Annotated in this window: 55 protein-coding genes (1 of these 55 only partly in view); 8 read left to right on the plus strand and 47 right to left on the minus strand. The window is 71.9% G+C overall.

The window, feature by feature from the left end; genetic code table 11:
* The 3 genes in view from VFW71_08425 to VFW71_08435 are tightly spaced (at most 47 nt apart) and all read left to right on the plus strand, a layout consistent with a single transcriptional unit that may run on beyond the window.
* Positions 1–6, plus strand: the 3' portion of a protein-coding gene (locus VFW71_08425; protein ID HEU5002788.1) for a hypothetical protein. 564 nt of this gene lie to the left of the window's left edge; the window shows 6 of its 570 coding nt (coding positions 565–570); its start codon lies beyond the left edge, outside the window; the stop codon is at positions 4–6.
* Between the two features lie 47 nt (positions 7–53).
* Complete coding sequence (locus tag VFW71_08430; GenBank protein ID HEU5002789.1) at positions 54–755, plus strand: hypothetical protein; 702 nt, start codon at positions 54–56, stop codon at positions 753–755.
* Positions 755–2806, plus strand: coding sequence for a copper resistance protein CopC (locus VFW71_08435; GenBank protein HEU5002790.1), 2052 nt, complete (start codon positions 755–757; stop codon positions 2804–2806). Before VFW71_08430 ends, VFW71_08435 begins: the two co-directional genes overlap by 1 nt.
* 49 nt (positions 2807–2855) lie before the next feature.
* On the opposite strand, the gene VFW71_08440 is transcribed toward VFW71_08435, so the two are convergent.
* From VFW71_08440 to VFW71_08465, 6 genes are read right to left on the minus strand one after another with little or no spacing between them, the layout of a single operon-like run.
* Entirely contained in the window at positions 2856–3590 is a 735-nt protein-coding gene (locus VFW71_08440) for a hypothetical protein (protein ID HEU5002791.1), read from the minus strand.
* Complete coding sequence (locus VFW71_08445; protein HEU5002792.1) at positions 3587–4318, minus strand: hypothetical protein; 732 nt, start codon at positions 4316–4318, stop codon at positions 3587–3589. The genes VFW71_08440 and VFW71_08445 overlap by 4 nt, the downstream gene beginning before the upstream one ends.
* A gap of 10 nt (positions 4319–4328) precedes the next feature.
* Complete coding sequence (locus VFW71_08450; protein ID HEU5002793.1) at positions 4329–5075, minus strand: hypothetical protein; 747 nt, start codon at positions 5073–5075, stop codon at positions 4329–4331.
* Entirely contained in the window at positions 5072–6367 is a 1296-nt protein-coding gene (locus tag VFW71_08455; protein ID HEU5002794.1) for an ABC transporter substrate-binding protein, read from the minus strand. The genes VFW71_08450 and VFW71_08455 overlap by 4 nt, the downstream gene beginning before the upstream one ends.
* Positions 6364–6984 carry a CPBP family intramembrane glutamic endopeptidase gene (locus tag VFW71_08460; GenBank protein HEU5002795.1) on the minus strand — a complete coding sequence of 207 codons (621 nt, stop codon included), beginning with the start codon at positions 6982–6984 and terminating at the stop codon, positions 6364–6366. The genes VFW71_08455 and VFW71_08460 overlap by 4 nt, the downstream gene beginning before the upstream one ends.
* Positions 6981–7436 carry a hypothetical protein gene (locus VFW71_08465; GenBank protein ID HEU5002796.1) on the minus strand — a complete coding sequence of 152 codons (456 nt, stop codon included), beginning with the start codon at positions 7434–7436 and terminating at the stop codon, positions 6981–6983. The genes VFW71_08460 and VFW71_08465 overlap by 4 nt, the downstream gene beginning before the upstream one ends.
* Before the next feature lie 89 nt (positions 7437–7525).
* Here VFW71_08465 and VFW71_08470 point away from each other — a divergent pair, with 89 nt between their 5' ends.
* Positions 7526–8548 carry a hypothetical protein gene (locus tag VFW71_08470; protein ID HEU5002797.1) on the plus strand — a complete coding sequence of 341 codons (1023 nt, stop codon included), beginning with the start codon at positions 7526–7528 and terminating at the stop codon, positions 8546–8548.
* 20 nt (positions 8549–8568) lie between these two features.
* Here the strand turns inward: VFW71_08470 and VFW71_08475 are convergent, their stop codons facing one another.
* The 22 genes from VFW71_08475 to VFW71_08580 form a co-directional block, all read right to left on the minus strand.
* Positions 8569–10800: a hypothetical protein gene (locus tag VFW71_08475; GenBank protein HEU5002798.1), complete on the minus strand. Its 2232-nt coding sequence runs from the start codon at positions 10798–10800 to the stop codon at positions 8569–8571.
* Positions 10801–11019: 219 nt separating this feature from the next.
* A complete protein-coding gene (locus VFW71_08480; GenBank protein HEU5002799.1) occupies positions 11020–12315 on the minus strand; it encodes a DivIVA domain-containing protein in 1296 nt (431 codons plus the stop codon).
* Positions 12312–12593: a YggT family protein gene (locus VFW71_08485; GenBank protein ID HEU5002800.1), complete on the minus strand. Its 282-nt coding sequence runs from the start codon at positions 12591–12593 to the stop codon at positions 12312–12314. Before VFW71_08485 ends, VFW71_08480 begins: the two co-directional genes overlap by 4 nt.
* A 3-nt stretch (positions 12594–12596) precedes the next feature.
* Entirely contained in the window at positions 12597–13049 is a 453-nt protein-coding gene (gene sepF / locus VFW71_08490; GenBank protein HEU5002801.1) for a cell division protein SepF, read from the minus strand.
* Positions 13050–13054: 5 nt separating this feature from the next.
* On the minus strand, positions 13055–13789 hold the full coding sequence (locus VFW71_08495) for a YggS family pyridoxal phosphate-dependent enzyme (GenBank protein ID HEU5002802.1): 735 nt from the start codon (positions 13787–13789) through the stop codon (positions 13055–13057).
* On the minus strand, positions 13786–14511 hold the full coding sequence (locus VFW71_08500; protein HEU5002803.1) for a polyphenol oxidase family protein: 726 nt from the start codon (positions 14509–14511) through the stop codon (positions 13786–13788). The genes VFW71_08495 and VFW71_08500 overlap by 4 nt, the downstream gene beginning before the upstream one ends.
* 136 nt (positions 14512–14647) lie before the next feature.
* Positions 14648–15838 carry a cell division protein FtsZ gene (gene ftsZ / locus VFW71_08505; GenBank protein ID HEU5002804.1) on the minus strand — a complete coding sequence of 397 codons (1191 nt, stop codon included), beginning with the start codon at positions 15836–15838 and terminating at the stop codon, positions 14648–14650.
* Between the two features lie 231 nt (positions 15839–16069).
* The gene (locus VFW71_08510) at positions 16070–16696 is read right to left on the minus strand and encodes an FtsQ-type POTRA domain-containing protein (protein HEU5002805.1); all 627 of its coding nucleotides are present in this window, start codon (positions 16694–16696) and stop codon (positions 16070–16072) included.
* A gap of 197 nt (positions 16697–16893) precedes the next feature.
* Positions 16894–17847: a UDP-N-acetylmuramate dehydrogenase gene (gene murB, locus VFW71_08515; protein HEU5002806.1), complete on the minus strand. Its 954-nt coding sequence runs from the start codon at positions 17845–17847 to the stop codon at positions 16894–16896.
* Positions 17844–19280: a UDP-N-acetylmuramate--L-alanine ligase gene (murC, locus tag VFW71_08520; protein ID HEU5002807.1), complete on the minus strand. Its 1437-nt coding sequence runs from the start codon at positions 19278–19280 to the stop codon at positions 17844–17846. Before murC ends, murB begins: the two co-directional genes overlap by 4 nt.
* Positions 19277–20506, minus strand: coding sequence for a UDP-N-acetylglucosamine--N-acetylmuramyl-(pentapeptide) pyrophosphoryl-undecaprenol N-acetylglucosamine transferase (locus VFW71_08525; GenBank protein ID HEU5002808.1), 1230 nt, complete (start codon positions 20504–20506; stop codon positions 19277–19279). Before VFW71_08525 ends, murC begins: the two co-directional genes overlap by 4 nt.
* Complete coding sequence (ftsW, locus tag VFW71_08530) at positions 20448–21707, minus strand: putative lipid II flippase FtsW (GenBank protein ID HEU5002809.1); 1260 nt, start codon at positions 21705–21707, stop codon at positions 20448–20450. Before ftsW ends, VFW71_08525 begins: the two co-directional genes overlap by 59 nt.
* Complete coding sequence (gene murD, locus VFW71_08535; protein ID HEU5002810.1) at positions 21704–23272, minus strand: UDP-N-acetylmuramoyl-L-alanine--D-glutamate ligase; 1569 nt, start codon at positions 23270–23272, stop codon at positions 21704–21706. The genes ftsW and murD overlap by 4 nt, the downstream gene beginning before the upstream one ends.
* The gene (gene mraY / locus VFW71_08540) at positions 23269–24324 is read right to left on the minus strand and encodes a phospho-N-acetylmuramoyl-pentapeptide-transferase (protein HEU5002811.1); all 1056 of its coding nucleotides are present in this window, start codon (positions 24322–24324) and stop codon (positions 23269–23271) included. The genes murD and mraY overlap by 4 nt, the downstream gene beginning before the upstream one ends.
* Positions 24321–25730 carry a UDP-N-acetylmuramoyl-tripeptide--D-alanyl-D-alanine ligase gene (gene murF / locus VFW71_08545; GenBank protein HEU5002812.1) on the minus strand — a complete coding sequence of 470 codons (1410 nt, stop codon included), beginning with the start codon at positions 25728–25730 and terminating at the stop codon, positions 24321–24323. Before murF ends, mraY begins: the two co-directional genes overlap by 4 nt.
* The gene (locus tag VFW71_08550; GenBank protein HEU5002813.1) at positions 25727–27298 is read right to left on the minus strand and encodes a UDP-N-acetylmuramoyl-L-alanyl-D-glutamate--2,6-diaminopimelate ligase; all 1572 of its coding nucleotides are present in this window, start codon (positions 27296–27298) and stop codon (positions 25727–25729) included. Before VFW71_08550 ends, murF begins: the two co-directional genes overlap by 4 nt.
* Before the next feature lie 128 nt (positions 27299–27426).
* On the minus strand, positions 27427–29298 hold the full coding sequence (locus tag VFW71_08555) for a penicillin-binding protein 2 (protein HEU5002814.1): 1872 nt from the start codon (positions 29296–29298) through the stop codon (positions 27427–27429).
* 253 nt (positions 29299–29551) lie between these two features.
* Positions 29552–30175: a hypothetical protein gene (locus VFW71_08560; protein HEU5002815.1), complete on the minus strand. Its 624-nt coding sequence runs from the start codon at positions 30173–30175 to the stop codon at positions 29552–29554.
* 101 nt (positions 30176–30276) lie between these two features.
* The gene (rsmH, locus tag VFW71_08565; protein HEU5002816.1) at positions 30277–31326 is read right to left on the minus strand and encodes a 16S rRNA (cytosine(1402)-N(4))-methyltransferase RsmH; all 1050 of its coding nucleotides are present in this window, start codon (positions 31324–31326) and stop codon (positions 30277–30279) included.
* A gap of 3 nt (positions 31327–31329) precedes the next feature.
* The gene (locus VFW71_08570) at positions 31330–31524 is read right to left on the minus strand and encodes a hypothetical protein (GenBank protein ID HEU5002817.1); all 195 of its coding nucleotides are present in this window, start codon (positions 31522–31524) and stop codon (positions 31330–31332) included.
* Positions 31525–31581: 57 nt separating this feature from the next.
* A complete protein-coding gene (mraZ, locus tag VFW71_08575; protein HEU5002818.1) occupies positions 31582–32001 on the minus strand; it encodes a division/cell wall cluster transcriptional repressor MraZ in 420 nt (139 codons plus the stop codon).
* Between the two features lie 263 nt (positions 32002–32264).
* Positions 32265–33467 (minus strand): Na+/H+ antiporter NhaA, encoded by a 1203-nt coding sequence (locus VFW71_08580; protein ID HEU5002819.1) that lies wholly within the window; start codon positions 33465–33467, stop codon positions 32265–32267.
* A 222-nt stretch (positions 33468–33689) separates the two neighbouring features.
* Here VFW71_08580 and VFW71_08585 point away from each other — a divergent pair, with 222 nt between their 5' ends.
* Positions 33690–34040 (plus strand): hypothetical protein, encoded by a 351-nt coding sequence (locus VFW71_08585; GenBank protein HEU5002820.1) that lies wholly within the window; start codon positions 33690–33692, stop codon positions 34038–34040.
* A gap of 27 nt (positions 34041–34067) precedes the next feature.
* Here VFW71_08585 and VFW71_08590 read toward each other — a convergent pair whose 3' ends face one another.
* From VFW71_08590 to ruvC, 9 genes are all read right to left on the minus strand, one after another.
* Positions 34068–34967, minus strand: coding sequence for an alpha/beta fold hydrolase (locus VFW71_08590; GenBank protein ID HEU5002821.1), 900 nt, complete (start codon positions 34965–34967; stop codon positions 34068–34070).
* On the minus strand, positions 34964–35491 hold the full coding sequence (locus VFW71_08595; GenBank protein ID HEU5002822.1) for an adenine phosphoribosyltransferase: 528 nt from the start codon (positions 35489–35491) through the stop codon (positions 34964–34966). The genes VFW71_08590 and VFW71_08595 overlap by 4 nt, the downstream gene beginning before the upstream one ends.
* Positions 35492–35517: 26 nt before the next feature.
* Entirely contained in the window at positions 35518–38376 is a 2859-nt protein-coding gene (gene secF / locus VFW71_08600; protein ID HEU5002823.1) for a protein translocase subunit SecF, read from the minus strand.
* Positions 38377–38475: 99 nt separating this feature from the next.
* A complete protein-coding gene (locus VFW71_08605) occupies positions 38476–39186 on the minus strand; it encodes an HD domain-containing protein (GenBank protein HEU5002824.1) in 711 nt (236 codons plus the stop codon).
* Between the two features lie 3 nt (positions 39187–39189).
* Positions 39190–39591 (minus strand): preprotein translocase subunit YajC, encoded by a 402-nt coding sequence (gene yajC / locus VFW71_08610; protein HEU5002825.1) that lies wholly within the window; start codon positions 39589–39591, stop codon positions 39190–39192.
* A gap of 63 nt (positions 39592–39654) precedes the next feature.
* Positions 39655–40539: a PP2C family serine/threonine-protein phosphatase gene (locus tag VFW71_08615; GenBank protein HEU5002826.1), complete on the minus strand. Its 885-nt coding sequence runs from the start codon at positions 40537–40539 to the stop codon at positions 39655–39657.
* Positions 40540–40544: 5 nt separating this feature from the next.
* Entirely contained in the window at positions 40545–41567 is a 1023-nt protein-coding gene (ruvB, locus tag VFW71_08620) for a Holliday junction branch migration DNA helicase RuvB (GenBank protein HEU5002827.1), read from the minus strand.
* 17 nt (positions 41568–41584) lie between these two features.
* The gene (gene ruvA, locus VFW71_08625) at positions 41585–42196 is read right to left on the minus strand and encodes a Holliday junction branch migration protein RuvA (protein ID HEU5002828.1); all 612 of its coding nucleotides are present in this window, start codon (positions 42194–42196) and stop codon (positions 41585–41587) included.
* Positions 42193–42699, minus strand: a complete 507-nt coding sequence (gene ruvC / locus VFW71_08630) for a crossover junction endodeoxyribonuclease RuvC (GenBank protein HEU5002829.1) — start codon at positions 42697–42699, stop codon at positions 42193–42195. The genes ruvA and ruvC overlap by 4 nt, the downstream gene beginning before the upstream one ends.
* 212 nt (positions 42700–42911) lie before the next feature.
* Here ruvC and VFW71_08635 point away from each other — a divergent pair, with 212 nt between their 5' ends.
* Positions 42912–43742: a L,D-transpeptidase family protein gene (locus VFW71_08635; protein HEU5002830.1), complete on the plus strand. Its 831-nt coding sequence runs from the start codon at positions 42912–42914 to the stop codon at positions 43740–43742.
* A 519-nt stretch (positions 43743–44261) separates the two neighbouring features.
* Here VFW71_08635 and VFW71_08640 read toward each other — a convergent pair.
* The 7 genes from VFW71_08640 to VFW71_08670 form a co-directional block, all read right to left on the minus strand.
* Entirely contained in the window at positions 44262–45011 is a 750-nt protein-coding gene (locus VFW71_08640) for a YebC/PmpR family DNA-binding transcriptional regulator (protein ID HEU5002831.1), read from the minus strand.
* Entirely contained in the window at positions 45011–45586 is a 576-nt protein-coding gene (pdxT, locus tag VFW71_08645; protein ID HEU5002832.1) for a pyridoxal 5'-phosphate synthase glutaminase subunit PdxT, read from the minus strand. Before pdxT ends, VFW71_08640 begins: the two co-directional genes overlap by 1 nt.
* Before the next feature lie 59 nt (positions 45587–45645).
* Positions 45646–46533: a pyridoxal 5'-phosphate synthase lyase subunit PdxS gene (gene pdxS / locus VFW71_08650; protein HEU5002833.1), complete on the minus strand. Its 888-nt coding sequence runs from the start codon at positions 46531–46533 to the stop codon at positions 45646–45648.
* 96 nt (positions 46534–46629) lie between these two features.
* A complete protein-coding gene (locus tag VFW71_08655; GenBank protein HEU5002834.1) occupies positions 46630–47316 on the minus strand; it encodes a hypothetical protein in 687 nt (228 codons plus the stop codon).
* 148 nt (positions 47317–47464) lie between these two features.
* Complete coding sequence (locus VFW71_08660) at positions 47465–48523, minus strand: glycosyltransferase family 4 protein (GenBank protein HEU5002835.1); 1059 nt, start codon at positions 48521–48523, stop codon at positions 47465–47467.
* The gene (locus tag VFW71_08665; GenBank protein HEU5002836.1) at positions 48520–49497 is read right to left on the minus strand and encodes a phosphatidylinositol mannoside acyltransferase; all 978 of its coding nucleotides are present in this window, start codon (positions 49495–49497) and stop codon (positions 48520–48522) included. Before VFW71_08665 ends, VFW71_08660 begins: the two co-directional genes overlap by 4 nt.
* 46 nt (positions 49498–49543) lie before the next feature.
* The gene (locus VFW71_08670) at positions 49544–50161 is read right to left on the minus strand and encodes a CDP-alcohol phosphatidyltransferase family protein (GenBank protein ID HEU5002837.1); all 618 of its coding nucleotides are present in this window, start codon (positions 50159–50161) and stop codon (positions 49544–49546) included.
* A gap of 91 nt (positions 50162–50252) precedes the next feature.
* Here VFW71_08670 and fusA point away from each other — a divergent pair, with 91 nt between their 5' ends.
* On the plus strand, positions 50253–52340 hold the full coding sequence (gene fusA, locus VFW71_08675) for an elongation factor G (protein ID HEU5002838.1): 2088 nt from the start codon (positions 50253–50255) through the stop codon (positions 52338–52340).
* Positions 52341–52455: 115 nt separating this feature from the next.
* Entirely contained in the window at positions 52456–53154 is a 699-nt protein-coding gene (locus VFW71_08680) for a plastocyanin/azurin family copper-binding protein (GenBank protein ID HEU5002839.1), read from the plus strand.
* 106 nt (positions 53155–53260) lie between these two features.
* On the opposite strand, the gene dtd is transcribed toward VFW71_08680, so the two are convergent.
* From dtd to VFW71_08695, 3 genes are all read right to left on the minus strand, one after another.
* Entirely contained in the window at positions 53261–53698 is a 438-nt protein-coding gene (dtd, locus tag VFW71_08685) for a D-aminoacyl-tRNA deacylase (GenBank protein HEU5002840.1), read from the minus strand.
* A 24-nt stretch (positions 53699–53722) separates the two neighbouring features.
* A complete protein-coding gene (locus tag VFW71_08690) occupies positions 53723–56122 on the minus strand; it encodes a bifunctional (p)ppGpp synthetase/guanosine-3',5'-bis(diphosphate) 3'-pyrophosphohydrolase (protein HEU5002841.1) in 2400 nt (799 codons plus the stop codon).
* Positions 56123–56346: 224 nt separating this feature from the next.
* Positions 56347–56859 carry an HNH endonuclease gene (locus VFW71_08695; protein ID HEU5002842.1) on the minus strand — a complete coding sequence of 171 codons (513 nt, stop codon included), beginning with the start codon at positions 56857–56859 and terminating at the stop codon, positions 56347–56349.
* Positions 56860–56895: the final 36 nt, after the last annotated feature.

Genomic DNA, 56895 nt, shown 5'->3' on the forward strand with positions numbered 1-56895 from the left:
GCGTAGGTCGCCAGCTCCTCACCTCCAGATCCCTCTCCAGAAAGGAACCGTCTGTGCGACGTATGCGTCTGTGCGCGGGCGCGCTCACCCTGGGCTTCGTGGCCTCGCTCGCCGCCGCCTTCAGCGTGCTGGGCGCCGCCCCGGCGCTCGCCCACACCACCCAGAACGCCGGCCCCTACGCCATCACCTTCGGCTGGATGACCGAGCCGTGCTACGTCGGCGAGCCCAACGCCGTCCAGGTCTTCGTCCATCAGGGCAGCCCCACCGGGGCCGCGGTGTCCAGCAACGTCACCCTGACGGTGACCGTCGCGGCCGGTGGGGTCACCGGCACGGCACAACCGCTGGCCGCCGCCTTCGATCCGGACACCGGGCTGGGCGACCCGGCGGAGTACGACGCCCCGCTCATCCCCGAGGCCCCGGGGACCTACACCTTCACCGTCGCCGGTGAGGTGAACTCGACGAAGGTGAGCGTCTCGGCCTCCTCGGGCGACTCCACCTTTGACTCGGCGAACGACCCCAGCAAGATCGAGTTCCCGTCGCCGGTCCAGGGCCCGGCCACGCTGGGCAACGCCATCACCAACCTGCAGGCCGCCCTGGCGACCGAGACCGCCGCCGCCAACGCCGCCAAGGCCTCGGCGGACGCGGCCAGAAAGACTGCGAGCACGGCCCGGACCCTGGCCATCGTGGCCATCGCGGTGGCGGTGGTGCTGGGCTTCGGGAGCTTCGGCGTCGGGAGGCGGAGGAGAGGAGCCTGATGATGCGCCGCCGCATCCGTGCTGGACTGAACCTCGCCTTCGCCCTCGCCGTTGGCCTGGTGGCGGTCGTCGGGCCCGGGGCCTGGGTCGGCGCGTCGGCGCACGCCCTGCCCGTCACCACCAGCCCCGCCAACGGGGCCACGCTGCAGACCCCGCCCACCGAGATCGAGATCACGTACAGCGAAACGCCCGACCTGGCCCACTCCCTGATCCAGGTGCTGGACACCTCCGGGAAGCAGTGGGCCAGCGGCCATCCCGCCCGGGTCCCGGGCCAGCCGGCGTCCGCCGTGGCGCTCCCGATCCCCGGCACCCTGCCCAAGGGGGACTACACGGTGACCTGGAAAACGATCTCCACCGTGGACGGCCACCTGGCGACCGGGTCCTTCAGCTTCGGCGTCGGCGAGGCCCCCCCCACCAGCACCGCCGGGTCCGGGCCCTCGGTCAGATCCCCGGGCCCGTCCGAGGTCGCCGCCGTGGCCCGCTGGCTGTACCTGGCCGGGCTGATCGGCCTGCTGGGCCTGGCGTTCACCGAGCTGGTGACGCTGGGCGGGCGGTCCGCCAGCCAGCCGCCCCGCCGGCTCCAGCGGCTGTTGCTGGCGTCCTGGGCGCTGGCGCTCATCGGGGCCGTGGGCATCCTGCAGGCCTCCCGGGCTGGCGCCCAGCTGGGCCTGGCCGACACGCTGTCCAGCAGCATCGGTCACGCCTTCCTGCTGCGCGCCGCGCCCTTGGTGGTGGTCGCCATCGGGCTGGTCCTGCTCCTGCGGCCCGGCGCCGCGCGCCGCACCGGGCTGCTCGCTGTCGCCGCCGGCACGCTCGCCTCGATGCTGGCCGACGTGGTCAAGGGCCACGCCGACGCCCGGTCCACCTGGATCTGGTTCCGGGTGGGCACCCAGTGGGTGCACTTCATCGCCGCCGGGATCTGGATCGGCGGCCTGGCCGGGCTGCTCCTGTGCCTCGGTCCCCTGGGCGAGGGCAACCGGGCGGGCCCGGCGAAGCGCTTCTCGTTCTTCGCCGGGATCAGCATTGTGGCCGTCGGGATCACTGGCACCCTGCGGGCCATCGACGAGGTCGGGAGCTGGAAGGGCCTGTTCCACACCAGCTTCGGGCAGGTGATCATCGTCAAGGTGGTGCTGTTCGGGGGCCTGGCCGCCCTGGGAGCGCTGAACCGCTACCGCAACGTGGGCCGGGTGGACGCCCATCCCGGCGGCTTGCGGGCGGCGGGGCGGGTGGAGCTGATGACCATGGCGGCCGTCCTGGCCGCCACCAGCCTGCTGCAGAACCTGGCTCCCTCCACCTCGGTGCTGGCGGCGCAGCACGCAGCGCAACTCGCCGCCCAGGTCACCAGCCTGCCGCCGATCACCGCCAGCGCCTCCGATTTCGCCGAGACCTACAAGCTCGGGCTGAGCATCAGCCCGGGTGGGGCCGGCTTCGACACCTACACGGTCACCATACGGAACTTCCTGACCCAGGCCCCCGAGGACGCCCAGAAGGTGTCGATCGGCTTCACCGCCGCCAACAACCCGGCGGTGGGGCCGTCCAACCTCGACCTCACCCGCAGCAAGCTCGGCACCTATACCGGCAAGGGGGCCAACATGGGCATCCTGGGGCCGTGGAACCTGACGATCACAGTGGAGAACGGGCCGACGAAATCCGTGCAGGTGCCGGTCACGGTGGTCACCGAGTCACCCGACCAGCCGGTGAAGTCGCAGGCGTTCAAGGGGTCGCCCACCGTCTACAACATCAGCCTGCCCGACGGCAGCATCCTGCAGATCTACATCGACCCGCTCAACCTGGGGGTGGCCGAGTTCCACGCCACCTTCCTCAATGCGGCGGCAACCACCGAGACCCAGATGCAGCCGGCGATCTGGGCCACTGCCCAGAAGGTGCCGGGCGGGCCGGTGGGCCCCCTCCTCACCTACCGCGACCTGGACGGCATCGGGCACTTCGTGGCCGACGCCAGGGTGCCCAAGGGCACCTACTTGTTCAACGTGGTGGGGACGACGGTGACCGGAACGGCACTGGGCGGGTCGCTGGTGCTGCCGGTGACGTAGCCGCCGCCGTCGGCCACCCCGGCCGGACCGCGCCCGGGCTCCGGGGCCGTCACCGGGAGGCGTGCCCCCGGCGGCGGGTGAGCGCGACGGCGGCGATCGCCACCAGCACCAGGAACGCCCCGCCGATGCCCAGCACGGTCGCCGAGCCCCCGCCCGCCACCGCCGATGGCGCCGCGGCCACGACGAACACCCCGAGGCCCGTGGTACTGGCGAACAGCTGGTCGGAGCTGGCCGGGGTGGAGCTCAACCCGGTCCAGACGGCACCGTCCCGGCGGTAGACCGTCGTCGCCAGCGCGGCATAGCTCAACACCACGGTGGCGGTCACCGATGCGGGGAGGGGCTCACCCGACGGCTGGTAGGCGGCCGCGATCTGGTAGGCGTTGGAGTCGTAGGTAAGCCCGGACGGCGGGGGCCCCACCGTGGCGGGATCGAGCGGGGTCATGGTGATGCTCACCCCGGTCTGCCCGGCCGCCGCCGGTACGGAGCCCGCTTCGAGGAGCACTTGGCACTGGCCCTCGGGGGTGTTCACCGAGCCTCCGGAGATGGGCAGCGCCATCGAGGCCGCCTGCGGGAGGACGTTGTTGCCCGCCCGGGCGGGCGGCGGGTGGACCCACTGGTAGGGCGGCGGGGCGCCCGCACCGTCATCCAGGATGGGGAACCCGGGGAGCAGGTGCAGGGCGAACGTGGCCGCCGCCACCAGGAGGTAGGCGGCAGCGACGGCCAGGCCGGCGGTACCTGGGCGCCGGACGGCCCGGCACCCCGCCGCGACGGCCGGGCCCCTCACGCTGGGAGTGGCCCCCCGGACCTGGAGCGCCGCCGGAGCACCGCTGGGGCGGCCGCCGCCATCAGGGCCAGGCCGGCGGTGGCGTACGCCCACGCCGGGACCCGGCCGGGCCGGGAGGGCGGGACGCCGGTGGTCACCGCGGCGAACAGCCCGAAGCGGGTGGTCTGGGCGGCGACGGCCAGCGAGGCGGACTCCAGGATGGTGGGCACCTCCTGCCATCCCGAGGCACCGTACAGGAGCACCTGGGTGGCGTCCACCGGGTACCGGAACACGATGTCCGCTGCCTGCGCCGCCGTCGCCGTGACCCCCGAGGGCTGGTAGGCGGCATCGACCCGGTAGGCGTTGCCCTGGATCAGGACGCCGGGGGGAAGGGCCGGGGCGTCAGCCGCCCCGAGGGGCCGGATGCGGAACTCGACGCCGGTCTGGCCCGGCGAGGGGGCGAACGCCCCGTCGGGCAGCGATATCTGCACCTGGCCGTCGGCCGTCTCCAGCGTGGTGGACGCCGTGCCCGAGGGGGTCAGCGGCACCGCCAGCACCGCCGAGCTGGGAGCCTTGTTGATCCCCCGCAGCTCCGGCGGCGGGTTCACCCAGCGGTAGGCGGCGGGCGGGGCCAGGCCGTCGAACAGCGGGATGCCGGCCAGGAGACCGGCGGCGACCGACAGCACCGCGGCGGCGGGCACTGCCACGGCCAGCCCGGCGCCGACCAGCCAGGCGCGGGGCGTCCTCATGCACCCGGGGTCATCGCCGGGAGAAGCGCTTCACCAGCACGAAGCCTACCGCAGCAATGATCAGCCCGAACGGCACGATAATCTCGATGGCTGTGAGAACTCCGGACCCCGACGACGAACTCCCGCCGGTGCCGTTGCCGCCCCCACCGAGGACCGCGGTGGCGAACGTCCCCAGCGAGCTGATGCCGGCGAAGAGCTCGTTGCTGGTGGTCTGGGGCGTCGAGGGCAGCGAGTTCCACGAGCTCCCGGTCCACTGGATGACGCGGTCGGCGTTGGTGGCATAGGCCATCACGATGGTGGCGCTGAGCGAGGTGATCGCCTGGCCGGACGGTTCGTAGGCGGCGCTCACCTGGTAAGCATTGGAGTCGTAGACGAACCCGCCCGGCGGCGGGGGCCCGACGGTGCTGGGGTCGATCGGCGTCATCGTGATCTTCACCGACGTCTGGCCCGGCGCCAGCGGCACCGAGTTGGCGTCCAAGACCACCTGGCACTGCCCGTCGGGGGTGGTGACCGACCCGCCCGTGTCGCCCGGGCCGATGTCGATGCTCTGGGTGGCTCCCTGGGGGGGCTTGTTGTTCGACGCCCGGGCCGGTGGGGGCTTCACCCACTGGTAGGGCGGGGGCGGCTGCAACCCGTCGAGGACCGGGGCGCGGGGCACCCAGCGGAGCGCGAACGAGCCCAGGGCGACGAGGAGGTAGGCCCCGGCGATCGCCAGGCCCACCGCCAGCGGCTTGACCCGCCCGCCCCCGGTGCTCACGCCGCCGAGCTGACCGGCAGGAGGTGGATCGGGGCGGTGGCGTAGGCGGGCGGGTAGACGACCGCCCGGGTGTTGGGCGCCGTCCATTCCCAGATCACGCTCAGCGCCCGGACGTTCTCCCCGGCGCTCGCCGTCCCCCGGGTGCCGAACTGCAGCCCGCTGCCGTTGGGCAGCGCCCCCATCGGCAGGTTCATCGCCTGGGCCGCCGCCGCAATCCCCGCCGGCGTCATGGCCCGGGCCGCGGGCAGGACGTCGTGGAACAGCGCCCAGGCGCCGGCGAAGCCGGTCAGGGCGGCGGCGCTCATCGAGCCCCCCCAACGCTGGGCGTACTGGCTCTTCGCCCACGACAGGGCCTGGGCCGCCGCCGGCGTCAGGTTCGAGGTCTTGAGCACATCGGCGTCGGGCTTGTCGGAGGCGAACAGGCCCACCGCCTCGGAACCGAGGGCGGCGCCGAACTGCGGCAGGCAGTAGCTGGAGCTGGTGCCGATGTTGACCAGCAGCGGTACGTGCTGGGCCAGGATCTGTTGGCGGAGCGACTCGGCATCGTTCAAGTAGGACGAGACGAACAGCACGTCGGTGTGCGCCTGGGCGATCGACGCCGCCATCTGGGCGTAGTTGGCGGTATTGAGGTCGTAGGGAAGGGTGGCGCCCAGGAGGAGCCCCAGCTTGTGGATCTCGTCCAGGGCGCCCTGGCCCACCTCGGAGCCGTAGTCGTCATTCACGTAGGCGACGCTGTAGGTGAGCGGCCGGGCGGGGAGCTGGGTGCGCAGCTCGGAGTTGATGAAGTCGATCGCCGCGCTCCCCAGGACGGTGCCCGCCGGCGGGAACCGGAAGACCCGGGTGCCGAGGTACGGGGCGGCGGTCTCGGTGGACATCTCACCGAGGTCGCCCACGGCGCCGGTCTCCCAGAACACGCCGCCCTTGTCGTAGGTCTGCACCGCCGCCGGGTAGGCGATGGTGCTGCCGTAGCTCCCGACGACCACCTTGGCCCCACCCGCCATCAGGGAATCCACTGAGCCGGGGGCGGCGTCGGCCGAGTCGGTCTCCTTCAGGCGGAGGTCGATCTGCTGGCCGTGCACCCCGCCCTGCGAGTTGGCCAGCGCGGCGGCGAGCTGGACGCCGCGGTACTCCTCCACGCCCCCCGGGCCTTGGCCCCCGTTGGTGGGATAGACCGCACCGACGATGAACGGGTTGCCCCGGGTGGCCGCCCAGGCGATGGCCCCGGCCACGACCAGCAGGGCCACAACGCCCGCCACGATGAGTCTCGACCTGCCGGACAGCACGCTTGTCACGCGATCACCCCTTCTGCAATCAGGTTCGCCACCACATGGGTCAGTCCCGAGGCCGACCACCCCCCGGTGATCCACCGCTGCCAGCCGAGCAGTGCCCCGGCGGCAGCGTCGATCGGGAGCACCGCGAGACCGTAGACCGGGACGTGCACCGCCGCGAACGCCAGCGCCGATCCGCAGACTGCCACCGCCGGACCCCCCGCACCAAAACACACCGCCAGCCAGCCGAACACCAGCCGGCGGAAGAACAGCTCCTCAGCGACCGCCGCCACCACACTGGCCGTCACGGCCGCCACCCCGGCATGGGGCACCAGCACCCCGGCGGGCGGGCCGATGCCCAGCATCGAGGGCAGCCGGCCGGCGAGCAGGAGTGCCCCCACTCCCAACGCCACCGCCCCCAACCAGGTGCCCGCCGAGGGCCGGGAGGAGCCTGGCCGGGCGGCAGCGGCGGAAACTTCCCGCGGGCCCGACGGGAGCGGCGCGATCAGCCCCACGGCCCCCACCCCGACGGTCACGAGGACCGCCCATCTCGACGGCTGCCGGGTGGCGAGGGCGGCGAGCCCGAGGCCGATGGCCAGCGGCGTCGCCACCCGTGCCGGGTCGGCGGCGCGCAGCCTCACTGATCCGTGAAGTCGACGGTCTTCAGGTCCCTCGGGCTGAACGACTGGTGGTTGTTGGCCACGAACTCGGCCGTCAGGAGGTGATGGCCGGTGTGGGTCACCTGCATGTCATAGGTGAGCCCGCTGGTCATCGACACGATCTCGCCGTCGAGGCTGAGGTGGATGTGGCCGTGCGTGGGATCGACCCCGGACACGGTCCCGGGCGGGACCAGGGTGGCCCCCACCAGGGTCAGCACCACGTGGACAGTCGTGCCGGTGACCGTGCTGCCGGAGAGGGGCTGCACGATGGTGATCTGGGCCGGGGAGGCCGGGTTCGGGGAGCCCTCGGGCGATGGGCTGCCGGAGGACCCGCCGCCCGTGTTGGCCTTCGAGCTGCACCCGGCCGCGAGGGCCGCCACGAGCGCGCCGGCCGCCAGGAGGACCGCCAGCTTGCCTGGTCCCCGTCCCCGCATCTGCCCCACGAATGTTGGACGGCGGCGGGGAGGTGGCATCATGGCGGTCAGTGTATACCCGGCACTTGGCGACCTGGTCTGCCGTCGGAATGCTCGCCCTGGCCTTCCTGTTAGCGGGTGCGGCGCCCGCCTCGGCCCACACCACAGGGCCACAGCTCATCTCCAGCTTTGACCGGTTCTCGCCCCAGATTTCGGGTGTTTCCTACAGCATCCTCTCCACCGGCAGCGCCCCGTACATCACTGTGCAGGTGAACGGCCAGCACACGTTCGACATCTTCGGATTGCAGGGCGAGCCGTTCATCCGCATCACCGCAGCCGGCGTGCAGCTCAACCGGAACTCGCCCAGCGATTACCTGGTCACCAACCCGTCCAAGACGGTGACGCTGCCGGCGACCGTCAACCCGGTGACATCCTGGGAGCACGTCGCCGATCAACCGGCCTTCCACTACTACGAAACCCGGGCGGAATGGCCCCACATCGGCCAGCCCCAGGAGGCCAAAGCGCTCGGCCGCACAGCCACCGTCTACCGGTTCACCATCCCGGCGTCCTACGACGGCACTCCCGTGGCGATCGTCGGGCATGTGACCTGGGTCCCGGCCCCCATCAACCTCGAGGTGCCCCTGCTCTTCGTCCCGATCGGCGTGGTGATCCTGCTGTGGATCGAACCGAAGGCCAAGCCGTACGTCAGCCGGATCGCGGTGGGCACGGCGGTGGTCGCCCTCCTGGGCGTGGCGGTGGATGCCGGCCGGAGCGTCCTGACCTTCTCCTCCCAGACCGGCGGCCTCCGGGCCGCTCCCCTGGCAATCCTTCCCGGGCTGGTGCTGATTGCGGCAGTGGCGGTGCCCCGGCTAAGCCGGGGGCATCGGGGAGCGTATGCGACCGTGCTCCTCTTCGGCCTCTATATGGTCACCTTCGGCCTCGTGCGGCTGGGCCTGCTCACCACGTCGCCCTCGGGGGCGATCCTGTGGCTCCACCGGGCGGAGCTGGGGCTGGGCGCGCTCACCACCGCCGGCGGTGGGATGCTGCTGTTCCTCACCTCACCGGTGCGGGCCCATGCCACCCGCAGAAGGCGGCAGCCGGTGTCCCCGCCGAGGCCAGCGCGGGACACCTAGCCAGCCGGGCTGGACTTCTTCTAGAAGGAGCTTCTCGGCCTGCGCTTCGCCCCGCCGGGGGTCTCGGGGCCCGGGGCGGGAAGGCTGGGCGCGGCCTCGGGGGTCGCTTTCGCTTCGGGTTTCGGTGCCGCCTGCGCGGTTGGCTTGGCTACCGGCCTGGCAACTGGCTTGGCTACCGGCTTGGCCGGGACTTTGGCAGCCTGCTTGGCAGGGGCCAGCTTGGGAGAGGCTGCCTTTGGTGCCGGCTTGGATGCCAGGCTGGGAGCCGGCTTGGCGGCCGGCTTTAGCGAAGGCTTCACCGGGGCGGGGGGGGCCACTTTGGCGACGGGTTTGGGGGCGGCTTTGGCTTCAGGCTTGGTCACCGGCTTCGAGACGGGTGTCGCGGCTGGCTTGGCAGCGGGTTTTGCTGAGAGTTTCTCCAAGAGTTTCGCAGAGGGTTTTCCCGAAAGTTTCGTCGATGGTTTTGCCTCTACTTTCGGCGCGACCTTCGGTGTCCCTTGCGAAGTCGGCCTCGGCGCCAGCACTGGTACCGGCTTGGGTGTGGCCTGGGTCGCTGGGGACTTGGGTGCCGCCTTGGGTGTCGCCTTGACAGCTGAAGGCTTGGCCGCGAACGGCTTCGGGGTGGGCTTCGCCGTCGCCTCCGTGGGTGCCGGCGCGGGTGCGGGCTTGGGAGTCGCCCTGGCCGCCGCGGGCTTGGCCGCGGGCTTGGCCGCGGGCTTGGCGGCCGCGACAGGCTTGGCGGGCAGCACGGGTGCGGGCTTGGGGGTTGCCTTGGCGGCGGCCGGCTTCGGTGCGACCGGCTCCGTCTCCGGGGCCTTGGGTGCGACAGGTGGTGCCGCGGGGGCCGCTGCTTCAGGCGCGGGGCCCGGGCGCGTCCTGCGGCCACCCCCGAAGCTGCTCGCCGGGCGGTGCTCGCCGGGTGCCGGCGCGGCGGGCGCCGCCGCCGGGCGGCGGGCCGCAACCGGCGCCGCCGGGGGGGTGGGGGGCGTCCAGGGGGCGATGGCCGGCTCGTCGTTCTCCGCGGCCTCGGCGGTGGGCCGGGCCGCCGACGCGGCCGGCTCCGCACTCCGGGCGTAGCGGCGCATGGGCCGGTGGGGTTCTGGGCCGGGAGCGGGGGCGGGTGGCTCCGCCATCTCAGGCTCGGGTTCCGCCTCGCCTTCGGGCGGGATCTCGGGCGCGATCTGGGGGGCCGACCGGAGTTCGTAGTCGGGGGCCGCCGGGCCCGACCGCATCCGGCGGCGACGGGCGGACCACGGGAGCGCCTCATCCCCGGCGTCCGCGGTCCGGGCAGCGGGCCCCGACGCGGCGGGCCCCGACGCGGCAACCGCCTCGGAGCCCGGGAACCCCACCCGGGAACGGCTCGGCGCCCGCTCGGGAACCGGGACCGGGGGTGAGGCCAACTCGGCGGCCCGCTGCTCGCGGCGGCGCATGACCCGGTCCAGCCACTCATCCTGCTCCCGGTGCGGGGCACCGGAAGCGACGCCCGTCTCGGCCGGCCCCGATGCTGGTGTGCGCTCGGGGGCAGGCGTCGGGGTGCGGGGGGCTGCGGGGCGGCGCTGCGACTCGATGGGCTGCGCCAGCAGCGCCTCCACCTCAGCCTGGGCGCGGGCGAGCAGCTCCTCGGGCGTGTCCGTCCGGGGACCCGACTCGAAGGACAGGCCCGGACCATCGGCCGCCCCCTCGAGGCTGGTCTCGGCGCTGCGGTCGTCATCGGTCGGCGGCTCCCAGCGGGGCGGGCCGGGCTGGGCGTAGTCGTCCTCCTCCATGCCGGTCTCCATGCCGGTTTCCATCGAGGTGTGCAGCGGCGGGACGACCTCAAGGGCCGGCGACGCCTCCTCGGGGGGCGCCTCTGGCGTCGGCTGGCCGCCGCCGGCCCGGCGCACAAACCGGGCGAAGCGCGACTGGATGGGGTCCGGGGAGGCGCCGGCCTGCACCGGCATCGACATGGTGGGCGAGTCTGCCGGGGTGTAGGCGGGCACCGCCGGGCCGGCGAACGAGCCGGTCGCCTCAGGCCGGGATGCCTCCTCCGGCGGGGCAGTCCAGCGGGGCGACACCGGGGCCTCGGCCCCGTCCGCGGTGGCGAGGTCGTTGCGTCCCCGCACCCGATCGAGGACCGAGGAGGCAATCAGCAACAGGAATGCCACGATGGCGGTCACGATCGCCAGGTAGGTCGCCGGATTGGACTGCTGGAGCCATCCGTACAGCAGCGCGACGCCTGCTACACCAACGAACCCGAGAGAAGCCTTGTACATCGTAGGTCACCCCTTCATGATGATTTGTGTTGCCAGACGGGGACATCGCCGTCATGATAATTATCCCACCAGGTCGCCGCCGTCCCGGCGAGGAACCTGGCGAAGGGAGAGCCGGGACGCTCGATCGGCGCTCCGCCCACAGCTCCGCTATCAGCTACCACAGTAACGGCAAAACTCCTCATCGAGTTGAGCGTTCGGGTTCATCACTGGCCGAAGGGCTCAGCCCTTGCCCCAGAAGAGCTCGCGTACCGAGCGCCGCCCGGCCTCGTCCTCGGCCGGGCTGGCGTGGTCGTCCTCAGCGGGGGCCGATCCCGATCCCGATCCCGATCCCGGGGGGAAGATCGGGGCGCGGTCGCTGACGCCGGGGTCCGCTCCCTCCCCTGATGACCGGGGGGAGAACGATGAGGCGGGCCGGCTCCACGGAGACATGCCGGGATCTGGCCCAGTGCCTGCCGGGTCGGGCGCGCCGGGCGGTGACGGATCGGCCACCCTCGGCGGTCCGGGAGGGGCCGGTCCGCCTCCGGGCACGCCCACCGGGTCGCCCCAGGCGCCGGCCTCCTGGGTGTAGCCGGCCTGTGCGTCGGTCCGTGCGTTGCCCGCCGACGGGTCGGCGGACCCGCCCAGCGTAGTGCCCCAGAACGGCTCGGCGGTGGAGGGGCTGGACAGGGGGGCGGCGGGCGCAGTGTCGGGGGGCGGCATCGTGGCCCACGACGGAAGGGCGGGAGGCGGCTCCGGGGCGGGAGGGACCGCCGGCGCCGCCTCCACCGGGGGAACCGGTGGGAGACGAATGGGGTCCTCGGGGACCGCCACGTCGAGGTCATCGGGCGGTGGTCCCAGCACGCTCAGGCTCTGCAGCTGGCCCTCGACGAAGGTGCGCAGGCGGGCATGGTGCTCGGTGTACAGCTCCCGGAGCCGGCGGGCCTGCTCGGCGATGCGGCGCAGCCGGTCCTCGGCCCCCGAGACCGCGGCGGCGGCCCGGCGGCTGGACTCGGAGTCCAGCTGCGCGGCGCGCGAGCGGGCGTCGGCCACGATCTGCTCGGCCTGGGCCTCGGCCTCGGCCACCGCTTCGTCGGCGGCACGCTGGGCAGCGAGCAGCGTGCGCTTCAGGATGCTCTCGGCATTGGCCGCGGAGAAGCCCACGGAGGGGGCGGGGTGCGCCGGGGTGGGGATGCTCGGGACATACGCCGGCTCCTCCACCGCGGGCCGGCGGGCCTCCTTCCCCAGCCTCCGGGCCTCCTCGACCGCCCGGCGGTTCTCGTCGAGCAACCGGCGGTTCTCGTCCGCCAGGCGGCGGCTCTCGTCGATGGCCCGGCGGCTGTCCTCGAACATCTGGCGCCCGGTGTCGATCTGCGTCTCGAGCTCTCGTGCGCGCTGCGTGGTCGCCTCGACCTGCAGGTACAGGGCTTTGAAGCTGGCCGCCACCTCGTCGAGGAAGAGGTCCACTTCTTCGTGGTTGTAGCCACGAAACGCGTCGTGGAACCGCTTGGATTCGATGTCCTCTGGGGTCAGCGTCATAGCAGCGCCCCTCCTGTTCCGCACACAATCCCGTGGGCGACAATGATGATGATGAACCAGACCAAGAATGCCAGATCGAGCGGGAAATTGAAGGGTTGGGGTACCACCTTGCGCAGCGCGTTCACCGGCGGATCGACCAGCGCATAGACCGCGTCCAGGACAGGGCGGAGCCCACCGGGCGGCGCCCACCCGGGCTTGAACATGAACACGAAGCCGATGATCACGCGCACCCAGAGGATGATCTCGTAGGCACCGATGACCGAGCAGAGGAACGTCATCGGTTAGAACTCATCGAAAAAGCCGCGCTCCATCAGACGCCGGCGCTCCTCGGCCGAGACCTCGACGTTGGCGGGTGTGATCAGGTAGACGCGGGGGGCGAGGCGCTGGACCCGGCCCTCCAGCCCGTAGGCCAGCCCGGAGGCGAAGGCGGTCAGGCGCTTGAACAGGTCCTCCTCGATGCCCTGCAGGTTCATGATCACCGGCACCGAGGCCCGCAGCTTGTCGCCGATCTCCTTGGCGTCGTCGTAGGCCCGGGGCTCCACGATGTGGACCTGGCCGAGCGACTTCGGCTGCGGGACCGGGCGCTGCGCGGCGGAGGCGAGGTCATCACGGGTGATCTTGCGTATGGTCGAGGAGTTGTCCCGCGGCGGCTCTTCGTACGCCTGCATCTCCTCTTCGAAGTCGTCCTCTTCGACGAGCCCCAGGTACAGCAGCGTCTTCCTCCAGACACCCATGGACGTCACCTTCCCCCTAGCCAAGTTGAGCCCAAGTTCAGCGTGCGGTCGCCCCCCGTGCGGGCGGGCCGGGGCCCGAACAGGGCCTCGCCGATCCGCACAATCGTCGCGCCCTCTTCCACGGCCACCCCGTAATCCTGGCTCATTCCCATCGAAAGGTGGTGGAATACGCCGGAATCGGTGCTCGCGGCCAGTTGATCGCTGAGCTGCGCCAGCCTCCGGAAGTAGGGCCGGGCCTCCCCGGGAGAGCCCAGCGGGGGCGCCATCCCCATGAGCCCGGTCACGCGGACGTGGGGCAGGGGGGCCAAGGCCTCGGCCAGGCGCGGCACGTCGGCCGGAGCGATCCCGCCCCGGGCTGGATCGCCCGACAAGTTCACCTCGATGAGCACCTCCACCGTGCGCGCGGCACGACGATCAAACTCCGTCGCCAACTCGGCACGGTCGATCGAGTGGACGAGGTCGACCCAGCCGGCCAGGAACCTGACCTTGTTCCGCTGCAACCTGCCGACGAAGTGCCACCTGACCTGCGTGCGTAGTTCCTTATACTTCGCCGCAGCCTCCTGGACCCGGTTTTCGCCGAAATCTCGTTGCCCAAGTGCGATGAGATCGCGCATCGGTGCCACACCGAAGCCCTTGCTGACCGCGACGAGCGTCACGCTCCCCGGGTCGCGCCCGGCACGCCGAGCGGCCGCGGCAACCTCGTCTTGGACACGCTGGTAGCGCCCGGCGAGCTCGCTCACGGGACCCACACCACCAAGGCCTGCCGGCCCGTCGTCCCTCCCCCGCGGGCGTCGCGGCGGTGGGAAAAGAACCTCGGGTCGCACGCCGTGCACGCCGGGCCTCCGGTCAGGCCGTCACTCGGTGCATCGCCCTCGGCGACCGCCACCCCGGCGCGGGCCAGCACCCAGGTCGCGGCCGCCCGGAGGTCGAAGTGGGTGGCGCCGCCCACCGTTCGGGTGCAGGCGGGCGCGCCCGGCCGCCGGGCGACGAAGGCCGCCGAGACCTCGGGGCCCACCTCGTAGCAGCACGGGCCGATGCACGGCCCGATCCAGGCCACCAGGGCGTCCCGGGGCGCGCCGATGGCGGACACCGCCGCCTCGATCACCCCGGCACACAGGCCGCGCCAGCCGGCGTGGACCGCGGCGGCCACGCCCTCACCCACCAGGGCGATGGGAACGCAGTCGGCCACCAGCACCGCCGCCGGCCGGCCGGGCTCGTGCACGACCACCGCGTCGGCGTCCTCGGGCCCGCCACCCGCCGCCGGATCCACCAGGACCCCGCAGCCGTGCACCTGGCGGGCGAGCGCCCAGGTGGGGCCCCACGCCGGGGCGAGGCCGAGCGCGGCGGAAAGGCGCTCCCGGTTGGCCGCCACCCGCTCCGGGTCGTCGCCGGTGGCCACGCTCAGGTTCAGCGAGTCGTACGGGGGGGCGCTCACCCCGCCCAGGCGGGTGCTGAAGGCCACGCCGGGCACCTGGCTGCCGGGGGGCGCAAGGAGAGGGACATCCGGGCGCGCCGAGACCCCGGGCCGGGGCTGCCGGCCTCCGGGGGGGACGGAGACCGGCAGGGCCCTGGGGTCGCTCAGGCCGGTGGGGGGGAGCCTACGGCCTGCGAAGGAAGCTCGGGATATCGAGGTCCTCGTCTTCGTCGGCGTCGAAGATGTAGGTCGGTTCACGGGTTTCGGGGCGCTCCCGCTCGGGCTCCCGGGCGTAGACGGGCTCGGGGGCGTAGGTGGGCTCGCCGCCGCCGAAGGGTTCGATGACGTAGTCCTCGCCCTCGAGCGGCTCCAGGTCCAGCACCGTGGCGTGGCGGCCGGCCATGGCCGGTTCCACCGCCTGGGTCGTCCAGCGGTCGAAGCCCGAGGCGATGACGGTGACCCGCACCTCGTCGCCCAGCTGGTCGTCCACCACGGCGCCGAAGATGATGTTGGCGTCCGGGTGGGCGGACTTGGCCACGATCTCGGCCGCCTCGTGGACCTCGAACAGGCCCAGGTCGCTGCCACCGCAGATGTTGAGCAGCACGCCGCGGGCGCCCTCGACCGAGGCCTCGAGCAGCGGCGAGGAGATGGCGTTGCGGGCCGCCTCGGCCGCCCGGTTCTCGCCCCGGGCGGTACCGATGCCCATGAGCGACGAGCCGGCGTTGGTCATGATCGTCTTGACGTCGGCGAAGTCGAGGTTGATGAGCCCGGGTGTGGTGATCAGGTCCGTGATGCCCTGGACACCCTGGAGCAGCACCTCGTCGGCCATCTTGAAGGCCTCGAGGACCGAGGTTGTCTCATCGCACACCTGGAGCAGCCGGTCGTTCGGGATGATGATCAGGGTGTCGAGCTTGTCCTTCAGGCTCATGATCCCCTGCTCGGCCACCACTGCCCGTCGGCGCCCCTCGAAGGAGAACGGCCGGGTGACGACGCCGATGGTGAGGGCGCCCTGCGCCTTGGCGATCTCCGCCACCACCGGGGCCCCGCCGGTGCCGGTGCCGCCGCCCTTGCCGGCGGTGATGAACACCATGTCGGCGCCCTTCAGCACCTCCTCGATCTCGTCGCGGTGCTCCTCCGCCGCCTGGCGCCCCACTTCCGGGTCGGCACCGGCGCCGAGGCCACGGGTCAGGTTCCGGCCGATGTCCAGCTTGACGTCGGCGTCTGACATCAGGAGGGCCTGGGCGTCGGTGTTGACCGCGATGAACTCCACGCCCTTGAGGCCGGAGTCGATCATCCGGTTGACCGCGTTGACCCCGCCGCCACCAATCCCGACGACCTTGATGACCGCCAGGTAATTCTGCAGGCCCATGGCCATGTCCACCTCCGGATCCCGTGACCCTTAACCATGAAGTTAAGGTTCATAGATGACTCTTATGAAGCTCTGGTAGAGCAATATAGTGGTACCAGAGGCAAAGGTCAACCTGTCGACAAGAAAACATGGTTGTAACTTCTTGCCAGTGATCGTCGGGATCGGCCGGGACTGGAGTCATGTGGGGTCAACAGCAGTTCTCTGCTGCCCGTAGATGTTGCCTGGTGTAAAGAAGAGTTAGTGCGGGACCGCTGCCGGGTGGGCGGGGGCCTGCACGTCGATGCTGGCGAAGCTCTGCCCGGTGGCGAGGAGTGCGGTGACATCGGCGTTTTTGTCCGCCAGCGCGTGGGCGTCCCCGTAGACGATCCGGGTGTGGTCGGTGAGGAGGATGCTGATGAGATCGGCGGCTGGGGCCTGGATGCTCGCCAACCGGGAGCGGAGGTCCTGGGGCAGCGCGCCGAGCACAGCCACCGCCGGGGCGAACGCGGTGGAGGTCACGGTCGTCCCGGGGAGCGGTGCGCCGATATCCAGCTGGTTGACCGCCGGGTAGCCCGTGTTGCCCGCCGACAGGACCCGCCCGGTGCGGTCCACCAGGTAGGCCCGGACGGGGCCGATGACCACCACGGCGGGGCGGCGCTCCGTGACCACGATCCGGATCCGGGACGGCAGCACGTGGCTGACCGAGGCCGTCGCCACCCACGGCAGCGCCTCCACTCGGCGGGCCACCGCCGAGGACGAGATGTCGGTGAGCCGGGTGCCGGGCACCAGGGCGGCGACCCCGATGATCTCGGCCGCCGGGGTGTGGCGATTGCCGGCCACCTGCACCGAGCGGAACTTCAGCCACGAGGAGTTCCACACCGCCACGGCACCGGCGGCGAGCAGGACCAGGAGGGCGACCAGCCCGACGGCCAGCTTGACCCGCCGCGTTCCGCGCGTGCGCGGGGTTCGTCCTGCTCCTCGGGGCGCTCCTCGGGGCGCTCCTCGGGGCGCTCCTCGGGCACCCGGGCCGCCGCGGGCGCCGGTGGGCCCCTGAGCGCCGCGGGGAGACGGGGCGCGCCCGCTCATGTACGCAGGGGCGGGCCGCCGAAGGCGCCCACCAGGCGGACCTCGGGGACCAGCACGACCCCCGTCGCCTCGGCGACCGCCGCCTGGACCGAGGCGAGGAGGTCGTGAACCTGGCTCGCCCGGGCGCCGGCCGAGGCCACGAAGAAGTTGGCGTGCTTGGGCGAGACCTCGACTGCCCCCACCCGGAACCCCTTGAGCCCGCACTCCTCGATCAGGCGCCCGGCCGAAGGGGCGGGCGGGGGCGGGTTGCGGAACATCGACCCGGCGGTACGGGGCTCGGTGGGCTGGGTCGCCGCCCGGTGGTCCCGGTAGCGCTGCATCCGGGCGGCGATGTCCTGGGGAGATCCCGCCTGCAGGTGGAGGCGGGCGGCACACACGATGTCGCGCTCCCCCAGGCCGGTGGAGCGGTAGCCCAGGCCGAGGTCGGCGGCGGGCGCGTCGGCGGCGGCCGCCTCGCCCAGCCGGTAGATGCGCGCCCGGCGCAGCACCGCGGCGAACGACGAGTCGTGGGCGCCGGCGTTCATGCGCACGGCCCCGCCCACCGTCGCCGGGATGGCCACGGCGAACTCCAGGCCGGTCAGTGCCCGCCGGGCGGCCCAGTTGGCCAGCCGGCCGAGGGGTGTGGCGCCGCCGGCATCGAGGGCCTCCTCATCGTCGTCGGCAGCCCGGATCCAGTCGAAGCCCTTCCCCAGGCGCAGCACGATGCCCGCGAACCCGGCGTCGGAGATCAGCAGGTTGCTCCCCCGCCCCAGGGCGAGCACCGGGAGCCCGGCGCCCTCGGCCGCCAGAGCGGTGGCCGCCAGGTCCTCCTCCGCTTCGGCCTCCACCAGGATGGCGGCGGCCCCGCCCAGGCGGTAGGTGGTGAACGGGGCCAGCTCGGCGTCAGTGGACACCCGGCCCCGCACCGAGGTGCGCAGGCTGCGGGCGACGGCGGCGAACCCGGCGGTCACCGCTCCGGGCGCACGGCGTCGCCGTGGGCGAGGACCCGTTGGGGCAGCGTCGTGATGTCGCCCGCCCCCAGGCTCAGCAGCAAGTCCCCGGGCCGCAGCAAGCCCCGGACGTAGTCGGCCGCCTCCTCCAGGTGAGGGAGGTAGGCCACCCGCCGCCCGGGGGCGGCGTCACACACCGCGTCCACCACCAGCTTGCCGGTCACCCCCGGGATGGGCTGCTCGCGGGCGCCGTAGACGTCGGTGACCACCACGACGTCGGCCCGGGCGAGCGCCGAGCCGAAGGCAGGCCACATCGCCTGCGTGCGGGAGTAGAGGTGGGGCTGGAAGACCGCCAGCACCCGGCGCCACGGACCCCAGCGGGCGGCCTCCAGGGTGGCGGCGATCTCGGTCGGGTGGTGGGCGTAGTCGTCCACCAGGTCCGCCCCCAGGACGCTCCCCCGGTACTCGAAGCGCCGGCTGGCCCCGGCGAACTGGGCGAGCCCGTCGGCGACCGCCCGCGGCTCCAGGCCGAGGGCCAGCCCGACCCCGGCGGCCGCCAGGGAGTTGCACACGTTGTGCCGGCCGGCGATCCGGAGGGCGACCGGGACCGCGGGCACGCCGTCGATGGTCAGCGTGAAGCGGGAGCCCTCGGCGCTGGTCTCGATGCCCTCGGCCCCGATCCGCAGGTCGGGCGGCAGCCCGGCGGGCAGGTCCACCGCCGGTGTCTCCAGGCCGTAGACCACCAGGTCCCCGGTGGCGTGCGCGGCGAGCGCTGCCGCCCGGGCGTCGTCGCCGCACAGGATGACGGTGCCGGTGGTGGCCGCGACGAAGGCCCCGAAGGCCTCGATGAGCTGCGCCAAGCCGCCGTAGTGGTCCAGGTGGTCGTCCTCGACGTTGGTCACCACAGCCACCTCGGGGGCCAGCCACAGGAAGGACTGGTACGCCTCGTCCGCCTCCACGACGGCGACGGTCCCCCCGCCCAGGTGGCCCCCGGCGCCCCGCCGGGCGAGGTCCGCCCCCAGCAGCCAGGTGGGCTCCCGGCCCGCCACCTGCAGCATCGTGGCCACCATGCCCGACGTCGTCGTCTTGCCGTGGGTGCCCGCCACCGCCACGGTGCGCAGGCCCTCGACGATCCTCGCCAGGCATTCCCCGCGGGTGAGCACCGGGATGCCCGCCGTGCGGGCAGCCTCGAGCTCGACATTGGACTCCGGCACGGCGGCCGATGCCACCACCAGGGCGGCGCCCGCCACTCGGCGCGCCCGGTGCCCGATCTCGACCGTCACCCCGAGCGCCCGCAGGGCGGAAAGCACAGTGGACTCCCGCTGGTCCGAGCCCGACACCGGGTAGCCCGCCTCCCGCAGGACGCGGGCGATGGCGCTCATCCCCGCCCCACCGATGCCCACCAGGTGGACCCGACCGCCCGGGGCCACGGGCAGTCCCGGGAGCCGGCTCACCGGCCCGCCACCTCGAGCACGAGGTCGGCCAGGTCCCGGGCGGCGTCGGGCTTGGCGAACCCCCGGAGAGCGGCGCTCATCGCAGCCAGGGTGGGCGGGTCGTCCAGCAGGCCATCCACCTCGGCGGCCAGGCGGTCACGGGTGCAGTCGGCATCGAGCACCAGCCGGACGGCATCAAGCTCAACCAGAGGTTGAGCATTGCGCACCTGGTGTGCCCCGGCGTGCGGGTAGGGCACCACGATGCACGGCAGCCCGGTCGCGGCGATCTCAAACAGGGTGGCGGCGCCCGCCCGGCAGACGCCGAGGTCGGCAGCCGCGTAGGCGAGATCCATCCGGTCGGTGAAGCCCACCAGCCGCCACACCAGCGCGTCGCCCGGCCGGCGCTCCGCGGCCAGCGCGGCCTCAGCCGCGGGCAGCTCCTTCGGGCCCACCAGGTGGAGCACCTGGCGGTCGGCCCGGTCACGCCAGACGTCATAGGCCCCGAGTGCCGCCTGGTTGATGTGCCGGGCGCCCTGGCTCCCGCCGAAGACCAGCAGGGTCCGGCGGGCGGCCTCCAGGCCGAAGTGCTCCCAGGCGGCGGGGCGCAGGGCGGGGCGGTCCAGGTGGGCGAGTTCCGGCCGGACCGGGTTGCCGGTCACCACGACCCGGGGCCAGCGCCGCGCCCAGGGGGCTCCCGCCTCCCCGGTCCCGGGGAAGGACACGGCCACGACCGAGGCCCAGGGAGCCGCCAGGCGGGTGGCCCGGCCCGGGACGGCGTTCTGCTCGTGGACCACCAGCGGCACCCGGGCCAGCCGGGCGGCCACCGCCACCGGCACGCTGGCGTAGCCCGCGCACCCCACGGCCACACGCGCGTGGACCCGGCGCAGCAGCACCCGGGCGCGCAGGGTGGCCACGCCGGTGCGGGCGGAGGCCGAGAGGTTGCGCGGCAGGTCACGGGGCGCCAGGGAGCGCCGGAACCCGATCACGTCCATGCCTTCGAAGGGTATGCCCGCGGCTGCCGCCGCGCGGGCCTCGGGGCCACCGGTCGTGCCCGCCAGGACCACCCGGGCCCGGGCCGGCTCCGCCACCAGGGCCTCGGCGAGCGCCAGAGCCACGAACCCGTGCCCCCCGGTACCCCCGCCGGCGATCACGACACCGGGCAGCGAGGGGTCCCCCACCTCCCGGGCCTCAGTCAGCGTCTTCGGCGCCGGCCCCGGCCGCCGCGCCTGCCGCAGGGGCGCCGGCACTGGCGTCGGCCTCCGCCAACCGGGCGGCGGTCTCCGCCCGCGCGAGACCGCCCAGGCGCGCGATGGACAGCAGCAGCCCGATCGCCGCCAGGGTCACCACCAGCGACGTGCTGCCGAAGCTGATCAGCGGGAGGGGCACGCCGGTGATCGGCAGCATCCCGGTCACCGCGCCCACGTTGATCACGGCCTGGATCCCGATCCACGCCGTGATCCCGCCGGCCACCAGGAACCCGAACCGGTCGGGGGCCTCGCGGGCGGTGCGGATCCCGAGGTAGAGGAAGAAAGCAAAGGCCCCCAGCACCAGCAGGGTCCCCACCAGGCCGAGCTCCTCGCCGATGATGGCGAAGATGAAGTCGGTGTGGGCGTTGGGCACGTAGGACCACTTCTGCCGGCTGGCCCCGAGGCCGACGCCGAACCAGCCCCCGCTGCCGAGGGCGATCTGCCCCTGGATGATCTGGTAGCCGCCCTTGAGGGGGTTGGCCCACGGGTTGAGGAAGGCGGTCAGCCGTGCCCGCTGGTAGGGCTTGGAGAGGATGTAGAGGGCGCCGCAGGCCCCGGCCCCGGCCAGGATCGCCCCGAGGTGCCGGATGCGGGCACCCGCCAGGTAGAGCACGACGGCGACCGAGACCGCAGCGATGATCGCGGTCCCCAGGTCGGGCTGCAGGAGCATTAGGCCGCAGGCGATCGCGGTCATCGGCAGGGCCGGGACGGTGAGCTCGCGCAGGTCGCCGACCCACCGGCCCTTGCGTTCCAGCACGTGCGCGGCCACCAGGATGAGCGACAGCTTGGCCAGCTCGGAGGGCTGCACCGTGATCGGGCCGAAGCCCAACCAGCGGCTGGACCCGCCGCCCGAGATCCCGATCCCGGGGACCAGCGCCGCCAACAGCGCCGCCAGCGTCACCCAGAACAGGGGCCGGGCCAGCGCCCGGAGCCGGCGGTAGTCCAGCCGCGCGACCACCGCCATCACCACCACGCCGATCGCCGCCCCGAGGAGCTGCTTGCGGAAGTACAGGAACGAGGAGCCGTAGGCGGTGAACGACTCGACCGACGAGGCGGAGAGGACCATGACCAGCCCGATGGCCAACAGGGCGATGGTGGTCGCCACCTGGAGGCGGTAGGTCGCCGGCGTCCGGATCTTGGCGGCGCGCGGAACGCGGGGCGTCGACGCCCGTACCCGGCCGGCGGCCAGGTCCGTGCTCACGGCCGGCCGCCCAGCCCGGATGGCCCGGTGGGCTCAGCGGGGGGCAGCGCCCGCACGGCGGCGGCGAAACGGTTCCCCCGCTCGGCGTAGCTCTGGTACTGGTCCAGCGACGAGCACGCCGGCGAAAGCAGCACCGTGTCGCCGGGCTGCGCCCATCCGGCGGCGGTGGCGACGGCATCCTCGACCCAGGCAGCGGTGGCGAACGGCAGCCGGCCGGCGAACAGGCCCTCGAGTTCGGCGGTCGCCTCCCCCATCGCCACTACCCCCTTCAGCCGGGGCAGCTCCCCGGCCACGGGGGACAGGTCCAGGCCCTTGGCCCGGCCGCCGGCGATCAACACCACCCGCTCCAGGCCTTGCAGGGCACGCAGCGTGGCGTGCGGGTTGGTCGCCTTCGAGTCGTCGATGTAGCGCACCCCCTCGATCTCCCGGACCAGCGTGCTGCGGTGAGGGAGCGGGCCGAACGCCGCAACTGCGCGGCCGACCGCGGCGGGCTCCACCCCCCACGCCTGCGCCGCCAGCCCGGCGGCCAGGACATTCTCCCGGTTGTGCGGCCCATGCAGCCGGATTTTCGCGATCTCGACCAGCGGAATTGCGGCACCCGGCGGGCCAGCGCTCAGCCAGCCATCGTCGATGCCTGCGGCGGCAGCAAGCGGGCGGCCGATGGCCTCCGCCCCCTGGGCGGCCACCTCGTCCGGCGTGCCGAGGCCGAACGCCGCCACCCGTGCCGCCGCGCCGGCGGCAATCGAGCACGCCCCGGGGTCGGCGGCATTGACGATGACCAGGTCCCCTGCCTCCTGGTGGGCGACGATCTGGGCCTTGGCCCGCAGGTAGTCGTCGTAACCGGCGTGCCAGTCGTAATGGTCGTCGGCGACGTTGAGCACCACGGCAATGGCGGGCCGGAAGGTGGGGGCGAAGGCGAGCTGGAAGCTGGACACCTCGCACACGAGCACCGGTTCTCCCTGGGCAACCCGCGCCGCCGGCGACTCGGCGCGCAGTTCGGCCACCGCATCGACCAGCGGGTAGCCGATGTTGCCCGCCGCGATGGCGTGCCAGCCGCCCTCGGTCAGGATTGCGGCCAGAAGCGCGGTCGTGGTCGTCTTGCCGTTGGTGCCAGTCACCGCCAGGATCGGCAGTCCGATCGAGCTCGAGTAGTGGCTGGCCAGCTCGATCTCGCTCCACACCGGGATGCCCCGGGCCTGCGCCCGGGCGATCACCGGGTTCGAGGGCGGGACGCCGGGGCTGACCACCAGCACATCCGCCCACTCGGCCAGCGACTCGTCGTTGGCCCCGAGCACCGCCTGGACCCCGAGAGTGGCCAGCTCGGCGGCGGCGGCGGCCACCTCGGGTCCCTCGGCGGCATCCACCGCACGGATCTCGGCCTTGACTACGGCTGGCACCACGGCTCCGGCTACGCCTACGGCTGGCACCACGGCTCCGGCTGCGCCTACGCCTGGCAACTCCACTCCGAGCCCGGCGAGGAACCGCGCCGCCGAGCGCCCCGACCGGCCCAGGCCCAGGACGCCCACCTTGACGCCCACCTTGGCGAACGGCAGGCCGGCGCTCAACCGACGCCTCCCCGGGCGATGAAGTCGGCGTAGAACAGGCCGAGGCCGAACGCGACGAAGAGCCCGGCGAGGATCCAGAAGCGCACGATGACGGTGAACTCGGGCCAGCCGAGCAGCTCGAAGTGGTGGTGCAGCGGCGCCATCAGGAGTGCCCGGCGCCCGAAGACCCGGTAGGAGACCACCTGCAGGATCACCGAGCTCACCTCGATGACGAAGAGGCCGCCGAGCACGATCACCAGCAACTGGGTGTTGGTCAGCAGGGCCATGGCCGCCATCGCCCCGCCCAGTGCCAGCGATCCGGTGTCGCCCATGAAGATGCGCGCGGGCGCGGCGTTCCACCAGAGGAACCCTGCGGCCGCGCCCAACAGGCTGGCGGCGACGATGGCCAGGTCCAGGGAATGCGGGGCCGTGTAGCACACCGCCGCCGCCTTGCCCAGCCCACAGGCGTGGCGGTACTGCCAGAAGCAGATGACCACGTAGGCGCCCATCACCATCGCCGAGGAACCGCAGGCCAGGCCGTCGAGGCCGTCGGCGAGATTGACCCCGTTGGAGCAGGCCGCCAGCACGAGGAACACCCAGACCACAAAGAGGGGGCCGAGGTTAATCCCCAAGGGGCGCACGAAGGAGAAGCCGCGCACCGCCTGGGTGTACTTGCCGGCGATGAGGGCGAAGATGATGGCAATGGCCGCTTGGCCGAAGATCTTCCAACGTTTGGACAGCCCCAGCGACCGGCGCTTGCGGATCTTGATGTAGTCGTCGAGGAATCCGAGCCCCCCCAGGGCGACCACCACCCCGACCGCCAGCAGGCCGCTGTCGGTGAACGGCGACACCCGGTGGCGCGGGATGTGGGCGGCGGCGTAGCCCAGGAGCGCGGCGCCGATGATCACGACGCCGCCCATCGTCGGAGTTCCCTTCTTGGCGAAGTGGGCCTTGGGGCCGTCTTCGCGGATCAGCTGCCCGATACCGCGGGCGCGCAGGAAGCGGATGGCCACCGGGGTGCCGAAGAGAGCGACCACCAGCGAGAGGCTGGCGGCGATCATGAGCCGGGTCACCGGGCCGCCTCCCGGGTTTTCTCCTCGAGCTGTTGGGCGACCCGCTCCAGGCCGGCCACGCGGGAGCCCTTGATGAGCACCACGTCGCCCGGGTGCAGCGGGCCAACTGCGGCGGCGATCTGGGCGGTGATCCCGGCGCCGCCCCCGGCGACCAGCACCACGTCCCCCAACCCGGCCTCGCGGGCGGCGTCGGCCAGCGGCCGGGCCCCCTCGCCCACCACGACCAGCTGGTGGGCGGCCGCGGCCGCCGCCCGCCCGGCCGCCTCGTGCTCCGGGGCCTCGCGGGCGCCCAGCTCGGCCATGTAGCCGAGGACGGCCACCAGCCGGCCCCCGGCAGGGACGATCGCGGCGCAGGTTTCCAGCGCGGCGGTCAGCGACGTCGGGTTGGCGTTGTAGGCGTCGTTGACGATGACCGCCCCGCCCACCTCGGACACCTCCATGCGCCAGGGGGAGGCGTGGGCGGCCCCCAATCCGGCGGCGATCTCCTCGATCCCCAGCCCGAGCGCCCATCCCGCACCCGCCGCCGCCAGGGCGTTGGCCACCTGGTGCCGCCCGGCCATCGCCAGGCGGACCGGCGCCCGCTCGGCGCCCCGGGTAAGGACGAAGCTGGCCCGGCCCAGCCGGTCGAGGCTGACCTGGTGCGCCCGGATCGCCGCCCCGGGATCGAGCCCGTAGGTGACCACCGAGGCCCGGGTGCGGGAGGCCAGGCCCGCGACCGCCGGGTCATCGGCGTTCAGCACGGCCACCCCGTCCTCCGGCAGGGCAGCCGGGAGCTCGCCCTTGGCGGCCGCGATGGCCTCCGCCGAGCCGAACAGCTCGTAGTGGGCCACACCCACGTTGGTCACCACACCGATCTGCGGCCGGGCGAGCGCGCACAGCCCGGCGATGTGACCCGGCCCCCGGGCACCCAGTTCGCACACCACGACTTCGGTCCCGGGCCCGGCCAGGAGCAGGGTGAGCGGGACGCCCAGCTCGTTGTTGTAGGAGCGTTCGGCGGCGGCCGTGGCGAACTTGGCCGACGCCACCGCGGCCACCAGGTCCTTGGTGGAGGTCTTGCCGGTGGACCCGGTGATGCCGATGACCACCGGGTTGATGGCTGCCCGGTTGGCGGTCGCCAGGCGCTGGAGCGCGGCGAGGATGTCGCCCACCCGGATCACCGGTCCGCCGGCCTCCTGGGGAGACAGCGGCCGGGTGACCAGGGCTGCGGCGGCGCCGGCGGCGAAGGCTGCCGGCAGGAAGTCGTGGCCGTCGGCGGCCGCCCCCGCGAAGGCGGCGAAGAGATCCCCGGGAGTGACGCGGCGGGAGTCCACCACCACGCCGGTGGCCAGGGCCTGCGGATCCCCGCCGGCGGGGAGGGACAGCTCCCCCCCGGCGTCTCGGGCCAGCTGTGCCAGCGTGCGCCTCACGGGCTGCTGCCGTCCTGGGGTGCACCCGCTCCCCGCAGGCGGCGGAGAAGCTCGGTCGCCACCGCGCGGTCGTCGAAGGGCACCACCCGGTCGGCGAAGGTCTGGGTCGCCTCGTGGCCCTTGCCGGCAATGACCACCACATCGCCGGTCCGGGCCGCCGCCAACGCGTGGGCGATCGCCTCGGCACGGTCGGCGATCAGCCGGAAGCCGCCGCGGGGCGGCGACGGGGCGATGCCCGCCTCGATGCCGGCCATGATCGCCGCCGGGTCCTCGCCCCGGGGGTTGTCTGACGTGACGATCACGGTGTCGGCGCCCGCGGCCGCCGCCTGCCCCATGAGGGGGCGTTTGGCCCGGTCGCGGTCCCCGCCGGCACCGAAGACCACGGCCACCCGCGCCTCCCCGGCCACCGAACGGGCGGCGGCGAGCACCCGGGCGAGGCCATCGGGAGTGTGGGCGTAGTCCACCACCACCGCGAAGTCCTGGCCGGCATCGACCCGCTGGAAGCGCCCGGGCACCGGAGGCAACGCATCCAGCCCATGGGCAACCACGCCCGCCGGCACGCCGAGGGCGAGCGCTGCGGCACCAGCCGCCAGGGCATTCGACACGTTGAACCTCCCGGGCAACGGCAGCGTCACCCATTCGTCGGCCGCCAGGCGGCTGCCGCCGGCGGTCATCCGGAACCGGGAGCCGCCCCCCGCCGGCGCCACGTCAGTGGCCCGGACATCGGCGGGCGCGTCGACCCCGTAGGTCACCACCCGTCCCGCCAACGGGCCGGCGGACAGCTCGGCCGCCAGGCGCGCACCATGGTCGTCATCGGCGTTGATGAGCGCCACCGAGCCCTGGCCGGCTCCCGATTCGGGGAGGTACTCCCCGGAGAACAGTGCCCGCTTAGCCTGGAAGTACGACTCCAGGTCGCCATGGTAGTCGAGATGGTCCTGGGTCAGATTGGTGAACGCGGCCACCGCGAAGGTGGTCCCGGTGATCCTGCCCTGCGCTAGGCCGATCGAGGTCACCTCGATGGCGACGTGGCCCACCCCGGCGGCGACCATGCGGGCCAGAAGGCGCTGCAGGTCCACCGACTCCGGCGTTGTGCGGCCGCCGTGGGACACCGGCACCCCCCCGATGCGGCTCTCGACCGTGCCGATCAGCCCGCTGGGGAGGCCGGCCGCCCCCCAGATCGACTCCAGCATGAAGGTTGCTGTGGTCTTGCCGTTGGTGCCCGTGAAGCCGGCGGCGGCGAGACGCCGGCTCGGGTTACCGAAGAAGGGAGCGGCAGCGAGGTTCATCGCCCGGCGGGCGTCAGGCACCACCAGCTGGGCTGCCGGCACCTCCAGGGGCTGTTGGCAGACCAGGGCCACAGCCCCCGCCGCTAGCGCAGCCCGCGCGTACCGGTGGCCGTCGTCGGCGCCGCCCGGCAGGCAGAAGAAGCAACTCCCCGGGGTCACCGCCCGGGAGTCGTAGGCCAAGTCGGTGAGCGGCCCGGTCGATCCGGCAAGCCGCTCCTCCACCGGCATGCCCGCCGCCCGCAGGATCTGCGCCAGGCCGTGCGCCGAGACCGCGTCGTCCATCGGCGCAGCATCGCGCCATGCATGTACTGGAGACAGCGGAGCCGCAGGCGGAGCGCCAGGAGACAGCGGAGCCGCAGGCGGAGCGCCAGGAGAGAACGGAGCCACGGGGCGGAGGGGCAGTGGGACGGCTATTCGATCGCGCCGGGCGCCGCCGGCAGCGAGCTGGGGTCCGGCAGCGGGTAGGCGGGCGCGTCTCCGGAACGGGCCGGGGCCGGGAGGGGTGATCCCCCTGCGGCCCCTGCAGTCGGCGAGGCGTAGGAGGCCGGCCCCGGCCCGATCCCGAGACGCTGGAGCGCGAACTGCATGACGGTCTTGAACGTCGGGGCGGCGGTGTCGGCGCCCCAGATGGGCGTCGGCTGGTCCAGGACCACGCCGACGGCGAGCTGCGGGTTGGCGGCGGGGGCGAAGCCGATGAAGGAGGCCACGTAGCCCGAGTACCCGCCGCCGGCCGGCTTTTCGGCCGTGCCCGTCTTGCCTGCCACCTGGAAGCCGGGGATGGCGGCCTCGCCCCCGGTGCCGGTACTACCGTTGATCACCTGCAGCAGCATCGAGGTGAGCGTCTTGGCGGTGGAGGGTTCGATCACCCGGCGCTGCGGTGCCGCCGGGGCCGGGACGAGCTTGCCCGCGGCATTCCGCACGCCAGCCACCACCCGGGGGGCCACCCGCACACCGCCATTGGCCACGGTGGCGTAGACCTCCATCATCTGCATGACGGTGACCGCCACGCCCTGGCCGATGGCGGCGGTGGGCAGCTCGGTGGCCGACCACTTCGGCAGGGCCGGCAGCAGGCCGGCAGACTCACCGGGGAGCCCGATGCCGGTCACTTGGCCGTAGCCGAACTTCTTCAGGTAGGCGTCGAGGGTCTGCTTGCCCACCATGTCGGCCACCTTGATGGTGCCGATGTTGGAGGACTGCTCCAGGATCTGCGGCAGGGTGAGGTTGAGGGTGGCGTGATTCTCGGCGTCGTGGAACGTCGCCCCGGCCAGACGGAGGACATCCGGCACGCTAATCACGGTCTGGGTGGTCACCACCCCGGACTCGAGCGCGGCGGAGGCGGTGATCACCTTGGAGACCGACCCCGGTTCGTAGACGTCGGACAGCGCACGGTCGGTCAGCTGCTCGGAGGTGGCGGTCCCGAAGTTGTTGGGGTCGAAAGCCGGGGCGTTGGCCAGCGCCAGCACGTCGCCGGTGGACGGCTGCATCACCACGATGGTCCCGCCCCGGGCGTGGTAGTTCTGCACGGCCTGGGCCAGCACGGCCTCGGCCTCGTACTGGATGTCCTGATCGACGGTGAGCTCCAGGTCGGAGCCCTGCACCGGTGGCGTCACGCTGGACCCGGCGGAGACGATCTCCTGGCCCTGGGGGTCGGCCTGGATCTGCATCTGGCCGGGCTTGCCGGCCAGGACCGTCTGCTGGGTGGACTCCAGCCCGCCGAGGCCGGTCCCGTCGGTACCCACGAAACCCAGCACGTGCGAGGCCAGCTGGCCATCGGGGTACACCCGCTTGGGGTCGTCGATCTGGGTGATCCCGGCCAGCTTCAGCGCCATCACCTTCTGGGCGGTGGCCGGGTCGATCTTGTGGACCAGGTAGGCGAACCCGCTGCCGTTGTCCAGGGTCCGCACGAGGGTGCCCACCGGGACCCCGAGCAGCGGGGCCAGGGTGGCGGCTTCCCCGGCCGGGTCGGCGATCTGGTGAGGGTCGGCCACGATGGTCTTGGCGTCCACCGACATGGCCAGCACCCTGCCGTTCCGGTCGAGGATCTCCCCCCGGGTGGGGGGCAGGTCGATCTTGCGGTCTCGCTGGTCGGTCGCCAGCGAGACGAAGTGGGGCGAGTCGATCCCCTGGACCCACACCAGGCGGGCTGCGACCAGGGCGAAGCAGACCGACATCACCACCAAAAAGAAGATCAGCCGGTGGCCGGGCTTGAAGCCCCCGCCCGCCCGCAGCGGGCTACGGAAGGTGGGCAACGGCCGCACTGCGCCGCCGGCGGACGTCGCCATGACCGGCCGGCCGGCCGGCAAGGGACCGGGAGGGGACGTGGGACGGGGAGCCGAGCGGGGGGTCCGCTGGGGAGTCCGTTGGGGGGCCCGCTGGGGAGTCCCGTTGGCCGACCTACCGGCCACGGGCGCGCGTGTGGGCCGACCGGCCCCAGGCCGGGGGCGGTGGGCTCCCGGTGCGGGTTGCAGGCTGCGCGGGGCGCCCGGCCGGGGTGAGCCCGGGCTGCGGGGCGGCGTCAGCCGGTCAGGCATGCGCTCACGCCCCATTGGCCCTCCCGGACGCAGTGGATGTCGGCGTCTGGGGGGTGAGTGGCTGAACCTTGGCCGCCGGCACCAGGCCCAGCTGGCTGGCGCGCTGGGCGATGTGGTCGGGGGCCTCCTGCACGGACACGGCGTAGCGCAGCTGGGTGAGTTGGGCCTGCTGCTGGGTCACCTGGGTGCCTACTTCGTCCACCTTGAACGAGGCCTGATCCACCATGACCCGCAGGAACACCATGCCCAGAACCGCCAGGCTGACGAGGATCGAGGCGAACACGATGAACGGAAGCCCCGGTGCTTTCGGGGAGGTGACCGACCGTGTTATAACCCTAAGCTTAAACTTGAGGTTATGCGATGAGGGAACGGCATCGGGTAAGGCTTCAGCGACGGCCTGGGTGGCGAGCGCTCCGGCCGTTACTGGCTCGAGGACGGCTTTGGTGGGGACGAACGTGCGGAATCCCCTGCGTTCGGCTACCTCGGTGGGGGCAACCGCTTCCCTTCCCCCTGATTCCGAGCCTGATTCCGAGCCTGCTTCAGAGTCTGCACTGAAGAGGTCGTCGAGGCCACCGCCCCCCGGCAGCACCACCAGGTGCCGGACCCGGCGGGGCACCCGCTCTTCCATGGCGTCTCCGCCGCCACCCTCTTCCAGGGTGGGATCCTCCGGGCCGGAAGGACCGCGTGGATCGCGAGGATCACGAGGATCGTGCGGCTGCCAGCCGTTCATCAGGCCGCCTCGGCGGGGGCCAGGCGCTCGGCGATGCGCAGGTGCGCGCTGGCCGCCCGGGGATTCGATGCCAGCTCCCCGGCTCCCGGGGTGATGGCCTTGCGGGTGACCAGACGCAGCGTGGCCCGGGCGCCGCACACGCACACCGGGAGGTCCCGCGGGCACCGGCACCCGGCGGCCCCGTCGGCGAAGGCGCGTTTCACGATCCGGTCCTCGAGCGAGTGGTAGCTGATAACCGCGACCCGCCCCCCGGGAGCGAGGGCAGCGATGGCCTGGGGCAGGGAAGCCTCCAGCTCGGCCAGCTCGCCGTTGACCTCGATGCGGAGTGCCTGGAAGGTGCGCCGGGCAGGGTGCGGCCCCTGGCGGCGGGCGGCCGCCGGGATGGCTCCCCGGACAGTGTCCGCCAGGTCGGTCGTGGTGGAGAAGGGCTGCCGGTCCCGCCGGGCCACGATGGCGGCGGCGATGCGCCGGGCGAAACGCTCCTCGCCGAAGGCGAACAGGATGCGCACCAGTTCGGCCTCCGGGTAGCCATTGACGACATCGGCCGCGGACAGGTCCTGCCCCGGGTCCATGCGCATGTCGAGGGGACCCTCCGCCCGGTAGCCGAAGCCCCGGTCCGGCCGGTCGAAATGGGGCGAGGAGACGCCCAGGTCGTAGAGCACCGCGCGCACGTCCCTCGCCCCGCCGGCGAGTTCGGACAGCGCGCCGGCAAGATCGCCGAAGCGGCGCTGCATCAGCGTGACGCGCCCAGGGAAGGTGGCAAGGCGGCGGCCGGCGGCGGTGAGGGCATCGGGGTCCCGGTCGAGCCCGAGGAGCGCCGCGTGCGGAGCCGCACCCAGGAGGGCGGCGGCGTGGCCACCGCCGCCAAGGGTGCAATCGACCAGGAGGGGGCGAGGGCCGGGCGGACCAGGTACGCCACCGGGACCGGGCTCAGCACCCTCCAGACCATTTCGCTCCAGTGGGGGCTCCAGTGGGGGCTCCAAGGCGGGTGCCAAAGCGGCGACCACCTCGCCCAGCAGGACCGGTATGTGCTCGAAGGGCTGCTCCATCCGTCACCGCACGACCCCCGCGAACAGCAGGATCAGGCCGATGTAGCCCGCCAGGGTGAACCCGGTGATGGCCAGGAGCAGGAAACTCTCGTAGGTTTCCCGGGCCAGGTCGCCCGCCCGGGTCACCGCCAACTCGCTGATCTCGGAGAGCCCGATCGGGGCTGCCGCCGGGGTTGCCGCCTGTGCCATCTCCATCACCGCCGCCTCCTTCGTGTTCCGAGCCGACCTACGCTCCGCCCTTTCCTGCGCTACCGGTCACAGCAACTGCCGGGCGATCTCCTCGTACTGGCCTTCCACGTCCCCGATGTAGGTGTCGTAGCGGCTGCGGTCCCAGATCTCCGCCCGGCCCGACGCCCCCGCGAGAACCACGTCCTTGATCAGCCCGGCTCCCTCCCGCAGGTGGCCGGGGATCGTGATGCGCCCCTGGGCGTCGACCGTCTCCTCGGACGCCTTGGCGAAAAAGACCCGGGCGTACGCCCGGGCGTTGGGGTTCTCCAGTTGCATCTGGCCAAGGCGCGCCGCAAGCGCATCGAACTCGGCGTGGGCCATCAGGTAGAGGCAGCCGTCCAGACCCCGGGTAATGACGACGTCCGACCCCAGCGTTTCCCGCCAGCGAGCCGGCAGGAAGACCCTGCCCTTTGCATCCAGCGAGTGACGGAACTCTCCAAGCAGCACGGGTTGACTCCACTTGCCGGCGGGTTTTGGGTCCGAGGGATCCTATTTCCTCCACGGCTCCCCACATCGCCCCACCTTACGCCCCGACCCTCCACAGAGTCAATCGTTCGCGGCAAAAAAGCCCGCGGAATATCGGTGGTAGACGTGCGTTGAGGCCCCCCGGCATAGTTACACGGGTGTAAGTTCGAACGTACTTTCGCCTCAGCTGTTAGCGCCCGGCTTTCGTGCGAATAAGATCAGGAACAAACGTTCGACAAAAGCTCTCAGCGGTCACGGGTTACCGAGGGCTTTGGCCGCGGGATCCGCAGCAGCCAGGCCCCCGCCACGCCGCCGGCCAGCGAGCCCGCCAGGAGCCCGGCGATGGCGGCATTGGCCAGGGGTCCGGCGGGCAGGGCGGCGCGGATGATGAGGAGGGGGACGGTCAGACCGATACTGGCCACCGCCCCGAGGCCCACCTCATGGCGGAAGGGGATGGACCACCGATCGGGCGGCGCCCGCCCGAGTGCGGCGACCCGCTGCCCCACCGTGATGCCGAGCGGCTTGCCGACGAAGCGGGCGAGGGCCACCGCCAGGAAGATGCGGGCCGCAGCGCCCGACCCGAGCACCGACCCGGTCAGCGGGACCCCGGCGTTGGCCAGCGCGAAGGCTGGGAGCACCACCAGCGTCACCCAGGGGGCCAGCGCCCACTCCAAACCGGACGACGCATCGCCCCCCGACCGGGGACGGGCGAGAGAGGGGGCGATCACGCCGATCGCCACCCCGAGGACGGCAGGCTCGATCCCGGCCCGGGCCAGTGCCCACCAGGCCGGGATGCCCAGGACGACCAGAGGCCACATCCCGCGGGCCTCCCCCCGCCTCCTTACCGCGGCGAGGGCGATGATGGCCCCCAGGCACGCCAGGCTGACTCCCACCAAGGCCACGTCCACGCGCTGGCTGTAGAAGAGGATAAGGATGGCGATGCTCGCGATGTCGTCAGCCACGGCCAACGTGAGAAGGAAGACCCGCAGCCGAGACGACCCCGGCTGCACCAGGCCCAGGGCCCCCAGGGCGAACGCCACGTCGGTGGCCATGGGGATCCCCCAACCGCCCCCGCCGGACGTGGCGCCGGCGATGAGCGCGTAGAGGAGCGCCGGCACGGCCATGCCGAACGCGGCGGCCAAGAGGGGGGCCGACGCCCGCCGCCAGGAGCGCAGATCGCCGCCCGCAATCTCACGCCGGATCTCCAGGCCAACAAGCAGGAAGAACAACACCATCAGGCCCTGGCTAACAAGATCCCGGAGCGTCAGATCATGCCCCAGAACATGAGCGCTCGGGACGATGGCGTGCCAGATGGCCGCATACGACCCGGGGCTCACATTCGCCCAGACCACTGCCGCGGCCACCGCGGCGATGGTCACCAGGTCCGCGCGGGCACCCCGACCGGCGGCCGCGAGGCGCCGGAGCTGGGGGGAGCAACGGTGACGCATGCCCACAAGGAATCCTCCTGGTCAGCCGCAAGTAGCGCCGACCAGACTTCCCGGCACGCCACGCCCATCATAGGGCGGACGCGACCAATCCACCGGGGCGGGCTGAGTATGAGCCGGTGCGCGGACTACGTAATTCCCTGCAGATTGCGGTGTACCATCAAGGCACCGAAGCTGGGAATTGTGTCCTGTATTATCCCGATTTTTCTCGTTTGGGGGTGAGGGATGCGGCGTTGGGTGCTGTCGAGCCTGCTGGCGTTCGGCATCCTCCTGCTTTCCGTCGTCCTCCCGGCGCCCCCTGCGCCTACCTCCCCGGCACCGGCGCCCCCGTTGAGCCCCCTGTCCCGGGCGCAGGCGGTGGCCGCCGCCGAGAACGGCGGCACCCAGCCGGCGACTGCCCGCCTGGTCAGCTACCGGTCGGCAGCGCAACTTCTGGGCCGGGCCCCCGATCCCGCGGAAGACCCCGGCGCCCAGGTGTGGCTGGTGACCGTCCGCCAGCCGCAGACCTACACGGTGATCCTGAACCAGGCCGACGGCCGGGTGATCGACTCCTGCCTGCAGTGCTGGGCGGCCTGAGCGGGCAGCCCATCCGGCCGCCGCAGCTCACCCTGACGCCCGGCCCTCCGCCGCCAGCAGGCCGTCGAGTATCGCCCCGATCTGGCCCAGCCAGATCGACAGGTGGCCCTCCTCCGGCTGGAGCTCGGCCCGGGCACCCGGGATATGGCCCGCCAGCCACTGGCCGTGGGCGTAGGGCACCATCAGGTCGTCTGCCCCCTGCCAGAGCGTCACGGGGACAGTGATCGCCCCGAGGTCGAACCCCCAGGGAGACACGAAGGCGAGGTCATCGTCGAACCAGCCCCCCGGGCCGTGGGCGAACGCGGTCCGGAAGGACTCGGCCAGGACCTCGCCGAACTCCTCGGCGCAGTACGGCTCGTCCACCGCCGAGACGAGCGAGCGCAGCCCGGCCACCAGGTCGCCCGCCTGGATCGCAGCCAGTGCCTCGGCGTGGGGCGCCATCCATGCGGCCAGCTCCCCCGGGTCGCGAGCGGCCGTCGGGTACTCCACCTGGTTGTCCTCGCCCATCCCGGCGATCCAGTCCAGGCCCTCGGCGTCGTAGGGGGCCACCCCGCCCATCGTTGCCACCGCCCGCACCCGGCCGGGCAGCAGTGCGGCACACGCCAGCGCATGGGGCCCCCCGCCGGACCAGCCGAGGGTGAAGAACCGCTCGGCGCCCAGGTGGTCGGCGAGGGCCGCGATATCCGGGGCGGCGTCCGCCACCCGCCGCCCAGGTTGGCGCGAGGAGCCCCCGAAGCCCGGCCGTGAGGCCGTGGCGAGGCGCAGCCCGCGGGCCGCCGCGGCGTCCTCCAGGAACGGCATCGGCACCGCCGCCCCCGGGCTGCCGTGGTGGAAGATCAGGAGATCGCCCGCCGTTGGGCCGGACACGAGCGCATCGAGCACCCGGCCGCCGGGCAGGGGAAGCGCCAGCCGTTCCCGGGCGGTCATGGCGCCGGGTACCGGAGGAGGGACTCCACCCGGCGCCCCGCCAGGCGCTCCCGCCCGGCCAGGAACTCCAGCTCGATCAGGAACCCCAACCCCGCCACCGTTGCACCCGATCGTTCCACGAGAAGGGCCGCCGCCTCCGCCGTCCCGCCCGTGGCCAGCACGTCGTCGATGATCAGGACGCGGTCGCCGGGCGCCAGGGCATCGGCGTGGATCTCGAGGGTGGCCTCGTCGTACTCCAGCGTGAAGTCCTGGCCGACCGTCGCCGAGGGGAGCTTGCCCGCCTTGCGGATCGGGACGAAGCCCGCTCCGGCGTGGTAGGCGACCGGCGCGGCGAGGATGAAGCCCCGGGCCTCGATGCCGCACACTTTGTCCACCGACCCCCGTCCGAAGGCCAGGACCAACAGGTCCACTGCGGTGGAGAAGGCGGCCTCGTTGCCCAGCAGGGGCGTGATGTCCTTGAAGACGATGCCCGGCTTGGGGAAGTCCGCAATGTCACGGACCCAGCCCCGCAGCCAATCCCCCACCGGGATCCTCGCCGGGGCCGCATCGCTCAGCGGCCGCCCTTCTTGCGTTTGGCCCGGTTGGTCTTGCGGGGCTGCGGGCGGGAGGCCGGGGTGCCCCCGCCCGGCCGGGCAGGCGGGCGGCCGTTGCCCGCGTCCGCCGTGGACCTGTCGGCGCCGGACGAGCCATTGGCCGACGACGCCGATGCAGGCGCCGGTTCGCCGTTGGCCTCGCCGGCGGGCTTGGTCGTCTCCTGTGCCGCCGGCTTCGGAGCTGCCTTGGCGCCGGGCTTGGCCACTGGGCGGGTCCCGGCGCGGGGGGCGGGGCGCGCCCCGGGCTTGGCAGCCGGCTTCGCGGCGGGCTTGGGCGCCGGCTTCTCGCCGTCGTCCTCCTCCCCGCTGCCCGGCTCGCCCCTGCCACCGCCGGATTTGGTGGCCGGCCGGGCGGGCGCCTTGCCCGCGGGCCGGCGGGCAGGCTTGTCCTCGTCGGGCTCGCCGCCCAGGGCTACCGTGCCCCCCCCGGCAGTCGCGCCGGCCAGGCGGGGGGCCCGGGCTGCGGCGCTGCGCAACGAGGCGTAGCGCGGCTCCCGCTCCTTCATGATCGACAGCAGCGGCGTGGCCACGAAGATCGATGAGTACGTGCCCGAGGCGATGCCGACGAACAGGGCGAGGGCCAGTTCCCGCAGGGTGTCGGCCCCCAGCAGGAAGCTGCCGACGAACAGCAGGCTCCCCACCGGCAGCAGGGTCGTGAGCGACGTGTTGATCGAGCGCATGAGCACCTGGTTCATGGACTCATTGGCGATGGTCGCGTACGGTTTCTTGGCATTCGAGGGTATGACGACGTTTTCTTTGATCTTATCGAACACGACCACGGTGTCATACAATGAATACCCGAGGATGGTGAGGATGGCGATCACGGTGTCCGGGGTGACCTGCAGGCCGGTCAGGGCGTAGATGCCGGCGGTGATCACCAGGTCGTGCAGCAGGGCGATGATCCCCGAGAAGGCCATCTTGGTCTCGAGCCGCCACGACATGTAGAGGATGACGACGATGAGGAACACGATGAGGCCCCGGATGGCCTTGTTGGTGATCTCGTGGCCCCAGGTGCTGCCCACCGAGTCCACGCTCACCTTGTTGACCGGTGTCGCCGTCAGGCTTGCCAGGGCCTGCTGGACCGCGCCGGTCTTGGTCGGGTTCAGGCTGATGGTCTCGACTTCAGCCTGCTTCGCGCTCTGCCCGACCTTGTGCGCGATCTGCACAGTGTCGGCAACCACGCCTTGTTTGGCGACCGCCGCCTTGATGTCGGGCACCGACACGTCCTTGGTGAGCGGGACGATGAACTGCGTGCCGCCCTTGAAGTCGATCCCGTAGTGCAAGCCTCGGACTCCTGGGATCAGCGCCACGATGGAGATGGCGATGATCACACCTGAGATGCCCAGCCACAGGCCGCGGCGGCGGATGAAATCGATGTGGAAATCGCTGCGGTAGATCTTGCGGAGCAGCCCCTTTGAGCCGGTACCTTCCAGGGCCGTGGTCATGCCGATGAACCGACCCTTGCCGAACACCTGGGTGCGTGCCAGGATCGCCGCCAGCGGGTAGGTCAGCGCCAGGAAGAGAGCGACGTCGAGGGCGGTGGCCAGCCCCAGGGTGAGGGCGAATCCGCGCACCGAGCCGATGGCCAGGATGTACAGGATCAGGGCGGCAAAGAACGTGACCGTGTCGGCGGTGAACAGGGTGCGCACCGCGCTCTTGTAGCCCCGGTCCACCGACGACCGGAGCGTCTTGGCTTCGTGCACCTCTTCTTTGACGCGCTCGAAGAAGACCACATATGAGTCTGTTGTGATACCTATCGAAACGATCAGACCCGCGATGCCGGCCAACGACAGGGTCAGTCCCGCCACCTGGCCGAGGAGCACGATCACCCCGTAGGTGAGCGCCGAGAAGGCGATGAGCCCCACCCAGGTCTGCAGGCCCAGCGCCCGGTAGTAGATGGCCACATAGATCATGACCAGGAACAGGCCCAGCGCCCCGGCCAGCAGCCCGGCCCGCAGGGACTGGGCACCGAGGGTGGCCGACACCAGTTGCTCGGTCTGCTGGGTGAGCTTGACCGGCAGGGCACCGCTCTGTAGCACCAGGGCGAGGTTCTTGGCGTCGGACTGAGTGAAGCTGCCTTGGATCTGCGTGCCGCCCGGGATCCCCGTGCCGCACGCCACGTCGGTTTGCACCACGGGAGCGGACTGGACCCGATTGTCCAGCACGATGCCGATCTGGCGGGTCGGCGATGAGGTGTTGGTGATGCAGGCCAGGTTGCTGGTGAACTTCGTCCAGGTGGACTGGAAATTGGATTTGAAGGTGAGGTTGACCAGCCAGGCGCCGTTGCTGGTGTTGACCTGGGCATTGGCGCCGGAGATGGCCTCCCCGGTCAGGGTGGCGGTGGCCAGCTGGTACTTGGTCTTGGAGTCCTGCCCGATGCCGTAATCAACCACCGTAGCGGTGGTGAAACGTTGATCATCCGGCGTCACCGTCAGGGTGGAGTAACCGGGGGCGCCATTGGTGATGACCTGCTGGACCTGCCGGAACTCCAACTGCGCGGTCTGACCGAGGATCTTAAGGACTCCATTCGGATCCTTGACGTTAGGGATTTCCACCAGAATATTGATGTTTCCCTCGCGGGTGACATCGGCGTTGCTGACCCCCAGGGCGTCGACCCGGTTGCGCAGGATGTTGACCGCCTCGTCCACCTTGTCGCCCGGGGTGTGCGCCGGGGCGCTGAGCGTCACGCTCAGACCGCCGGAGAGGTCGAGGCCCAGCTTGGGCTTCCACCCGGCGGCGAAGACCACAATGAGCAGGCCCACCACCACGACGGCGACGAGCGCGGCGGACCAGGCGAAGCGGCGGGTGCCTTTCATCGGGGCGACTCTACCCGATGGCGCCCGGCGGCAGGCCGTGTCTCGCGGCACACACAGCGGGACTCCATCGCGTTGACCCGGCGTCTGTTCACGGCATCCCTACAGGAGGTCCTGGCCGTTGATCACGAGGCGGAACCGGTAGTGCAGGAACTCGGCCGCCCGGCGGCACATGGTCATGCGGTTCAGGAAGATCTCGAAGTACTCCATGATCTTGGAGATCGAGGTGTCGATGCGCAGCTCCAGGATCAAGGTGTGCTCGCTGGTGTTCACCGACAGCACCGAGGACTCGGCGGCGTAGTTGACCCGGTCGTGGATGTCGAAGGTCTCCGGGTTGGGGTTGCGCACCCGGGACCGGTGCACGTCGGACTTATCCGCCAGGATGAGCGCCGCCCCCTCAGGGGACACGGGCAGGCCCTCGCCCTCCTCGTGGTTGCCGACGGCCCCCAGAATCACCCCGATGTCCTTCAGGGGCATGCCGATCTCGGTGAGGATCGGGTAGCACAGGCTGGCGGCGGTCTGCGGGTGGCCCTTGCGGTTCACAAAGTTGCCCATGTCGTGCAGGTAGCCGGCGATGGCCGCCCGCTCCGGCTCCCGGTCATCGAAGCCCAGGGCATTGAGGAGCTTACGGGCGTCCCGGGAGACGATCTTGGCGTGCCGGAAGCCGTGCTCGGTGTAGCCGAGCTCGCCCAGGTACCGGTCCGACAGCCGGATGAACGTCTTGACAGCCGGATGGGCCTTGACGTCGGTGAGGTCGATCACGGTCGGGAGCGGGACGGCACCCGGGGATGGCGCGGCAGCAAGGAGCCCCATATCTCACTCTGTATCGTCAGGTTCACCCGATCCCTCAAGGCCGGTCCCACCGTCATGCCCCTCGCCCGTTGTGGTGCCCTCGCGGCTGGTCAGGGAGGGCTCGTCCTCCACCTTCCGGGCGATGGCCTGCTTCACGACCCGGATGGTGCAGCCGTCGGCGATGTCCAGGCGCACGGCGTCCTCGTCGATCCCCTGGATGTAGCCGATGATGCCCCCGATCGTGACCACCTCGTCGCCCGGCTCCAGCGTGGAGACCAGGTCCTGGTGCTGGCGCAGCCGGCGGCGCTGGGGCCGGACGAGCAGCAGGTAGAACACCACCAGCAGGGCACCCAGGAAGATGAGGTAGCTGGCACCCGAGCTGCTCGACTTCGTGGCCGCCAGGAGCAGGCCGGTAGGCAGGGTCATGGCCGGAGTCTAGTGGGTCGGCGTGCGCCTCTGGCCGGTGTCACCTGGCCCCAGTTCAGAGCGTCAGAGCGCGACCGCGGCGGCGGTGGCGTCGTCGCCGCTGTGGGCTCCAGCGTCCGACAGCCAGCCCGGAAGCATCTCGCCCAGCGCCGCCAGCCCTTCCTTCCCGACGACCTCCCGCACCCCGGCGCCCACCTCCAGGAAGCCCTCGTCGTCGATGAAGGCGTTCTTCAGCCCGTCGGTGGCCAGGAGCGCGACCGCCGGGATGGGCTCCGCCGGGCGCCACAGCCCGTAGCGGAAGTCCTGCTCGGCCCCGGGTAAGCAGAGCGAGGTTGTGGCCCCGCCCTGGAGCCGGTCGTCACCGGGTACCGGCAGCACCGTCCCGGCCGCCGAGGTCACCAGGATGTCGCCGTCACCCACCTGGAGGAAGAAGGCGGTGGGGCCGGCCACCAGGGCGATGAGCAGCGTGGCCCCGTAGGCCACCTCCGGCCGCTCCTCCACCTCCCCCCGGAAACCCGGGCCCATGTGCTCGTCGACCGCAGCCAGCTCCTCCTCCTGGAACGGGCGCCGCTCCACATCCGCCAGCACCAGGGCGGTCCAGGCCCGGACCACCGCTTCCGCCATCGGGGCGAGGAACTCCTCGGGATCGAGAGCGGGATCGCCGCCCGGATCGAAGGCGGGCAGGCGCTCGGCGCCCTCCCGCACCGCCGTGGCCACCGCCAGTGCCGAGCCCGTCTGGCTCCGGAAGTGCAGGCGTGCCCCGTGACCGTCCGACACCGCCACCACCAGCCGGTCGCCCGAGCCCGACTCGGGGAACCAGGCCAGCGCGTCCTGGTTGGGCAGCCCGTCCCGCACGTGCGCCGGGCCCAGCACGGAGGCGCCCACCACCCGGAGCGCGCTCCGCCCCGACGGCGGCCCGGCCGGGAACCCGTTGGGGGGACCACTCATCGACGTCATAGAAGGCGGTCCGCGGCATACCCGGGTTCTGCGCCGTCGTACGTCGCCAGCCCCAGATGCTCGTAGGCCGTCAGCGTCGCCAACCGCCCCCGGGGCGTGCGCTGGAGGAACCCCTTGCGCAGCAGGTAGGGCTCGTAGACATCCTCGATGGTCTCGGGCTCCTCTCCCACCGCCACCGCCAGGGTGCTGAGCCCCACCGGCCGGCCCCGGAAGCGCTGGGTGAGGGCCTCCAGGATGGCAATGTCCACCTTGTCGAGGCCCTCGACGTCCACCTGGAACAGGTCGAGGGCGTCCTGGGCCACATCGAGGGCGATCACCCCCGCCGCCCGCACCTGGGCGTAGTCCCGCACCCGGCGCAGGAGCCGGTTGGCGATGCGGGGCGTCCCGCGGGCACGGCTGGCGATCTCTTCCGACGCCTCCCGGTCGATCTCGATCTCCAGGATCGCCGCCGAGCGGCGCACCACGTGCGCCAGCTCCTCCGGTTCGTAGTAGTCCAGCCGCCCGATGAAGCCGAACCGGTCCCGCAGCGGCGAGGTCAGCATCCCGGTGCGGGTGGTGGCCCCGATCAGGGTGAAGCGGGGGACCTCGACCCGGATCGAGCGGGCGGAGGGCCCCTTGCCGATGACGATGTCCAGCCGGAAGTCCTCCATCGCCGGATAGAGCACCTCCTCGACGGTGCGGGCGAGGCGGTGGATCTCGTCGATGAACAGCACGTCGCGGTCCTCGAGGTTGGTGAGGATGGCGGCCAGGTCGCCCGCCCGCTCGATCACCGGGCCGGAGGTGACGCTGAAGCCGACGCCCAACTCGGAGGCCACGATGTGTGCCAGCGTGGTCTTGCCCAGACCCGGGCTACCGGCAAACAGGAGGTGGTCCGCCGCCTCGCCCCGGGCCTTCGCGGCGTCGAGGATGATCGACAGGTGCTCCTTGGTGGAGGTCTGGCCCACGAAATCGCTCAGCGTCCGGGGCCGCAGCGACCGCTCGATCTCCTGGTCGTCGATGCTGGCGTCAGGGGCCAACATCCGCCCGGCGGCGTCGATCACCGTGTCCCAGCCCCGGTCCCGGCACTGGCGCCGGCACTGGCGCCGGCCAGCATCTTGAGGGCGGCCCGCACCATGGCCTCCACGGTGGCACCCGGGGTGGCGACCTCCTCGATGACCCCGCGCAGCTCCGCCGGCGTGTAGCCCAGCCCGGTGAGCGCCGCACGCACCTCGGCCACCGCGGCGCTGGGCACCGACGGCTCGACCGCCACCACCGCCAGCCGGTCGCGCAACTCCAGCAGCATGCGCTGGGCCCCCCGCTTCCCGACGCCGGGCACCGAGGTCAGAGCATCCAGGTCCCCGGTAGCCACCGCCCGGCGGAGCTCGTCGGGGTCCAGTACCGAGAGCACCGCCACGGCGAGCTTCGGCCCGACCCCGGTGACCCCCAGGAGGGTCTGGAAGACCTCCCGCTGGTCGGCGGTCCGGAAGCCGTACAGGGTGAGGGCGTCCTCCCGGACCGCGAGATGGGTGAGGAGCCGGGCGGGCTGGCCCTTCACCAGCCCGGCGAGCACGGGGCCGGGCGCGTACACCAGGTAGCCGACCCCGCCCACCTCCACCACCGCGGCGGCGCCGGTGACCTCAGCCACCACGCCGTTGAGCGAGGCGATCACGCCGGTCTCCGGGCAGCCGCCGCCAGGCCCGCCAGCTTGCGGGAGTGGCAGTGGCAGATGGCGACGGCCAGGGCGTCGGCGGCGTCGGGCGTGGCGGTTTGCGGATCCCCCCGCAGGAGGCGCTTGACCATAAAGCTGACCTGCTCCTTGGTGGCACTGCCGGTGCCCACCACCGCCATCTTCACCTGGAGGGGGGCGTAGTCGAAGACCGGGAGGTCGCAGCAGGCGGCGGTCAGCAGGGCCACTCCGGACGCCTGCGCCACCGGGATCACCGTCTGCGCATTCATCTTGTGGAAGATCCGCTCGATCGCCACCACGTCGGGCGCCCAGCGGGCGAACGCGGCCTCGAGGCCATCCCGGATGGCCCGCAGGCGCTGGGGCACCGGGTCCTCCGGCCGGGTGACGAGGGTGTCGCAGCCGATTGCCTGCAGCCGGTTGCCCTCCTGGAGGACCAGCCCAATCCCCATCCGGGTCAGGCCGGGGTCGATTCCGAGAACCCGCATCGTGCGTTTCCTTCACGAAGCAAAATCGAACGGTTGTTTGCAGGATCATACCGAGACCCACCGACATCGCCTTGGATTGTGGGTGGATTGCGGGTGGATTGTGGAAGCCTCGGCCCGGGTAACTCCAGGACCCATCAAGTTGCCATCGCCGAGTCCCGATAAGATCCTCACACCGATCCGCACGGTGCTTGCTCCCGCGGAGGCCAACACATATGAGAAGCCGGCTGTTCTACCGCCTCGCGAACAGTTCACCCCTGGCGCAGGCCGCCGCGATCTTCTGCGTGCTCATCGTGCTCGTCGGGCTGTTCGAGGCGGACAACTACTTGTTCGGCGCCAAGCCGAAGCATGTCGCGAAGGCGGTGGCCTCCCCCAGCCCATCGCCGTCGCCCAGCCCCGCCCCCACCGAAGCCCCGAGCCCGGCGCCCAGCACTGGGGTGCCCATCCCGGTCACCTCGACGGTGGCCACCGCCGGCGATGCGTTCGTGGCCGCCCGCTCCGAGCCCAGCACCAAGGGGCGCCTGATTGAGAACGTGGATGCCCACAACCTGCTCGGCCAGTCCACCGTGTTCCTCGTGGTCGGCCAGCAGCCGGGCTGGTACCAGGTATTGCTGCAGAAGATCCCCAACGGGACCACCGCGTGGGTGTCCGCCAGCCAGGTCACCATCAGCGTGGTCAACGACTTCATCCTGGCCCACCTGTCCACCTACAAGTTGGAGCATTACAACTCCGGCAAGCTCGTGGGCACGTACTCCATGGCCATCGGGGCCAGCAAGACGCCCACGCCCACCGGCATGTTCTACCTCTGGGGCCTGCAGACGGGCGTCCCGCCGCCCTACACGCCGGCGATCTTCGCCCTGTCGGCGCTGTCGGAAACCCTCACCAACTGGCCCTATGGCGGCATCGTCGGGATCCACGGCTGGTCGGACTCGAGCGTGGAGGGCAAAGCGGTCTCCAACGGCTGCCTGCGCCTCACCGAGACCGACGCCCAGCGGCTGGTGAACGCCAACCTGCCCCTGGGCACGCCGGTCCAGATCGTCGCCTGATCGATCCCAGATTCCAGGTTTCCCGTTCGGTTTCCGGCACGAAAAAGGGCCGGGAACAGATCCCGGCCCCTCGGAGTACTCCTGGGAAGTACTACTTCTTGGCGCCGACCATACCCCAGACGTAGCTGGCCACAATGCCGACCAGGCCAACGCCGGCGAGGATCAATGCAAACGCGCTCAGACCAGTCATCGTTCCGCTTCCTCCCACTCTGTGGCCCATATGAATTCCGAATGAATTCGGGGGCTACTGCCTCATGTAGTAGTTCAATCGGCATAACGAGGGGGAACGCTAAACGGCCTCTTTTACCTAGCCCGGGCTCCCCCGAATGGTGGAGGAGCGCCCCGGGGTGTCGCAGGCCCCGGTGGCCTAGTCCCGGGCGCTTGGGGGACCGCTGGGCCATACCTGCACGCGTGGTACAGCCAGGGGATGTACTACTCCACCAACTATCCCGGCGGAGCGGCAATGTTCACGGGTCGCCGGGTGAATCAGTGTGAAGCACGGGCACACTCGGCCAGGCTTCAGCCGGCCAGCTCCGCCATGACGTCGTCGGGCACGTCGAAGTTGGCGTGCACCTCCTGCACGTCGTCCAGATCCTCCAGGGCGTCCAGCAGGCGCAGCACCGGGGGCGCTCCCTCCCGGTCCAGCTCGATCACCGTCGAGGGCTCCATCGTGATCTGGGCCTCCTCGATCGGCAGCCCCTCCGCCTCGATCGCCTGGCGCAGCGTCTCCAGGTCGTTCGGGCCGGTGGTCACCTGCCAGGTGTCGCCCTGATCCTTCAGGTCCTCGGCGCCCGCCGCCAGGGCGACGCCCATCAGGTCATCCTCGGACACCGCGTCCTTGGGGACCAGCACCACGCCCCGCTTGGTGAACATCCACGACACCGCCCCCGGCTCGGCTAGCGAGCTGCCGTACTTGGTGAAGATCCGGCGGACGTCGGCGGCGGCGCGGTTGCGGTTGTCGGTCAGGACCTCCACCAGGACGGCGACCCCACCCGGGGCGTAGCCCTCGTAGATCAGGGTCTCGTAGGTGACGCCCTCCAACTCCCCGGTGCCCCGCTTGATCGCCCGCTCGATGGTGTCGGTGGGGATGCTGTCGGCCCGGGCGCGGGAGACCGCGTCGGCCAGGGTGGGGTTGGCGTCCATTTTGCCCCCGCCCTCGCGGGCGGCCACCTCGATGGCCCGCAGCCGCTTGGCGAACTGCTTGCCCCGGCGGGCGTCGATGATCGCCTTCTTGTGCTTGATCCCCGCCCACTTCGAATGGCCCGACATCAGGCTCCTCCCCGTCCCGTCGTGTCGAGAACGCTGTCGAGGAAGTACCGGTGCAGCACCGGCGTCCCCGTGATCTCCGGGTGGAACGCGAGGCCCAGGATAGCCCCGGAGCGCACGACCACGGGGTGCCCGTCCCATGTGGCCAGCACCTCGACGCCCTCCCCGGTCGCCTCGAACACGGGCGCCCGGATGAAGGCCGCCCGCACCCGGCCGACCCCGGCGACGTCCAGGTCCGCCTCGAAGGAGTCCCGCTGCGTGCCATAGGCGTTGCGGGTGACCGTGATGTCCAGCACCCCGAGCGGCGTCTCCCCGTCGGAGACCCTGGTGGCGAGGATGATCGCCCCGGCGCAGGTCGCCAGCACCGCCATGCCGCCCTGGATCCGCTTGACTAGGGGGTCGCGCAGCTCGTAGCGGTCGATGAGCTTGAGCAGGGTGGTGGACTCGCCGCCCGGGAGCACCAGCCCGTCCACCGCCTCCAGCTCGGCGGCGGTGCGCACCTCCCGGGGCTCGATCCCGCAGTCCCTCAGTGCCCGGCGGTGCTCGGCGACGTCGCCCTGCAGGGCGAGGATACCCACCACCTACATCCGCCCCGCTTCCGGCTCCGCTCTCGGCGAGCGAGCTCGCCCCACGGGCGCTACCACCCTCGGGGCGCCAGCCGCTCCTCCGCCGGGATCTCCCTGAGGTCCATGCCGCGCATCGGCTCGCCGAGCCCGCGGGAGACCCGGGCCACCACCTCGGGGTCCTGGTAGTAGGTGGTGGCCTCGACGACGGCCCGGGCGGTGCGGGCCGGATCGGCGGCCTTGAAGATGCCCGAGCCCACAAAGACGCCTTCGGCCCCGAGTTGCATCACCAGGGCGGCATCGGCCGGCGTGGCGATCCCCCCGGCGCAGAAGGTCACCACCGGCAGCCGACCGGACTGGGCGACGTCCCGCACCAGCTCGTAGGGAGCGCCCAGCTCCTTGGCCTCGGTCATGAGCTCCTCGGGGGGAACGGCCTGCAGCCGGCGGATGGTGTCCCCGATCGAGCGCAGGTGACGTACCGCCTCCACCACGTTGCCGGTGCCCGCCTCGCCCTTGGAGCGGATCATGGCGGCGCCCTCGCCGATGCGGCGCAGCGCCTCGCCCAGGTTGGTGGCCCCGCACACGAAGGGCACGGTGTACGCCCACTTGTCCACGTGGTAGCGCTCGTCGGCCGGGGTGAGGACCTCGGATTCATCAATGAAGTCGACCCCGAGGCTCTGCAGCACCTGCGCCTCGGCGAAGTGGCCGATGCGGCACTTGGCCATGACCGGGATGGTCACGGCCTCCTGGATCTCGGTGATCTTGTTGGGATCGGCCATGCGGGCGACGCCCCCGTCCCGGCGGATGTCGGCCGGGACCCGCTCGAGGGCCATGACTGCGACCGCCCCCGCCTCCTGGGCGATGGCCGCCTGCTCGGCGGTGGTGACGTCCATGATGACCCCGCCCTTGAGCATCTCGGCGAGGCCGCGCTTGATGCGCACGGTTCCGTGTTCGACTGCCATGGCACCAATCTTAGCCGGGCACTCCGATGGCTAGGTTGAGGGCCCGGTTGAGGGCCCGGTTGAGGGCCCGGTTGAGGACCCGGCCGCGGGGTGCGCTCAGCCGACGCCGCTGGGCAGCGGCGATGCGGCCGGGAGCACGAAGTCGGTGTCGGGCGGCGAGGTGGAGTAGTTCGTGAGCTGGAAGGAGCTTCCCCCGTCGCTCACGGCGGCCAGCACCCCGTTCGCCAGCACGCAGTACTTGCCCGATCCGTCGGTGCTGGAGACGTTGGCGCAGGTCGCCGACTGCCCGGCGAAGGTCTCATGGGTCACCTTGACCGATTGCCCCGCCCCCGCCGACGCCAGGGCGGCCGAGGCCGCCCGGAAGAACTGGGCGGCGTTGGTCGGGCTGAAGATCTGGGCGAGGCTGGCCACCGGGCTGACCCCGGGCGAGGAGTAGCACGCCTGGACGCCGTTGGTCGTGGAGCAGTAGTCGGTCTTGGAGCCGTCCGAGATCACCGACCCCCCCGCCGCATCGAAGCGGGACTTGGGCGGCTTCTGCTCGACGGTGATGGATTCCGGGCTGGAGCTGGAGCCCGACTCGCTGGAGCTGTACACCGCCTTGAAGGTCGTCCCGGTGCTGCCGGCCGCGGCTTGGGCGGCGGCCTGCAGGGCGGCGGCGTCGCCGGTCCCGGAGGGGGCCGGCGCCCCGGTGGTGGAGCCCGCCGAGGTGCCGCCTTTACTGCAGGCGGCAAGCAGGACTGCGGTCGCTAACCCAGCAATGAGGACGAAGCGTTGTTCACGCACTTTTCGAACCCCTTTTTCCGCCCAAATAGTCCCCGCATGGTGCGGGCCGATTCTATCGCCGGCACTGGTACACGGCCGGGGGGAGCGCTGGCTGCAGAAACTTGTGGAAACAACCGCCGATATGGCGGCGGAATCCACACGTTTCCGTCTACCGCGCCCCGGCGTCGCGGTATGCCTGCACCACCCGCCCGGACACTGCCGCCCAGTCCAGTTCCGCCGCCCGGTGCTGCCCCCGGACGATCTGGTCGGGCACCGAGTGGTCCTCGTCGGTCAGCACCTCCAGCAGCGCCTGGGACAGGGCAGCGGGGTCGCCGGCCGGGGCGAAGCGGGCTGCGCCAGCCGCCGCCTCCCGGTAGCCGGGCAGCGCCGAGCAGACCACCGGGGTCCCGGCGGCCATCGCCTCCACCAGGACGATGCCGAACGACTCGCCCGCCAGCGAGGGGGCGCAGAAGACATCGGCGGCGGCGTAGATGCCGGGCAGGCGATCGTCGGGCACCCGGCCCACCGACCGCACCCAGACCGGGGCATCCGGCGGTGCGGCGGTGGTGACCAGGGTGACCGGCAGGTGGCGGCGGACCTCCTCCATGGCGGCGAGCAGCACATCGAAGCCCTTGCGGGGCTCGGGCCGGCCCACGAACAGCACGCAGGGCCGGTACTCGAGGACCTCGGGATCGGGGAACGCCCGGGCGAAGCGCCCCGCTGGGATCCCGTTCGGGATGAGGCGGTAGGGGGCGGGGAAGTACGACCCGATCAGCTGCCGGGCGGCCGCCGAGACGGCGATCCGCACCCCCAGCCGGTCCAGGCGGGACCGGAGCAGGGGGCGGGCCAGGGCATACCCGGCGCTGCGCTCGGCCGACGCATGGAAGGTCCCCACCGCCGGGATCCGGGCTGCTCCCAGCGCCAGGAGCGACAGGCTCGGGATAGCCGGCTCGTGCACGTGCAGCACATCCAGGTCGCCCACCTCCAGGCGCTCGAGCACCCGGCGCCGGGGCCCGGGGCCGAAGGACAGGCGGGCCACCGACCCGTTCGCCGGGATGCCGATGCTGCCGCCGCACCGCCAGATGTCTGGTTCGGGGTCGGTGGCGGGGGCCAGGATCTCGACGCCCACCCCGTGGACCTCCCGCAGCGCCGCCGCCAGCCCCAGGATGTGGCTCCGGACACCCCCGGGGAATGACCAGTCGTAGGGGCAGACGATCCCGACCTTCACCCCGGCGGCTCGGTAGGCACCTCGGCAGGCGGCTCGGCCGCCCGGCCCCGGGGGGGGAGGCCGGGCTCGTCGGCCGGCCAGTTGGTGGAGAACAGGTGGTACTGCTCAGGTGCCTTGCGCACCACCTCCTCGAGGGCGGTGGCGATCGCCTGGGCGATCACCGGGATGTCCGCCTTCTCGTCGCCGGTGCGAGCGTAGGGGATGGCCGTGACCTCGCACCGGAAGCGTCCCGGCCCGATCTGGTAGAAGCCCGCCGCCGCCAAGGGTGCGCCCGTCCGGGCGGCGATGAGGGCCGGGCCGACCGGAGCGGTGGTCTCCTCGCCGAAGTACGTGACCCACAGCCCCCGCCGCCCAAGGTCCCGGTCGGCGACGAGGGCGGCGACGCCCCCCGCCTCGAGCGCCCGCAGGAGGCCGCGCAGGGCCTGGGTCCCCGGCTTGGCCGGGAGGATCGTCATTCCCGCCCGCTCCCGGATGCCGGCGAACCACTCGAACAGGGCCCGGGGCTTCAGCACCTCGGCCACCGTGGTCAGCGGGTAGCCCTTCGCCCCGGCCCACGCCCCCAGGAGGTCGTAGAACCCGAAGTGTGGCAGCACGGCGAGCAGCCCGGTGCCCGACGCCAGGGCGGCGTCCACCACCTCGGTGTTGACCTCCTCCACCATCGCCAGGAGCTGCTCGGGGCGGTAGCGCCCCAGCCGGAAGGTCTCCAGCCAGTACCGGGCGTAGGAGCCGTAGGCGGCCTGCACCATCCGGTCCAGCTCCGCCGCCGGCCGACCCGGGGCGACCCGGGCCAGGTTCCCGGCCACGATGCCCCGCTTGCGCACCGACGCCCGGTAGGCGATCCGGCCCGCCAGGTCGGCCGCCCCCTCGGTGAAGCGCATTGGCAGGTGTTCGGCCAGCCAGGCGCCCGACTTGAAGGCGTAGTAGCGCACACCCAGGCCGAAGCCGTTCTCGAACGGGCCGCCGGCGGGCGGCACGCGAGGGGCCGGAGGCGCCTCCGGAGCAGGCGAGGGCACCGAGGACCTAGGCGCGCCGGGCGGCGCTCGCCTGGCGCCAGACCACCACGTAGCGCTGGGCCACCGTGATGAGCGACAGCACGAACAGGATGACGAGCGCGGACACAGTGAGCTGCAGCCCGATCCCCACGGCGCCGATCAGGACCCGCTCCCCCCGCTCGGCGATGCCCACGTCGCACGTGAAGCCGAGGGTCTCGGCCTTCCCCTTCAGGTACGGCGTGAGGAAGCCCAGCACCAAAACGGCGAGACCGATGGCCACCACCGTGGAGGTCGAAAGCCCCAGGGAGACGCGTCCTGGCCCGTGCAGGGCGAGGTAGTAGACGATGCCGGAGAACAAGATGCCGTCGCTGATCCGGTCGGTGGTGGAGTCGAGGAACGCTCCGAAGACCGTCTCGGTGTGGGTCGCCTTGGCCACGGCCCCGTCGATCAGGTCGAGCACCCCGCCGATGCCCATCACGAAGGCACCCGTCATCGGGTGCCCGAGCAGGTAGAACCACACCCCCAGCGCCACGAAGACAACGCCGGCGACCGTGAGCGTGTTGGCCGAGATCCCGGTCTTGCCCACTGCCTTGCCCAGCGGCCGGGCCACCTTGTTGATCGGCCCCCGGAGGCGGCTCGCTAGCACTGCGGGCCGCCTCCCTCTTGGTCTCCCGAGCGTGTCCCCGAGCGCGTGCCCGAGCGTGTCATGGGCCCAAGAATATTAGAATCACCCCCCCATGAAGACGTATCCCCCCGAGGCGATCCGCAATGTCGGCCTCTTCGGGCACCAGGGGACGGGAAAGACCACCCTGGCCGAGTCCCTGCTGTCCCTCTCGGGTGCCACCACGCGGATCGGTCGGGTGGAGGACGGCAACACCGTGTGCGACTTCGAGCCCGAGGAGATCAAGAAGGCGCTCTCGGTCTCACTCGCCCTGGCCCCCATCGAGTGGGCCGGTCACAAGATCAACCTCATCGACGTCCCGGGCTACGCCGACTTCATCGGCGAGGCCGCCGCCGCCCTCCGGGTGGTGGACCTGGCGGTCTTCGTCCTCTCGGCGGTCGAGGGCGTCCAGGTGCAGCACCAGATCCTGTGGAGCATGGCCGCCAGACTCGGCGTCCCCCGGCTGGTGTTCATCAACAAGCTGGACCGGGAACGGGCGTCGTTCTCCCGGACGCTGGGCGAGCTGACCGAGCGCCTCGGCGGCGGCTTCGCTCCCGTGGACCTGCCCATGGGCGAGGAGCACGACTTCCATGGCGTCGTCGATGTGCTGGACGAGAAGGGCTACCGCTACGATGATTCCGACAATGCAGGCAAAGGCGTCGAGGTTGAGGTCACCGGCCCGCTGCACGACGAGGCCGACCGGCTCCACACCCAGATCGTCGAGTCGGTCGCCGAGTCGGACGACGTCCTCCTGGAGCGCTACCTGGAGGGGGGCGAGATCACGCCCGCCGAGATCGAAGCCGGCCTGAGCGCCGGCCTGTTGGCCGGCCGCGTGTTCCCGGTGATGGCGGGCTCGGCCTCCGGCCTGGTCGGCATCGACCGTCTGGCCGACTTCCTGGTCCACGAGGGGCCGTCGGCCCAGAACCGGGGCCCGGCCCACGGGACCGTGCCGGGCTCGGACACGGAGGAGGTGCGGGACCCCACGGCCGACGCTCCCCTGTCGGCCTTTGTCTTCAAGACGGTCTCCGACCCCTACGTCGGGCGCATCTCGCTGTTCCGGGTGTGCTCGGGCCGGCTGCGCCCGGACTCCATGGTCTACAACGCCTCCACCGGCACCGACGAGCGCATCGGCCAGATCTTCGCTCTGCGGGGGAAGACCCAGCTGCCGCTCACCGAGGTGCTGGCGGGCGACATCGCCGCCGTGGCCAAGCTGGCCCACACCACCAGCGGCGACACCCTGGCCGACAAGGCCCACCCCATCGCCTACCCGGCGCTCGAGCCGCCCCAGCGGGCGCTCGCCAAGGCCATCGCGCCCAAGACCAAGGGCGACGAGGACAAGCTGATGACCGGCCTGGCCCGCCTGCAGGAGGAGGATCCCGCCCTCACGGTCGAGCGCAACGCCGAGACCCACCAGACCCTGCTGTGGGGGACGGGCGAGGCCCACCTCGAGGTCACCCTCGACCGCCTGCACCGCAAGTTCGGCGTCGAGGTCGCCGAGATCCCGCTGCGCATCCCCTACCGTGAGACGGTGGCCAAGCCTGCCCAGGCCCTCGGCCGCCACGTGAAGCAGACCGGCGGCCACGGCCAGTACGCCATCGCCCACATCCAGGTGGAGCCGGGCGAGCGGGGCTCGGGCTTCGAGTTCGTCGACAAGATCGTGGGTGGCGTGGTGCCGAACCAGTTCATCCCCTCAGTGCAGAAGGGGGTGGAGAAGACCCTCGCCGACGGGGTCCTCGCCGGCTACCCGGTGGTCGACGTGCGGGTGATCCTGGACGACGGCAAGTTCCACCCGGTGGACTCCTCCGACATCGCCTTCCAGCTGGCCGGCGGGTCGGGTTTCAAGGAGGCGGCGATGGCCGCCGGCGTGGTGCTGCTGGAGCCGATCGTGGACCTGGAGGTGGTGGTCCCCGACTCCTACCTGGGCGACATCATGGGCGACCTCAACTCCAAGCGGGGCCGTATCCAGGGCACCGAGGCGGTGGGCGGCCACCAGATCGTCCGGGCGAAGGTGCCGCAGGCCGAGGTGGCGCGCTACGCCATCGACCTCCGCTCCATCACCGGTGGACAGGGCACCTTCCGCATGGAGCACTCCCACTACGAGGAGGTCCCGGCGCACCTGGCCGACAAGATCGTGGCCGAGACAAAGGAAGCCGCCGCCAAGTAAAACCCGTCAAGTAAGCCCTCAAGAAATCCCCGTGCCCGCCATCCCGGGCGGGCCCTCCCCCGTAGTACCTCGGACATTGTCCGGGGGACGACCACTTCCAGGGGAGGACGGGGCCATGAGAACCACGGGGCGCATAGGGGCTGGACTGACCGCGCTGGCGATCGGCGTCGGCTGGGCACTCGCCGGGCCGGCACCGGCGGCAACCTCGTCGGTCAGCCTGATCAACATCTCGTTCACCCCGGCGACGGTCACCATCACCGTGGGCGACACGGTCACCTGGACCAACAACGAGTCCGGCCAGATCCCGCACTCGGTGACCTCGGACACCGCCGGCCAGTTCGACTCCAACCCCGCCTGCGCCGGGGCGGCCACCAGCTCCTGCATGCTGCCCGGGCAGAGCTTCTCGCAGACCTTCGCCACGGCCGGGAGCTTCGCCTACCACTGCCGGATCCACGCCAACATGCACGGCACCGTTGTCGTGGTCGCCGCAGCGGCGGCCAGCCCCACGCCCTCCCCATCGCCCAGCCCGATGCCGGCGGCCAGCCCCACGGCGTCGCCCAGCCCCACACCGGCGGCGAACCCCACGCCCGCAGCAAGCCCCACCGCCGCGGCCACCACCGGGGCCACGGCCGGAGGCACCGGGTCGGGCGGCTCCCAGGTGCTGGGCACCCAGATCAGCCGGAAGCCCACCCTGCCGGTCACCGGTGCCCGGGACCTGCTCCCGCTTACCCTGGTGGCGGGGGGTCTGCTGCTCACCGGAGCGGCCGCCCTCCTGGCGAGCCGCCGGCGCCGGACCGCCCGCACGCCGGGGTAGAAAACCTTCCGACCACCCATCTGCGTTTCTGTGCACACCAGGGGGCTCCACATGGCACTGGATGGACACAGAAACGCGGTCCGGGTGGGGCGGGCGAGCTGACGACTCAGACCTCCATCAGGATCGTCACCGGCCCGTCGTTGACCAGGCTCACCTCCATGTGGGCGCCGAAGCGACCTTCCTCCACTTCGACGCCCAGAAAGCGCAGCTCGCTGACAAACGCCGCCAGCACGCCCACCGCCAGGTCGGGCGGGGCGGCGGCGACGAACGACGGCCGGTTGCCCTTCCGGGTCTCGCCGTAAAGGGTGAACTGGGAGACCACCAGGGCCGAGCCCTCGATCTCGAGCAGCGACACGTTCATCCGGCCGGCGGGGTCGGGGAAGATGCGTTGGGCGGCCACCTTGCGGGCCAGGCGGCGGGCGATGGGGTGGGTGTCGTCCCGGCCCACGCCCACCAGGACCAGCAGCCCGGGGCCGATGGCGCCGACCAGCTCCTCGCCCACCCGGACCGAGGCGGCCGTCACCCGCTGCAGGACCAGCCGCACGCTGCGACCCTCAGCCGGACGGGGTCAGGCGCGCCCGGGTGTGACCCGGAAGGCGTCGTACACCGCTTCGACCTTGCGCACGCCGGCGAGGATCTTGTCGAGCGCCTTCGGGTCGACCAGGCTGACCGTGAAGCGGAACTGGGCGATGCCCCGCACCGTCGTCGAGGTGACGCCGGCGATGTTGACCCCGTACTCGGAGATCGCCTGCGACACGTCCCGCAGGAGCCGCGGGCGGTCCAGGGCCTCCACCCCGATCGACACCGGGAACAGGCCCCCGGCCCGGGGATCCCAGGACACCTCGATGCGCCGCTCGGGCTGCTCGGCCAGCCCGCCGGCGCGCAGGTTGGGGCAGTCGATGCGGTGGACGGAGATTCCCCGCCCCCGGGTGACGAAGCCCACGATGGGGTCGCCGGGCACCGGCATGCAGCAGCGGGACAGCTTGACCAGGACGTCGCCCACCCCTTCCACCACAACGCCGCCGGTGGTCGCGGGCTCGGCCTTCACGGGCGACGTGCGCACCGCCGGCTCGTCGGCCAGCGGCTCCACCTGGTTGCGCAGCAACCGGGCGACCACGCTGTTCACCGGCGTCCGGCCCTCGCCGACCGAGCCGTAGAAGGCCTCCAGGCTGCCGAACTTGAGGTCGGTGACGATGGTCTCCAGCTCGTGGCCCGCCAGGATGCGCTGCAGCGGCAGCCCCGCACGGCGGATGGCCTTGGCCACCGCGTCCTTGCCCTCGGAGATGGCCTCCTCCCGGCGCTCCTTGGTGAACCACTGCCGGATCTTGGTCCGGGCCCGGGGGGTCACCACCAGCTTCAGCCAGTCCCGGCTGGGGCCGCTGGACGTCTTCGAGGTGACGATCTGCACGGTCTCGCCCGAGGAGAGCTGGTGCTCGAGCGGGACCAGCCGCCCGTCCACCCGGGCCCCGGCGCAGGCGTGGCCCACTTCGGTGTGGATGGCGTAGGCGAAGTCGATCGGGGTGGCGCCCTTGGGGAGCTGGATGATGTCGCCCTGCGGGGTGAAGACGAACACCTCCCCGGCGAACAGGTCCAGCTTGAGGGTGTCCAGGAACTCCCGGTCGTCCTCGGTCTGGCCCAGCTCCAGCATCCGCTGCATCCAGGCGACCTGCTCGTCGGCCGCCCGCTCGACCTTCAGGCCCTCCTTGTAGCGCCAGTGTGAGGCGACCCCCCACTCGGCCATGCGGTGCATCTCCCGGGTGCGCATCTGCACCTCCAGCGGCTTGCCCTGGGGGCCGACGACGGTGGTGTGCAGGGACTGGTAGAGGTTGAACTTGGGCATGGCGATGTAGTCCTTGAACCGGCCGGGCACCGGCTTCCACAGCGAGTGGATGGCGCCCAGGACGGCGTAGCAGTCCCGCTCCGAGTCCACGATGACCCGCACGCCCACCAGGTCGAAGATCTGGTCGAACTCCCGTCCCCGGGTGGTCATCTTTTCGTAGATCGAGTAGAAGTGCTTCGGCCGGCCGGTCACGATGGCCTTGACCCGGACGTCGCGCAGGCGGGCCTGCACTTCGTCGATGACGACCTGGATGTAGACCTCCCGTTCCGGCTGGCGCTGAGCCACCATCGCCGCCAGCTCCTCGTAGGCCTTGGGGTGCAGGTTCTTGAAGGCCAGGTCCTCCAGCTCGGACTTGATCGGCTGCATGCCCAGGCGGTCGGCGAGGGGGGCGTAGATCTCCAGGGTCTCGGTGGCGATCAGCTCCCGCTTGTGGGGGGCCAGGGCACCGAGCGTGCGCATGTTGTGCAGCCGGTCGGCCAGCTTGATGATCAGGACCCGGAGGTCCCGGGCCATGGCCACGATCATCTTGCGGAGGTTCTCCGCCTTCTCCTGCTCCTTGGAGCGGAACCGGAGCTTGTCGAGCTTGGTCAGCCCGTCGATGATCGCCGCCACCTCGGCCCCGAAGGACGTCTCGATGTCCTCCAGCTCGAGGTCGGTGTCCTCCACCGCATCGTGCAGGAGGGCGCCCACGATGGTGGTCTCGTCCATGCCCAGCTGGGCGAGGATCCGGGCGACGCCGATGGGGTGCTCGATGAACAGCTCCCCGGACTTGCGGTACTGGCCCTCGTGGGCCACCCGGGCCAGCTCGAAGGCCCGGACCATCTCCCGCACGTCGGCCTTGGGGTGGTGCGCCTTCACCTCCCGGACGACATCCTCGATCTCCTTCGGCGTCGGGCCGACGGGCAGGAGCCGGAGGCGGGAGAGCATCGCCTTGACGCCCTTGCGGACCACCCGCTGGGGGCCCCGGGGCTCCCGGCGGGAGGCGGTCTGGGGGCGGGGGCGGGCCGGTTCTGGGCGGGCCTCAACGCCCGGGGGCTCCGCGGGCGACACGACGGCCGTGAGCGGGGCGGTTCCGTCGGGCCGGGGGCGGGCCTCGGACGTGGTTTCAGAGGTGGTCTCTGGGGCCATGGTCCATTAAACACCGTAGCAGTGGCGAGGACGATCGAACGCTGCGCACGGGATCCTGGATCCGGACTCAGCGAGGCCCGAGCCGCTCGAGCCGCCCCTCGAGCGCCGGAGGCGATCTGGCCTCCGCCGCCTCGACGAGGTTGGGAGGGTGAGCGGCACCTGGTCCCCGCCCGGTCCGGCGAGCACGCCGACATCGTGCAGCAGGTGGCGCTGCTCCTAAGCCCTCAGCCCGCAGTGCCCAGGCCCTCGGGGACCAGGTACGGCTCCCAGCTCGGCTCGGGCTTGCCCGCCGCCACCACCAGGAAGTGGCTCCCCCTGGGCGCCCGCGGGATGCGGCGCAGCTTGAGGCCCACCTCGGCGGCGGTGCGGTTCTCCTTGCGCGAGTTGCAGCGCCGGCAGGAGGCCACGACGTTCTCCCAGGTGTGCGGCCCGCCCTTGGAGCGGGGCTGCACGTGGTCGACGTTCTCGGCCGCCGCCCCGCAGTACTGGCACTCGTAGCCGTCCCGGATGAATACCGCCCGCCGGGACAGGGTGGCGCGGGCGCGGTAAGGCACCTTCACGAAATAGGTGAGCCGGACCACGCTGGGGACCGGGATGGCGGCCTTCTCGGAGTGGAAAGCGGAGGCGTTCGCCTCGATGATCTCAGCCTTGGACTTGAGAACCAGCACCACCGCGCGCCGGGAGGGCACGATGCACAGAGGCTCGTCGGTGGCATTGAGTACCAGCGATCTCCCCAAGCAACGCCCCCCTTACCGGATCGGCATCAGCAGTAT

The organism is Actinomycetota bacterium (assembly GCA_035765775.1).
Lineage (GTDB): Bacteria > Actinomycetota > CADDZG01 > JAHWKV01 > JAOPZY01 > DASTWV01.

What these genes read in the sequence shown, in the direction of transcription:
- VFW71_08640 (HEU5002831.1), bottom strand. Translation starts at nt 45,011, where the DNA reads ATGTCGGGCCATTCGAAGTGGGCGGGGATCAAGCACAAGAAGGCGATC.
- rsmH (HEU5002816.1), bottom strand. Translation starts at nt 31,326, where the DNA reads ATGGAGCAGCCCTTCGAGCACATACCGGTCCTGCTGGGCGAGGTGGTC.
- VFW71_08555 (HEU5002814.1), bottom strand. Translation starts at nt 29,298, where the DNA reads ATGGCGACGTCCGCCGGCGGCGCAGTGCGGCCGTTGCCCACCTTCCGT.
- sepF (HEU5002801.1), bottom strand. Translation starts at nt 13,049, where the DNA reads ATGGGTGTCTGGAGGAAGACGCTGCTGTACCTGGGGCTCGTCGAAGAG.
- ftsZ (HEU5002804.1), bottom strand. Translation starts at nt 15,838, where the DNA reads ATGGCCATGGGCCTGCAGAATTACCTGGCGGTCATCAAGGTCGTCGGG.
- VFW71_08590 (HEU5002821.1), bottom strand. Translation starts at nt 34,967, where the DNA reads ATGACCGCCCGGGAACGGCTGGCGCTTCCCCTGCCCGGCGGCCGGGTG.
- VFW71_08680 (HEU5002839.1), top strand. Translation starts at nt 52,456, where the DNA reads ATGAGAACCACGGGGCGCATAGGGGCTGGACTGACCGCGCTGGCGATC.
- VFW71_08550 (HEU5002813.1), bottom strand. Translation starts at nt 27,298, where the DNA reads ATGGACGACGCGGTCTCGGCGCACGGCCTGGCGCAGATCCTGCGGGCG.
- yajC (HEU5002825.1), bottom strand. Translation starts at nt 39,591, where the DNA reads ATGACCCTGCCTACCGGCCTGCTCCTGGCGGCCACGAAGTCGAGCAGC.
- VFW71_08580 (HEU5002819.1), bottom strand. Translation starts at nt 33,467, where the DNA reads ATGCGTCACCGTTGCTCCCCCCAGCTCCGGCGCCTCGCGGCCGCCGGT.
- ruvC (HEU5002829.1), bottom strand. Translation starts at nt 42,699, where the DNA reads ATGCGGGTTCTCGGAATCGACCCCGGCCTGACCCGGATGGGGATTGGG.
- VFW71_08445 (HEU5002792.1), bottom strand. Translation starts at nt 4,318, where the DNA reads ATGAGGACGCCCCGCGCCTGGCTGGTCGGCGCCGGGCTGGCCGTGGCA.
- VFW71_08435 (HEU5002790.1), top strand. Translation starts at nt 755, where the DNA reads ATGATGCGCCGCCGCATCCGTGCTGGACTGAACCTCGCCTTCGCCCTC.
- VFW71_08470 (HEU5002797.1), top strand. Translation starts at nt 7,526, where the DNA reads ATGCTCGCCCTGGCCTTCCTGTTAGCGGGTGCGGCGCCCGCCTCGGCC.
- VFW71_08585 (HEU5002820.1), top strand. Translation starts at nt 33,690, where the DNA reads ATGCGGCGTTGGGTGCTGTCGAGCCTGCTGGCGTTCGGCATCCTCCTG.
- secF (HEU5002823.1), bottom strand. Translation starts at nt 38,376, where the DNA reads ATGAAAGGCACCCGCCGCTTCGCCTGGTCCGCCGCGCTCGTCGCCGTC.
- VFW71_08690 (HEU5002841.1), bottom strand. Translation starts at nt 56,122, where the DNA reads ATGGCCCCAGAGACCACCTCTGAAACCACGTCCGAGGCCCGCCCCCGG.
- pdxS (HEU5002833.1), bottom strand. Translation starts at nt 46,533, where the DNA reads ATGGCAGTCGAACACGGAACCGTGCGCATCAAGCGCGGCCTCGCCGAG.
- VFW71_08605 (HEU5002824.1), bottom strand. Translation starts at nt 39,186, where the DNA reads ATGGGGCTCCTTGCTGCCGCGCCATCCCCGGGTGCCGTCCCGCTCCCG.
- VFW71_08480 (HEU5002799.1), bottom strand. Translation starts at nt 12,315, where the DNA reads ATGACGCTGACCCCAGAGGACATCGAATCCAAGCGGTTCCACGACGCG.
- VFW71_08475 (HEU5002798.1), bottom strand. Translation starts at nt 10,800, where the DNA reads ATGTACAAGGCTTCTCTCGGGTTCGTTGGTGTAGCAGGCGTCGCGCTG.
- fusA (HEU5002838.1), top strand. Translation starts at nt 50,253, where the DNA reads ATGAAGACGTATCCCCCCGAGGCGATCCGCAATGTCGGCCTCTTCGGG.
- VFW71_08615 (HEU5002826.1), bottom strand. Translation starts at nt 40,539, where the DNA reads ATGAGTGGTCCCCCCAACGGGTTCCCGGCCGGGCCGCCGTCGGGGCGG.
- VFW71_08465 (HEU5002796.1), bottom strand. Translation starts at nt 7,436, where the DNA reads ATGCGGGGACGGGGACCAGGCAAGCTGGCGGTCCTCCTGGCGGCCGGC.
- VFW71_08635 (HEU5002830.1), top strand. Translation starts at nt 42,912, where the DNA reads ATGAGAAGCCGGCTGTTCTACCGCCTCGCGAACAGTTCACCCCTGGCG.
- VFW71_08485 (HEU5002800.1), bottom strand. Translation starts at nt 12,593, where the DNA reads ATGACGTTCCTCTGCTCGGTCATCGGTGCCTACGAGATCATCCTCTGG.
- ruvB (HEU5002827.1), bottom strand. Translation starts at nt 41,567, where the DNA reads ATGTTGGCCCCTGACGCCAGCATCGACGACCAGGAGATCGAGCGGTCG.
- VFW71_08560 (HEU5002815.1), bottom strand. Translation starts at nt 30,175, where the DNA reads ATGGAAGAGCGGGTGCCCCGCCGGGTCCGGCACCTGGTGGTGCTGCCG.